General features: G+C 43.5%; 48 protein-coding genes (2 of these 48 running past the window's edge). 47 read left to right on the top strand and 1 reads right to left on the bottom strand.

The genetic code is table 11. From position 1 onward, the window contains the following. From GRF59_RS05600 to GRF59_RS05370, 47 genes are all read left to right on the top strand, one after another. Nucleotides 1–4132, top strand: the 3' portion of a protein-coding gene (locus tag GRF59_RS05600; RefSeq protein WP_160496641.1) for a hypothetical protein. It extends 356 nt beyond the left edge of the window; the window shows 4132 of its 4488 coding nt (coding positions 357–4488); its start codon lies beyond the left edge, outside the window; it ends in the stop codon at nt 4130–4132. A gap of 57 nt (nt 4133–4189) precedes the next feature. Beyond that, the gene (locus GRF59_RS05595; protein ID WP_160496640.1) at nt 4190–4810 is read left to right on the top strand and encodes an S-layer homology domain-containing protein; all 621 of its coding nucleotides are present in this window, start codon (nt 4190–4192) and stop codon (nt 4808–4810) included. A gap of 1 nt (nt 4811) precedes the next feature. Next, nucleotides 4812–5852: a hypothetical protein gene (locus GRF59_RS05590; protein WP_341480010.1), complete on the top strand. Its 1041-nt coding sequence runs from the start codon at nt 4812–4814 to the stop codon at nt 5850–5852. A 15-nt stretch (nt 5853–5867) separates the two neighbouring features. After that, nucleotides 5868–9323 carry a peptidoglycan DD-metalloendopeptidase family protein gene (locus GRF59_RS05585; protein WP_160496639.1) on the top strand — a complete coding sequence of 1152 codons (3456 nt, stop codon included), beginning with the start codon at nt 5868–5870 and terminating at the stop codon, nt 9321–9323. A 104-nt stretch (nt 9324–9427) separates the two neighbouring features. Then, a complete protein-coding gene (locus GRF59_RS05580) occupies nt 9428–9832 on the top strand; it encodes a hypothetical protein (protein WP_237391640.1) in 405 nt (134 codons plus the stop codon). A 1-nt stretch (nt 9833) separates the two neighbouring features. Beyond that, complete coding sequence (locus GRF59_RS05575; RefSeq protein WP_160496637.1) at nt 9834–10217, top strand: Low copy number virion structural protein; 384 nt, start codon at nt 9834–9836, stop codon at nt 10215–10217. Nucleotides 10218–10232: 15 nt separating this feature from the next. Beyond that, nucleotides 10233–12905 carry a PKD domain-containing protein gene (locus GRF59_RS05570; protein ID WP_160496636.1) on the top strand — a complete coding sequence of 891 codons (2673 nt, stop codon included), beginning with the start codon at nt 10233–10235 and terminating at the stop codon, nt 12903–12905. Nucleotides 12906–12962: 57 nt separating this feature from the next. Beyond that, complete coding sequence (locus GRF59_RS05565; protein ID WP_160496635.1) at nt 12963–14417, top strand: hypothetical protein; 1455 nt, start codon at nt 12963–12965, stop codon at nt 14415–14417. A 34-nt stretch (nt 14418–14451) separates the two neighbouring features. Then, nucleotides 14452–16287, top strand: coding sequence for a hypothetical protein (locus GRF59_RS05560; protein WP_160496634.1), 1836 nt, complete (start codon nt 14452–14454; stop codon nt 16285–16287). 29 nt (nt 16288–16316) lie between these two features. Continuing rightward, entirely contained in the window at nt 16317–19124 is a 2808-nt protein-coding gene (locus tag GRF59_RS05555) for a hypothetical protein (protein ID WP_160496633.1), read from the top strand. After that, nucleotides 19091–20218, top strand: a complete 1128-nt coding sequence (locus GRF59_RS05550) for a cell adhesion protein (protein ID WP_341480009.1) — start codon at nt 19091–19093, stop codon at nt 20216–20218. Before GRF59_RS05555 ends, GRF59_RS05550 begins: the two co-directional genes overlap by 34 nt. A gap of 14 nt (nt 20219–20232) precedes the next feature. Further along, nucleotides 20233–21063 (top strand): hypothetical protein, encoded by an 831-nt coding sequence (locus GRF59_RS05545; RefSeq protein WP_160496632.1) that lies wholly within the window; start codon nt 20233–20235, stop codon nt 21061–21063. 80 nt (nt 21064–21143) lie between these two features. Continuing rightward, a complete protein-coding gene (locus tag GRF59_RS05540) occupies nt 21144–22283 on the top strand; it encodes a hypothetical protein (RefSeq protein WP_160496631.1) in 1140 nt (379 codons plus the stop codon). 105 nt (nt 22284–22388) lie between these two features. After that, on the top strand, nt 22389–22850 hold the full coding sequence (locus GRF59_RS05535; RefSeq protein ID WP_160496630.1) for a hypothetical protein: 462 nt from the start codon (nt 22389–22391) through the stop codon (nt 22848–22850). Nucleotides 22851–22910: 60 nt separating this feature from the next. Next, nucleotides 22911–23510 (top strand): hypothetical protein, encoded by a 600-nt coding sequence (locus tag GRF59_RS05530; protein ID WP_237391639.1) that lies wholly within the window; start codon nt 22911–22913, stop codon nt 23508–23510. A gap of 12 nt (nt 23511–23522) precedes the next feature. Further along, nucleotides 23523–24317 carry a hypothetical protein gene (locus tag GRF59_RS05525; RefSeq protein ID WP_160496629.1) on the top strand — a complete coding sequence of 265 codons (795 nt, stop codon included), beginning with the start codon at nt 23523–23525 and terminating at the stop codon, nt 24315–24317. Between the two features lie 258 nt (nt 24318–24575). Continuing rightward, nucleotides 24576–26312 carry a discoidin domain-containing protein gene (locus GRF59_RS05520; protein ID WP_160496628.1) on the top strand — a complete coding sequence of 579 codons (1737 nt, stop codon included), beginning with the start codon at nt 24576–24578 and terminating at the stop codon, nt 26310–26312. Nucleotides 26313–26343: 31 nt separating this feature from the next. After that, nucleotides 26344–31827 (top strand): DNRLRE domain-containing protein, encoded by a 5484-nt coding sequence (locus GRF59_RS05515; protein ID WP_237391638.1) that lies wholly within the window; start codon nt 26344–26346, stop codon nt 31825–31827. Nucleotides 31828–32004: 177 nt separating this feature from the next. Then, complete coding sequence (locus GRF59_RS05510; RefSeq protein ID WP_160496626.1) at nt 32005–32337, top strand: hypothetical protein; 333 nt, start codon at nt 32005–32007, stop codon at nt 32335–32337. Nucleotides 32338–32403: 66 nt separating this feature from the next. After that, nucleotides 32404–33321: a peptidoglycan recognition protein family protein gene (locus GRF59_RS05505; protein WP_160496625.1), complete on the top strand. Its 918-nt coding sequence runs from the start codon at nt 32404–32406 to the stop codon at nt 33319–33321. 1 nt (nt 33322) lies between these two features. After that, on the top strand, nt 33323–33619 hold the full coding sequence (locus tag GRF59_RS05500) for a hypothetical protein (RefSeq protein WP_160496624.1): 297 nt from the start codon (nt 33323–33325) through the stop codon (nt 33617–33619). Nucleotides 33620–34088: 469 nt separating this feature from the next. Then, nucleotides 34089–34838 (top strand): helix-turn-helix domain-containing protein, encoded by a 750-nt coding sequence (locus tag GRF59_RS05495; RefSeq protein WP_160496623.1) that lies wholly within the window; start codon nt 34089–34091, stop codon nt 34836–34838. Further along, nucleotides 34835–35590: an ATP-binding protein gene (locus tag GRF59_RS05490; RefSeq protein ID WP_160496622.1), complete on the top strand. Its 756-nt coding sequence runs from the start codon at nt 34835–34837 to the stop codon at nt 35588–35590. The genes GRF59_RS05495 and GRF59_RS05490 overlap by 4 nt, the downstream gene beginning before the upstream one ends. Before the next feature lie 163 nt (nt 35591–35753). Next, nucleotides 35754–36242 carry a Na-translocating system protein MpsC family protein gene (locus tag GRF59_RS05485; RefSeq protein WP_160496621.1) on the top strand — a complete coding sequence of 163 codons (489 nt, stop codon included), beginning with the start codon at nt 35754–35756 and terminating at the stop codon, nt 36240–36242. A gap of 221 nt (nt 36243–36463) precedes the next feature. Beyond that, nucleotides 36464–37750 (top strand): DnaB-like helicase C-terminal domain-containing protein, encoded by a 1287-nt coding sequence (locus GRF59_RS05480; protein WP_160496620.1) that lies wholly within the window; start codon nt 36464–36466, stop codon nt 37748–37750. Nucleotides 37751–37777: 27 nt separating this feature from the next. After that, nucleotides 37778–38854, top strand: coding sequence for a toprim domain-containing protein (locus GRF59_RS05475; protein ID WP_237391637.1), 1077 nt, complete (start codon nt 37778–37780; stop codon nt 38852–38854). Nucleotides 38855–38945: 91 nt separating this feature from the next. After that, the gene (locus GRF59_RS05470) at nt 38946–39485 is read left to right on the top strand and encodes a sigma-70 family RNA polymerase sigma factor (protein WP_160496619.1); all 540 of its coding nucleotides are present in this window, start codon (nt 38946–38948) and stop codon (nt 39483–39485) included. Nucleotides 39486–39753: 268 nt separating this feature from the next. Further along, a complete protein-coding gene (locus GRF59_RS05465; RefSeq protein ID WP_160496618.1) occupies nt 39754–40398 on the top strand; it encodes a hypothetical protein in 645 nt (214 codons plus the stop codon). A 114-nt stretch (nt 40399–40512) separates the two neighbouring features. Then, complete coding sequence (locus tag GRF59_RS05460) at nt 40513–43062, top strand: DNA polymerase (protein WP_160496617.1); 2550 nt, start codon at nt 40513–40515, stop codon at nt 43060–43062. A gap of 157 nt (nt 43063–43219) precedes the next feature. After that, nucleotides 43220–43612, top strand: a complete 393-nt coding sequence (locus GRF59_RS05455) for a hypothetical protein (protein ID WP_160496616.1) — start codon at nt 43220–43222, stop codon at nt 43610–43612. A gap of 110 nt (nt 43613–43722) precedes the next feature. Next, nucleotides 43723–44841 carry a hypothetical protein gene (locus tag GRF59_RS05450; RefSeq protein ID WP_237391636.1) on the top strand — a complete coding sequence of 373 codons (1119 nt, stop codon included), beginning with the start codon at nt 43723–43725 and terminating at the stop codon, nt 44839–44841. 338 nt (nt 44842–45179) lie between these two features. After that, on the top strand, nt 45180–45470 hold the full coding sequence (locus tag GRF59_RS05445; protein ID WP_341480008.1) for a hypothetical protein: 291 nt from the start codon (nt 45180–45182) through the stop codon (nt 45468–45470). Further along, nucleotides 45448–45780 (top strand): hypothetical protein, encoded by a 333-nt coding sequence (locus GRF59_RS05440; protein ID WP_160496614.1) that lies wholly within the window; start codon nt 45448–45450, stop codon nt 45778–45780. Before GRF59_RS05445 ends, GRF59_RS05440 begins: the two co-directional genes overlap by 23 nt. 57 nt (nt 45781–45837) lie before the next feature. Then, a complete protein-coding gene (locus GRF59_RS05435; protein ID WP_160496613.1) occupies nt 45838–46392 on the top strand; it encodes a hypothetical protein in 555 nt (184 codons plus the stop codon). Then, the gene (locus tag GRF59_RS05430) at nt 46373–46651 is read left to right on the top strand and encodes a hypothetical protein (protein WP_237391635.1); all 279 of its coding nucleotides are present in this window, start codon (nt 46373–46375) and stop codon (nt 46649–46651) included. Before GRF59_RS05435 ends, GRF59_RS05430 begins: the two co-directional genes overlap by 20 nt. A gap of 157 nt (nt 46652–46808) precedes the next feature. Then, nucleotides 46809–47099, top strand: a complete 291-nt coding sequence (locus GRF59_RS05425; protein ID WP_160496611.1) for a hypothetical protein — start codon at nt 46809–46811, stop codon at nt 47097–47099. Next, a complete protein-coding gene (locus tag GRF59_RS05420) occupies nt 47096–47332 on the top strand; it encodes a hypothetical protein (RefSeq protein ID WP_160496610.1) in 237 nt (78 codons plus the stop codon). Before GRF59_RS05425 ends, GRF59_RS05420 begins: the two co-directional genes overlap by 4 nt. A gap of 78 nt (nt 47333–47410) precedes the next feature. Then, nucleotides 47411–47701 (top strand): hypothetical protein, encoded by a 291-nt coding sequence (locus tag GRF59_RS05415; RefSeq protein WP_160496609.1) that lies wholly within the window; start codon nt 47411–47413, stop codon nt 47699–47701. 194 nt (nt 47702–47895) lie between these two features. After that, complete coding sequence (locus GRF59_RS05410) at nt 47896–48579, top strand: transglycosylase SLT domain-containing protein (protein WP_160496608.1); 684 nt, start codon at nt 47896–47898, stop codon at nt 48577–48579. Between the two features lie 333 nt (nt 48580–48912). Continuing rightward, nucleotides 48913–49878: a sigma-70 family RNA polymerase sigma factor gene (locus GRF59_RS05405; RefSeq protein WP_237391634.1), complete on the top strand. Its 966-nt coding sequence runs from the start codon at nt 48913–48915 to the stop codon at nt 49876–49878. Nucleotides 49879–49943: 65 nt separating this feature from the next. Beyond that, nucleotides 49944–50246: a thioredoxin family protein gene (locus GRF59_RS05400; RefSeq protein ID WP_160496607.1), complete on the top strand. Its 303-nt coding sequence runs from the start codon at nt 49944–49946 to the stop codon at nt 50244–50246. A gap of 74 nt (nt 50247–50320) precedes the next feature. Then, the gene (locus tag GRF59_RS05395; RefSeq protein ID WP_160496606.1) at nt 50321–52072 is read left to right on the top strand and encodes an ABC transporter ATP-binding protein; all 1752 of its coding nucleotides are present in this window, start codon (nt 50321–50323) and stop codon (nt 52070–52072) included. Nucleotides 52073–52182: 110 nt separating this feature from the next. Further along, nucleotides 52183–52503 carry a thioredoxin gene (gene trxA / locus GRF59_RS05390; protein WP_160496605.1) on the top strand — a complete coding sequence of 107 codons (321 nt, stop codon included), beginning with the start codon at nt 52183–52185 and terminating at the stop codon, nt 52501–52503. 102 nt (nt 52504–52605) lie between these two features. Next, entirely contained in the window at nt 52606–52995 is a 390-nt protein-coding gene (locus GRF59_RS05385) for a rhodanese-like domain-containing protein (protein ID WP_160496604.1), read from the top strand. Nucleotides 52996–53064: 69 nt separating this feature from the next. Then, a complete protein-coding gene (locus tag GRF59_RS05380; RefSeq protein WP_160496603.1) occupies nt 53065–53325 on the top strand; it encodes a metal-sensitive transcriptional regulator in 261 nt (86 codons plus the stop codon). A gap of 166 nt (nt 53326–53491) precedes the next feature. Continuing rightward, complete coding sequence (locus GRF59_RS05375; protein ID WP_237391633.1) at nt 53492–54166, top strand: hypothetical protein; 675 nt, start codon at nt 53492–53494, stop codon at nt 54164–54166. Nucleotides 54167–54425: 259 nt separating this feature from the next. Next, the gene (locus GRF59_RS05370) at nt 54426–56660 is read left to right on the top strand and encodes a heavy metal translocating P-type ATPase (protein WP_160496601.1); all 2235 of its coding nucleotides are present in this window, start codon (nt 54426–54428) and stop codon (nt 56658–56660) included. 143 nt (nt 56661–56803) lie between these two features. On the opposite strand, the gene GRF59_RS05365 is transcribed toward GRF59_RS05370, so the two are convergent. Further along, nucleotides 56804–57671, bottom strand: the 3' portion of a protein-coding gene (locus tag GRF59_RS05365) for an esterase-like activity of phytase family protein (protein WP_160496600.1). 569 nt of this gene lie beyond the right edge of the window; the window shows 868 of its 1437 coding nt (coding positions 570–1437); its start codon lies off the right edge, out of view; it ends in the stop codon at nt 56804–56806.

Genomic DNA, 57671 nt, shown 5'->3' with positions numbered 1-57671 from the left:
CAGCCTTAACAAAATGATCGATGAGATCGAATTATCGCCGTCAGCTAAATTGAAGCGTTATCTGAATAGCCAAATGGATCTGTTTAATAGCAAGCTCATCCAAAAAATCCGCGAGCAAGCACATGTTCAAATGAATTCATTGTTGCAGGAAATATCGATGATTCAATCAATGGATAAATCTATGAATCTCAGTCCATCCGCGCTTAACGCAACCGGGGGTGGGGCAAGTACAGCCGGAAGTAAAACAATTACCGAAACGGATTCCAAACAGGGAAACACCGTAGAAACTACGGCAAAAAAGGAAAATCAGACGAATCCGCTTGGTCTCCATGTAGCAGCATTCAATTCGATACGCAATATGCTATCCGGAAAATATCCGGACGTTACGATGGCAGTCTTGAATAAGGCTGCGGAGACCTTCCAGAAAACACAGGCGGAGACAGCTAAGATGACCCAAAGCCTGATGTTCAAAAAAGATTATCAGACGAACCATACTGATGGAAGCAGCACCGTAGACATGTCCAAGATAAACGCGACAATATCGAATCTTCAATCATTTATGCGGCAGCAGTCTGCTTATTATGGAACAGATTATTACGAGCTTTTTCAAGTCGGAAACATGGGCGCTAATGCACTGCAAGATCCAGTCGAAATCAAAAAATTCATTCAGTTGACAGCCCAGTTGAAAACATTAAATCCTAGCAGCAGCAGTATCAACATCGCTAAGGGTCTGGAGTCTGTTAAGTCGCAGTTTGGCTTGGAAATGGCGGATATGCAAAAACAGGTCGCTGAGCCGCTGGCTGTGATATCCAATCTGACAAGCACCCCTGTTGAACAACTTCTGAATTCAGTTAAACGAGTTGGTTCCACCATGAGCAGCGCGGACAACAATCCCACAACCGCAGCTGTTTTGGCTGGAGCGTCCGTCCGCGCAACCTCTTTCAATGAGGGGAACGTCAGTAAAGTTTACAGTGATATGTTGAAGAAATTGGAGTCCGAAAAAGGCATGAACCTGCTAAACCAGCTGGGACTGAAGACTTCCAATATCGATGCTCAAACTGGAATCGAGTCGAATAAGTCGGGTGATGAAATCATCCAGGATTTATCCAAGACTTTAGCCACAAAAGACGAGAAAACCAGAAAAGATACTTACAATTCTCTGTTCGGATCATCCGGCTCTTCAAAAGATGCGGCTGCGATGAACGAGTTAATGAATAATTTTATCAAAATGAATGAAGCAGTGAAGGAAGTTACGAATGATGGACTAGGGACCAAGTACAAAGAGATGATCCAGAAATCGTTGTCTAATCCGATGGTAAACGCTAATCGGGCACAGCAAAAATTCACGATCGCTTTTGATGCCATTGTTCAAGAACTTACCCCATCCATTAATAAGGTATCTTATGCCTTTATGAACATGGCTAGCTTCGTTGAGCGCAATGCCCTGTTGTTTGCCAGATTAGGCGAAGTGATATCCAATGTGATGATCGGCATGCTGATGTTGAAAGGGATTAAGTGGGGCGCCGGTAAGATCGGTAAGGATGTCGGGGCTAATTTCGAGACTCAACGGATGCGCAGCGGATTTCTCGGAGGAATCTCCGCATTAGAGGGAACGGGGCTTATCGGGAACGATATTAAAGGGCTGAGCCGTAAATATGTTGGTCAGCTGCAGAAAAATCCGCTTCTGGACGGTTATATCAAAGAGATGAATTCGATGAATGAAGAGCAACAAAAACATTTAAAAAATTATATAACGACAAAAAATATGGATGTAAAAGATCTTCCTACGCTGTTTACAGCGATGAATGAAGCTAAAAACTGGTCGGCCCGTGAACCTCTTACCGAAAATGAGAAGTTTGACAGACAGAAGCAGTATAACAATCGTTTGGCCACTCGCCCAGACTCGGCTAGTTTCATTCATCCCGCTTTTATGTCATCGATGTTAGGGGGAACAACCGATAGCACTACCTACAGTAATTTCCGTAGACATACGCCAGGATATGCTGACTTATCTGATAAATTAACCAGTATGAACCAAAAAGAGTTTCGAGGCTTTGAAGACCATCTGGCAGATCGAAACCGAAACGGCCTTCCTCCGGTGAAAAACTATCAAGAATTATCCCAGGCACTCGTTGCATATGAAAAGACACAGAGACAAGCGGATGCGGCGGCGCGACAAGCGAGCCCTACATTTGGCACTTTATCGAATGCCATTAGAGGCGTAAACAGTGAAATTTCGCGTACGCAAGCGTTGCGAAATGGATTTAAGCAATTTCTAAAGGATATTCCCGATCTTGGTAAAGGGGCAGCGGTTTCTCTTAAAAATCTTGCCGGGGGAATAGCAAAGCTTGCGCTGGAGATTGCTTCTGCAATCGGGCTTGCCCAAGCTGGAAAATCAATGATGGAAAATTTCACATCGACGGATGACCAAAGGAAACTTAACCAAGCTGATGCACTTGATAGTAATGCAAAAGATTTTGCAAATACGCTCCGGATCGATGGTAAAGGGGATCAATGGAGCGGAGAAAGTATAGGTAATATGTTGTTTTCCATGTATGGATCAGCCATGAATGGAATCTCTAGATTCTTTGGAGCTACCGAAACTCACTATGGAGTTGGAAATCAGTTCGATCTTTACAACAAGATGATGAGTGACTACAACTTTAATGGGAGTATGTATGATTTTGCCGAATATCTTAAGCAAAAAGGAGAAGCTGAGGGTAAGACTTCAGAGGACTATGTTAGAGAGTGGTATGCCAAAAGTGAGGATGGAAAAAAATCTGCGAAACTCCGTGAAGAAGCTGCGTCCATGCAATACAAAGACGCTCAACTAAAAGCAACGGAAGAAGAAAAACTACAGAAAATTGCGAAGCAAAACTATGAGGAAAAATACAAAAGTGGCAATGATGCAAACTTGGTTAATGAAAGTAGCGTAAAGCAGCGCGTGAAGGATAAATTGTCGGATGTTAAAAATCGAAACAATCTTGAAAATCTTCGAGCGTTGATGAGCGGAATGAAGACGGATTCTGATGAGTACCTCTCCATGCGGAGGGGACAAATTACGAAGCTGCGTCAGGTTTTAGATGAAGAGTTAGCCACTATTGATAAATATATTTCTAACGCGAAAGCCATCATGGCGAATTCAGATCCCAGTTCCGAGCAGTATAAGAATGCTTCTGAATCATTGATCCGATTACAAGAAATAAAACAGAAAGTTCAGGACGATGGAGAAGCAGAGATTAATCAGGAAGAGTTTCAGCAACGACAGGATGAATTCCAAAAGAATACGAACAAAGTTTCCAGGGAGCTGCAGAAAATTGATCTGCTTTCACAAGCCAAGGAATTGGCCGCAGCTAACAATATGGACACGCAATCACAAGCCTATCTGGATGTGATGAAGAAAATTGCCTTAAACAAGTTAGCATCGATGAAATCAGAGCTGGAGAACCTTAAGGCTATTCAGGCTTCTGGTGACCAAACCAATGAAAAGGCGATGCAGATTTTACAACTTCAAAATAGCATTGCCGGCGAGCAATCCAAAATAAAAGATTATAATCTTGCATCGATTGGCATTGGTGCACAAAAACTGCAAGAACATAACTCTGAACGGGAGAATGCTCTTCTTCGACTGAAACTTATGGCTGGAAATCCTGACGATGATTCCCCGGTTCTGCGAAATAAACGGATCGCGAATGCCAAAGCGGAGATTTCGGAGATTCAATCCATTATTAGCAACTTGCAACAGAGATTGACGAAGAACATAGAAGCTGGAGAGGCAAGTACGATCCAGGCTCAAATTCGCGACTTGCAGAAACAGTCCCTTCAAGCTCAGTTAGGAATTTTGGATGAACTGAAGGGTTCGGCAGGGACATTCAATCTCCCTGATGGGGTAACGGCAATGACCCGCTACGAGTACCTTACTCGACAAGGAACTCATAATACAACAACTGTTGGCATGGGGGATGTTACCGTCAACATTACATTACCAAATGTAACAAACACGACAACCCCTCAACAGTTGCAGAGCATTGGTCAAGGGATAGGTCAAGGCTTCAGCCAAGGTCGAATTGGCGGCGTACGTACTCAACTTGGAGGTAACCCTACGATTAATTACCGCAGTCGTTACGCGTGATAAGAAACCATTGCCCCGCCTTATATTGAGGTGGGGTAACTTTTAGGAGGTTGTTGCATGACACAACAGAACACATTGCAATCCGAAGATGCCGTCTATAAGAAAAAGTTGTTCTACGATAACGGGATGAAGTTCACGGAGGTCAAAGCAAAGCTTATTACCGAATATAAGCCACCAACTCCATCCCTCAAGACTCATGTGAACCAAACGCTGGCCTCATCTGCGGGACTCGTTCAAAATGGAACTTCACATTATAACGCTACTCTTACGATGCTCTTCTATTCTAAGAAAGAATATGCAGACTGGCTGCAGTACATTGGTTCGCAGCATAAGTATTTCGATGAAAAAGGAACAGTGTATATCGGAATCATTACGGGAGAGCCCGATGTTAAAACTGCCGAAATGGAGACCAAGTACATTGTCACCATTGGACTCTCCCTCGTAAGAAAGCAGGAATTCGAGTACAGATACAAGACAAGGTTTATAGATATCGACGCTCATTGGGCAGAAGACTACATCATAGAAATGCAGCAATTGGGACTCATTGCAACAAATTGGACTGGCGACGGGGAAGAGGTAGATTACTTTAGGCCTGATGATCCAGTCACGCGGGCAGAGTCCGTGACCCTGCTTATGCGTACTTATCGCTACGTAGATAAGCTTCTGAGGGGGTATTGATGTGAAACGTTGGATTGATGTGGATGCACTTGACTGGTTCTATCGCGACACGTTAGACATGACAAGACTAAAAATAGATGCAGACGGCACGGATGTCCTACAGGGAATGACTTACAATGTGTTCGAAACGGGTCAGGGAAGAATCGTCAAAAGGTTCATCACCGTTGAAGGTCAGCAGGAATTTCTCATTCCCGAATACAATTACAGCGCCAAAAATCCCGTATACATTATCGTAAACGGAGTTGAGGTAGTTCCGGAGTCGATCGAAACCGGAAAAATAACGCTGACCAACCCTCTATCTTCAGGCATAGAGGTCGTTTGCATCGCTTATGGTAATCCTGCAATGAAGCGTGATGGATGTTTGGATACGCCTTATGAAGGCTGTTCGAACTACCATCACCCATACGCAGCATTAAAACATAAAGATACCTACTTCTTTAGCTTGAACCATGCGCCTGAGACGTGTACCGTACTTGGCGTAAAGCTTAAAAGGCTTATCGTTAACATCAAAGCAGGGGATGATGTTACAACGGAAATTAGAAATGCACTGGGATTTCAAAGAGATAAATTCGTCATACATGAAGGGATCGTATATCTTCCCTACCAATACAATGGGTTTCCAGCCGTTATTGGTTATAACGCCAATATCAATGGGGTTAATAAACGTACCGTTGAAACCGTCATTGTAGAGTCTACTTGCGTCCGATTGAACGATAGGCTATTCCCTAATGTGAATTTGCGCAGAGGAGAATTCTTTGGTTTGCTGTATAACCTGCTTTCCAATTTGCACAATCGCTATACAGATACCAAATTGGAACTGAATCCATCTCCGCAAAGAAATATAGCAGACGGGGCTTCTCTTGACTCTAAATGGTATGCGAAGCAAGTCAGAACTCTTTTCGATGAGAAGTTTATGGATGGATGCTATGTTTTTCCCCTCTATGCGGATGATAAGTTCGAGGGCCAGGAATGTATGACACGAGCTGAAGCAGTAACTTACTTGAACAGGTTTATTGAGTGGGTCACTGAGAAATATAGATAAGGTAGGTGATCATAAGTGGCATACGTATCGAATCTTAACTATCCCTCGGATCGGTTGATGCACGGGATCATGGAGCGTATCAACGCCTTGGGAAGCTCACCGAAGGTAATTATCGAATTGGACAAGTTGTCTTATGTTCCTGGAATCCGGAGAAAGTACGATGCTGCTCAATATGTTTACGATAGTGTAGTTCATGAGCAGCTATCAATTGATAAGGCGGAGAAACTCACCGATTACGTCGGTGGTGGTTTGGTGGACATACCCACGGAGCTGAGAAACTCAAGCATGTCCATGCCTATTCTATCGAGTAGCACGATGAGCGGACATAAGAATGATGATCTTCATATTAATGGCATGAGAATCACGGATTGGTTTGAGACAGATCCCAGGTGTTCGCGAAAGAAGCATAAGGGCATAGACCTTGACCTTGCGATTGGAGATCCCGTATATGCGGTTTGGGATGGTACAGTAACTTACGCGCAGAACAATGGCGGGTACGGTAAGGTGGTATATGTAAATCACGGTAACGGCTGGTCAACCCGTTACGCCCATTTAAGCAAAATCAGCGTAAACAAGGGAGAAAAGATATCTGCCGGGTCAGCATTGGGGCTAGGCGGGAATAGTGGTCACATCATTACTTCCGGTGGCGGGGATGGTTCTCATTTGCATTTCGAGGTGAGGAAGGATGACGTGCCGCAGAATCCGGAGCCTTTTCTCCGTGGAAAAAAGACGGTTCAAACGCCATCTAAGGGCAAGGTCACAACGGGTTCAGGTACGGCAGAGCATGTGCAATTTCACGTGGAGGCAACGGCATATATTGCGGCCTGTCCCGGATGCATAGGGATTACACGCGGCGGCACGGATGTTCGGGTATGGAAAAATTGGAAGATCATCGCCGTAGATCCCTCCGTCATTCCACTGAAGAGTACCGTTGAACTCATCGTAGACGGCGTAAGCTGGGGGGATTACTTAGCCGACGACACCGGTGGGGATATCAAGGGTGATCGTGTTGATATTCTTATGGAGACGAATGCGAAAGCCTTGAAATTCGGTCGTCGAGATATCGTTGTGCGAGTCAAGACATGGGGAGATGGTAAAGCTAGAGGATCCGGTGAAACCGGTACTCCCGTAAGCACTCAACCGATGCAGGAATTGGTCACCTACCAGGTCAATAAAACAACAACGCAGCAGACTTACTTCAAAGATTTTAATACGAAGCCAGTGCTAGACCCTAAGAAGTACACATCATTAAACGGCTCAACTCAGTTCTACGTCAAAGATGGCAGCAACCAAGTGAACGTACTGGGATTCAAGGGAACTGCAGGAGCAGGAGTCAAAAAAAACATAACATTTGAGCATGATTGGTTCAAGAACGGAAACCTTGGCTGGGCCTATTATACAGATCTTGATATGGACGATGTAATCACGGTAAAGGTAGATGATTACGTGCTCGCCACGATTAAAGGAGTATCCGCAAAAAACGGAATCGCCTACCCTCCGTCCATTCCAATTCCCAAAGGGCATCATAAAATCGAATTTTCGCTAGCGAACTCCTCCAAAGCCTCTACAGGTATATTTGGTATTCTGTATCTAAAAGCCAATGAATTTGACGTTGAGACTGTGGAACAGAAGCAGGTTTGGAGCTTTGAGGATGAAATGAATTCAGTTAACAACTGGACTCCATATGGCACGGTCATTCAAAAGGATAAAGGCGATGTTCAATTCATCTCTACCAACGGTGGTGAGGCAGGAATTGAACGTCTAGGCAAGATTAAAAAGTTCCCATTCACGATGTATTTTAAGATCAAAGTTGCTGCCAACACCAAGGCGAAAGTTGTTGTAGGTAATGGCAATAAAGCTTTTTTATTGCATATTACAGATGATGACGTATACTCGCAGGGCGGCGGTTCTTATCGTAATGATAACAAGTTGGACTTTGTCGAATACACTATGGTTTGTCATGATGATACGGACATGGATTTGTATATCAAGAAAAAAGATGTTTGGATGAACACAGGCATACGCGGTGTGGCTTTCGACTACACATACACAAGCAGGATTCTCTTTGCTGTTACAACAGGCTCCTTTGAACTGGATAGTGTAAAATACGCATTTAATGACTACGCCATTGAGCAATTTGCTACTCACATTGCGAATTCATATAAAGATAAGTGGTATGAAGTGGGTGATTTCGTATTCGAGGAAATGTTCACCCTGGATACCGATATTATGAGCTGGGAAATCAATACGCATCTTGATATGGCGTCTACGACGGCGAAAGTGACCCTAAACAATGCCAAAGGGATCTATTCTCCAACTTGGGAAAGAAAGCCTGAGTTCCCCGACTCGTACCAAGTGCTTGAATCTCCGCTAACGTATTATGAAGAAGGGGAACTTCGTCATGTCATCAGTGAAGGTACGCCTGTGAGGATCTATGCCGGGTACGGAGAAGAAGTCGTTAGGGTGTTTACGGGCTTGATCAAAGGAGAAATCGAAGAGGACTCGGAGAATCGAACGGTTTCTTTTAGTTGCGTTGACAGGTTCGACATGATTGAGGAGTTCGTATTTTACAAGCCTATGTCATATCCTCCTGAAGAGGCTTATGCAGGCGACAATGGTGCTTTTGCATGGATTAAGTCATCCGTCATCGAGGATATCGTCGTCGCGTCGGGGATGAGTGAGTGGAAAATTCATGCAGAGGACTTCATGAACCCGGACTATATTATTGAAGACACGGTATACATTGATGTGAATAAAGGTCAGAACACATTCATGAAGTTCAATAATGAAACGGGGGAGCTGGAAACGGTCAGCCAAGAGTCGATCATGACAGTAGGTGGTTGGCAAAATCCATTCGTAACGTCCGTCACATTTCCTGTAGGGACAAGGGCTTCGGACGCATTACAGTCATTAATGCAAGACATTCCATACCGTGCGTATTGCGATAGATACGGGACGTTCAGATTGATGAAGATGGATTTCTTGGACTACCCGGATTGGGCCGTGCAATCAGGCTCGAAGTGGGAATTCATGGACGGAGAAAACCTGCTATCCATGAGTTCCTCAACGGATTACTCAGGTGTAAGAAACCACTTAATGATTTCCGGGTCAACTGGAATGATCGAGCATTTTTTCGATAAAAGTCTCATTGTCGCAACGAAAGGGAACATCAGAACCGCAGGAGTGCAGCAGAATTGGTTGGACGAGAAGGATGAAGCTTCCATGCGCGGAGCCAAGGAGCTTGTAGCAAGTAAGATATTCTTCGATATCAAACGTCAAGCAAGAACCAAGAACGTAATTGTCAAAGGAAACCCGCTTATTGAAATTTTAGATGCGGTTTACGTATACGACAGTAAGACATACACCGCGAATTACTTCCTTGTGAAAGGTAACAGAATGGTTGGGAATGAACATGGCATTGTGAACTATCTGGAACTCACATGGGAAACTCTTACGAATCCCTCATCATGATTTTGAAGCAAGGAACAGTTACGTCTACGGCGATAATTGTTCCTTGCTTTTTCTTATAATGCAATGGAAGCGAGGTGGTTATGTTGGATAATCAGCAAAATTTCATGAACGCAAATGAGGTCTTTCCGATTATAGACCTCATTCGCAGGGAGTTAAATAAACAAGGTCTATATGCCGGCAGCGGTGATGATCTAAGCGTAATAGATAGAATTCTCCCGAATCCCGAAGTGTTAAATGTGGAGGCTTTCCGTGAAATGCAGGATTACCCTGCTCTTGTAACCAAGGTTGTGTATACCTATGACAACGGAACCATCGAGAAATTATCTATTCAAAGGGACGAGAGCCTGCTGATCTATGGATTCCTAATTGAAATCGAAGGACGCTCCCTTGTAAATGAAGAACTTGAGGCAGAGACAGACATCACTTCCTTCCGTACGATTCAGGGGACTTTGATCCGAGAAAACGGATTATTTAAGAATCTGAAATTAGAATATACGAGGGCGGTGTAACATGTCTAACGGAGCAAATTTTGCGAGTTATCTTGTTGGGGGGCGCCTGGATCCTCCTTTCATGCCTACGAAAACGGATCCTTATATAGAGGGAACGATCATTGAGTCGCAGGGAGGCAAGAATGACAGCAAACTTGTCGTTACCGAGGATTGCGAACTGCTGTCCATTGCTGTTGGAGTATCTGATTACGAACCGAAAGACTACTGGAATTTATATGTCGGTGATAAGCTAGTCTGCCGGAATATTTTCACCAAGGATGTTCCTGAAGGAATGTATTTGACAGCAGTTATTCCCTGCAAAGCAGGTACTCAATTCCATTTGGAATATTTTAATGTCGGAGGTAAGCCCAAGTTCGTGTGGGTCAATTATCAAATGCTGAAGTAGAAAGTAGGTGACAAAATGGCAGATTCTGCTTACCAGCCAACGCCCTGGGTCGACACGATGATTGAAGAGAGACACTTGTTAGATGGGCTTGTTGGCATTTGTCTGAATAACGGCTGGACGAAGGTAGCCGAATTTACGAAAGTGACATATCTCAATCGCCTTACAAAGCCAACGATTAAGAGGTTTTACCTGCCACTAGCGAATCCTGTGATTGAGATTCCGAAAACATTGCATGGTGATTACTATGTTTACCTTGATGGGGAGATTTGTCCAACATCTTATTATTCCGTTGTCAATAAGGATGAGAAGACGCTTCAATTAACGTTTCATGCCGGTGTGACGGGAATGGCGGCTATCTACTATAGTACCGTACAAGCTATGGATGATTTCGATTTTTACGTAGCCAAACATGTTGTGGTCAGGAATGCTTCCGGCAACCTGTTTGGATTTGCCCAGTTAGCTCATGTAAATACGTCGATCCTATACACAGGTTGTAAAGTTCCGTTTGTCATTTATGATCCTGATGCTGATTATGGGACTCAATTAAGACCACAGGACGAAGGCATATTTTCATGGGTTGTTCAAAAGGCTAATGAAGACGGCCTTTTCGAGAGATCTACCTTATATACCTATCAGCTGGAGAAGTGGATTGGTAACGGGAAGATGATGGCGGGGTGGGACAATGACGTTGATGGGGCGCTCAAGAGATTATCGCTTGATGTCGAGATTCAGACTTCGATGTGGGGGCTTGACGATGCGACGAATAATCTCCAGTTCAAAATCACGGATAAGTTTCCCCAGATGTATCAATCACCTATCGTTACCACGCACATGAGAGTTCCTCAGTTGGAGAACACGACTAAGATTGCCACGATCGATGTGAAGTATACCAATTGGTGGGAGGACAGTAAAGTCATCGTTAAAGGTTTCATTGATGGAAAATCCTTAATGTTGATTATTCTTGCAGACACCAGCCCTGTTTGGGACAGAAATGCGGTCCCTGCCGTCCCTATTTATATGGGGGATTTCGATACGGATGATACGAAGGAAGAGGTTGTGAATCGCGAGATCACATTTGATTTTTACAAATCAACGGTAAGATCCTCCACGATCATATCAAGTAGGCCCATGGTTAATCAAGGTTCTTATGTGAGGGTTTGGCTCATGGGGGATGTGAATGGAGATTTCCCGGAAGAATGGGTCAAACTCACGATTGCCGGCCAGGAGATTGGGAATTTCAATGTGACGGGTGATTATGTACCAACAGGGGATAAGAACGATGCACAGTTCATAGGTCAGTTTGATATCACGGAGATCGAAGGAAAGAACTCTGTGAGTATTGAAGCGGAAAGTGGGGATGGGGTTAGTGGTTTTAACCCGATCGGTGCAAGAATGTGGCTTGAGATTGTTATTCATACGGACAAAACAGCGGATGGAGTACCGTCTGCTTTATTCTCAGGGTCTGCATTAACCAAACCGAATGCAGACATTGAAGCGGCACTTAAGGCCACTGCAAAATTCGATTACGACGATGTTTCGCTTAAGCAAGAAGTCCTGCTTCCAAAGATGAAAGACTACCCTCATTACCCAAGTAACGGAATCGATTCTGTTATGGTCAAGAGGACCAAATTCGGCGCTAGATATCAGGCTCATTACATTTCATGGGGTGTCCCTGCCAATTCCATGCCGCCGTTACGTCAAGACGAAGACGGCCACAAATACCCCCGTGCTTGGAATAATTATATGAACGATCCGTACAAGTTTCAATTTAACCCTTCTCGGTATAGTGGCAAAGCGCATTCCTCACGGGCTACGCTGGTACATCCCGAAGACGGCAAGTTTGGAACGTTGCGAAATGTTATTTTGGTGTCCCCCCTAACTATAATGAATGGTGACGAATTGAAAGCTAATAAAGAGAGGTGTTCACCTAATGAAGAAGATAGATTTGAGATTTACTCATACTACCTTGTCGAAGGTGTATCTCCATTAACGAAAAGACCAGCGACACCATTCAGGCCGGCGGGATTAGGGATACTGAAATCCGGTTATGTGCTTCCTGAGATACCACCTCTCCCACCTGCGCCACCAGAGTTTCTAGTAACCATCGATCCCGTGTATTCCGTAATCGAAGAAGACAGCAGCATGAAGTTCGTTACAAATTACAGCAGACATTCACCGTTAACGAACTTTAAATGGGAAGTATCCAGTAATGTCAATAGAGGTACTTACTCAGCTGAAAGTGCTGTTTATACCTTTAACAGCCCAGGAACATATTCGGTGAAGTTTACTGTGTGGAACGAACTAGGACAGTCAGGCATTGCAACAGCAACCATTGTGGTCATTGCTAAACCGGTACCACCGCCACCGCCGCCACCGCCACCACCTCCGAATACTTTGCAGTGTGGACAGACAAACGATACCGGCGGAGGAGTATACACAGAGAAGTTCCATGAGATGGGAAATAAGGCTGGCAAGGTACAAATTGATTACGATATGTATTCGGCTCCAGATAAAATGGACGTTTACTATATGAATCAATTGCTCGCTACAACGAACGTAGAAGTAGCAGGAAAAGGATCGCTAGTGTTCTCTTATACTCCTGTTAATGGTGTAACTCAAATCAAGGTTATTGTAACGAACACCACGGGTAACTCCCAATGGGAATACTTGGTGAAATGCCCGATTTAAGCGGAGGGAGTTTCACCTAATTCACGAACGAAAATCATGTAAAGGGGTGCGATATACATGCCGTTTATTGATACGACTCCTGCTTCATTCACGCCTAAAGTGATTGAATCAGACTTGCAGCCGCGTCTGGGAGACCTTCTTGCATCACAAGGGTGGAAGGTCGCTGCAAACTTCAAGAAAGTAGTCTTTGACGCCAACACATTGAAATCCACATTCGTTGGTACTGCTCAGTCTCAATTTCCTATCTGTGTGGCGGAACATTTCATCTACGCGAATAAAGAAAACCACATGTTTGGACTTGCCCTTGTAGGATACTGGTCAATGACTCTTGGAGAAATTAGAGCACTAGGGAAATCACCTGACAAAGGATCTACTCCGCTTCCTGAATTTGCGGAATGGGCTACCAACGAATTTCGAAAATACCGCTCTCCTCAGACCATGTACTTCTATATCGTAGAGAATTTAGCGGGACTTAAGCCTAATCTTGATGATATTTGCCTTCCCTGGATTGATGCATCCGAGGACGGATTGATACGTGCATCCTTGGATATTGAAGTGGAGACTTCCGAATGGGTAACAGCGGGATCTACCGGAGGCGGCGGGGTCTTCACGATCACCAAAGTGGAAGGAACGAGAATGCAATCTCCGATTGTACCAGCAGGCATTCGGTCTAAATTGATTGAGTCTTATTACGATCCGGCCTATAACTCTGCCGTTCAGTATACCAACTGGTGGAATGACTCTGAAATTTCGATTAAAGGCACACTGACTGAAACCAATGCTTTCTTCATTCTCCAAAGCGATAATGTACCTGCACCTGAAGGGAATTTAGTCCCTATTATCCCATTTTATTTCGGTAAGCTGGATCCGATTGAGGAAGGCGACGAAGCCTATGCTTTGTTTGCAGGCTCCGTGCCGATTGCCAAAAACATTCAAGGCGTGGCGGAATACGACTTCGATAACGTGACCCTTAAGCAGGCGAATATTATGCCGCTAACGAAGAACTATCCCGTCAATCCGGCGAACGGATTGGACAATGTGATGATTCACCGAGCCAAATTGGGAGCTAGATATCAAGCCAGTTACTTGTCCTGGAACTCGCCGCCTAACTTAATGCCGCCAGCCCGTTCCTCGGCAGATGGCAAACGTGATTATCCAAGGGCTTGGAACAACGCAGAGAACCCGCTGTATAAATATAACTTCAACCCGTCTCGGTATAGCGGGAAAGTTCATACTTCAAAGATTTATGTGGTACATCCTGAAGAAGGCGTTCGCGGCACACTAAAAGACACGATTGCGTTGGCAGCTTTTTCGTTCAATGCGAACAAACTTCGCGTTAAGCGATCAAATTGCCCTGATGAGTTTGATGTATACCGTTATTTCTTGGTTGAAGGCGTCTCTCCTTTGACTAAAAAGCCCGGTACGCAGTTTAGGCCAGCTGGTATTGGTATTTATCTGAATACCGTTGATGACGAAGGAAATGAGATTACTCCTAGTCCTACTACTCCTTAGTAGTGGGGCAATATCAATGAAGAGGTGATGGATTATGGCATGGTTCGATGGGGATTCTACAATTCAGTTGTTTCCTGAAGAGTTGGAAAAGAAGTTCAATGCGAACGGTTGGGATACGTTCATTAAATACCGCGCCGTAACTGGCGACCCTAAGAATGTAAAAACTAAATTTGCAGATGTGAGATTGTTTCGCTCCTTAGGCAGTGACGGTCAAGTACGTAACTTTGGGATGGTATTTGGATACGGCGGGGTTCAGAAAAAAGCGGGAGAGCTAGATTTTATCTCTCAGAATTCCGTGCTTGGAGCTCTTAAGTTAGTTGATGGAGCGACGGATAAGTTTCAAATCATTGTTAGGCCGGTAGAGCCGGATTCCGAGATGGTTTACAAAAATGGCGTGCTTTTGCCAAAGACGGAGTACAGCGTAGACTATTACACGGGTGTCGTGAAGCCTAAGGATACTCCACAACCTACGGATAAGCTCACGGTATCTTACGCCCCTGCGGTTAATGCTCCAAGCATGCCAAAGAGACTCTACTTTTTTGCATTCGATGATGTTCGATCTGAAAAGATCGTCGAAGGAACAAGTGGTTCTGTCGGCGTTGGAGATCCTGAATCCATCCTTCCAGATGGCGATGGAACAAAACGCACTTTTCAAATCCCGACGCCTACGACAATTAAGACAGATTCTGTGAGATTGTACATTAATCAAGTTGAAATTCCTAGCACGGACTTTTCGGTTGACTATAGCGCAAACACAATCACCATTGCCAATACAAGACCAGCCCCAGACGCGGGTGCAGAGCTTCACGCATCGTATGTACGGGTTTTAGCAGGCACAGGGTCAGGCACAATTAACTACGGGGACATTAAATCACGTAACTTTGATCCTGATAATGCCAAACAGATGCTGGACGCGGTCTACTCCTGCATCTACTATATCTATCCATCTTTGCCGACAGCCTTATCTTTTACGCCGCTGGATAACTTCGATAGAGGGTGGCAGCGCGACTCGACGATGTATTTCTGGGGGAACTTTACCAAAGACCGTATTGTTATGTTCCTTCGTCCTGACCCGACTGCTGGCGCAGAGAATACTTATTATGCTCCGCTGTACATTGGCCGGATGACAACGATCGGGAAGTCGCCACGAAAGAACCACGTCATCCTTTCCGGTTGTAGAACCAAGGATGAGGTCGTGTGGGCGAAAGACTTGAAGCTGGGAGCTACTTACATAGATTACGGTAATAATACCTCCAATGGTAACAGCTCTGTTCAGCTTCAACAATCGATCGGCGGTACGTATTATCAAAAGCATTATCTTGCTTTTATTACGCATGACAAGCAAATTGATGCAGGTGAATCCCGATTTAATCCATCCGTCTACTCAGGTAAGTATCATATTTCTCCGATGTATGTTGTGCATCCGAACGACGGATTTGTCGGAAAGCTTGACGAGGTTTATGCCGTTCACCCGAAAAATATTTCGCAATTAGATGAACTGGAGGTCGTAGAGACTTCCAAAGATGAAGATTTGGGTAAAGGCAATGGCACAAATGCTACTTTCCACTTGTCTCATCAGCCATCCCTCAAGGACGATGGTACTCCGTTCAGTCTAGTCATTAAGGTCAACTGCGTCGAACAAACGCTGGGCGCGGATTATACAATTGACTACTCTACGAAGACGATCACGTTCATGACGGATAAGATTCCGGCAGATGACGCTGAGATCCTTGCAACATACGAGTACAAACAGATTTACCGTTATACTCTAGCGGATACGCCAGTCAGCCCTCTGACACTGGCTACCATTAGTCCGTTTGCTCCTATCGGTCTTGGCATTCTGAAGGAGACACTCATCAAAAACAAGTAATACCATAGACGAGGGAGGTAGGCGGTGACATGCTGAATGGTAATAAATCTTACCTTATCAGTTTCACCGCCCTTTTTTCTAAAAAGGGCTATGAACTGGCGTTTGGTGTAGACACGGTCATTGATGTTGAACGAGACACCCAATATCATCTCACTGCCCCTGCATATAGTACTTACAATACTTTAAAGTTGGATGTAATGAAAAATGCGACAAAACAGCCCTATACTGCCTCAAGCCTTCTCGGTAATGGTTTGAAAGAGTCCACCATTGTAACTGAAATTGAGGGAATAGAGATGGATTCTGTGTTCGCAAGGGTTGCGTCCTACCTTTCCGATATCCAAAGTTACTTGAGTGGGGAGAGCAGATTAGATGCAGATTTAAGGACCTCCGCTTCTAGCTTTGCGGAGAATGAGAACTCGGCAACGTCAGAAGTAAGCGATATTGCAAGCGAGCATCTTGGAGTTGAGGTTCGAGGATATGTGATTGAGGCTTCGAATGAGATGCTGACATCTGTTGAGAATATCTTGAATGGCATGATGGATGCTGGATTCTCATTAGGAAGCAGTGTGGTGTCCAGCGATTTGGACGGCACTGTCAGAAGTTTGAAACTACCGAATATGGAATACCTGGCTTACTCACCTACTGAACCTGTTATTGGGAAACATCACCTTCCCATTTATGATATGGAAGAAACGCAACGAGAGTTGGCTTATAGTACGTTCAACGTCTTTTATAATGAAATATTCTCAGACGCAGCTCTCATACAAGTCAGGAATGGCGCGGAGATTTCGGCTTTGATCCCTACCGTATGCGATCCCGTATTTGAAATATCCGTGGATGATTTTTCTGACACCGTAAACCTAAGCAAGCAAAAAGATAGCGAGATTCAGGAGTATATCTCCGCCGTTAAACAGGGGGACATCGGCGAATTAACACATCCGGAGTCATTCGTGTCAGGCTACCAGGAGTCTGGAAACTTTCTATATATTGAAACCGGTGCTGCAGCAATTTCAAATTCTGGGGATGAGCTATCCATTCATTTCCTTTCAACCGGCGAATCTTCTAATACAGATCATTCTGTTGTTTCTATAGATGCTCTATCTAATGTTTATTACGAGACAGATGCCTATGCACCCGGCGAACTCCGTGAAGGCGGGTATGAGATCAGACTGGATTCGGATAGCGAACAGTCACACCTGGCTGAGATCGTCAAAAATATCATTTCTGATACCCCCCAGATTTCTAGCATGGGGCGTTTACATAAAATTATGTATGGCCAAAAAACCGCAGAAGAAATACAGGCAGGCCTAGAGCGTCTTATTGATACTTACATGGATGAACCGGAAACCGCGAATTTGGGAGTCATCAGAGATCAAGTTATTACTCAATTGGAGCAGGGCCGTAGCCTTGATCATACGGAAGCAGAGACTCTTGAATCCAAGGTTGGTTTCGTCGAATATTTCGGTGAGGCTGGGAAGGAAATAGAGGAGCAGGGCCAAATTAAACATGATGGAGACGGAATAGAGTACCCTACCGAGTATGGGAAAGTAGAATCCTATGGAATTGGAGTAGAATCTTCGCAAGATTATGGGATATCCATTTCTTTTGGCGATGGAATATACGATTCGCATGAATATGCGAATAGAAACATCAGCAAGGATGCAATTTGGTCTAAAGAGGAAAAGGCGATCGCTGAAGTTAACATGCCACTCGAAATGCAAAACTTCGAAGAGGGCATTCGCGATTATGCAGGGTATGGGGATCTTGCCATACACACCGTCGGACAGTCAGACAATATGACGGATGTTAATCTTACGGAAATGACTGAAGTTGAACGGACGATCGTCCCTGAGTCAGGCGCACCTGAGATTGTAGAGCGTGCTGACTACATCCAGGATTACGATGCTTGGATAACACCAAGTGAAACGTCGATTCATATACGTGATTTTGATGCGAATGTTCATACAGATAGAAGATCCGAGATCATTCAGTCTTCTGAGGGTTCTTTGCAGAAGGATGAAAGAGCACGGGGTGGATTCCGTATATATGATGCCGTTCAGGACTCGGAAGCAACAGGAAGCAGCTCAGACATTTCATTGAATTCGGTCAATCATCAATTGACTTTAGCTGATGCAGGGAAGATAACGACCGATTCCATCATCAATGAGGACAACAAAGCAGAGAATCGTTTTGCGTCAAGTGATGTCTATGCACTGGATGAAACGCAGCGGGGGGACAATGTTACCATTGCCGATGGGATGCTTGATAAGGAAGTTGCGCAAGGAAGTGCTGACAACGTTCATGAGACAGTTATACAAGATCTTGATGGTATGTCAGGAGATAATATATATAATGCCGTTCATGAAGAAAGTCAACCTGCTTTCATCGGGGACATGAATTTAGTCGTGGATGACGAAAAGCAGATTTATGGTCAGCTTGGTGGCGGAGACATCGAAACAATGAATGAAATCGGTACAGAGTCTGAATCCGTACAGAGCACTGAGCAGGTAGGGGTTGAGAAAGTTACCCATGGGACGCGTAAGAAGAAAATCATTCCTACGGAAAACTTGTCTACTGCTGACGCTTCCAGAAAAAAACAAATCTATGAGATGAACATCAACCCGTCTGAAGCGGGCAAACGAATGAAAAAAGAAGTGAAAATGAGTGTCGAGAAAGATCAGGATGCCAATAGACCTGGCAAGGCCATTGAAACGGTCATCGAAAAACCGGACGGAGGAACGTTAATAACGCCATCGGCTAAGAAGAAACCACGCATTTGGCTGATTGCCGGTAAGATCGCTTCTTGGAGTATCTGGAACTGGAAGAAGACAAGGTAGGTGAGAGAATGGGTTTATACAAGAAAACAAGTGGTCTTATTTTCGATGATGGATTTCATAGCGGGAGTCTGAACTCCCGTTATAGTCTCTCTCCGGAAGATGCCCCAACACTGGATATTAGTCAAAACCAGCTGGTGATTCCTCATACGGATTCCGAAACCATGGTATTGTTTAGCGTTCCGGAAAACGAACAAACGCTAATCTTTGAAGTTACTGCGGACTACATTCCGCAAGAAGTCGGGGATGAAGGCGGTATCCTCATTTGGCATGATGGATACCATCGTCTGGAGTTCCTTGAAAGTAAAGATTCCACGACAAGAGAATACAGCAAATGGAGGGCGCAGAAAGAAGGAAACAGATGGACGTTTTATGCCAATAGAGGATCAGGTTGGGAATTATTCGACTCTGCAAACGTAGAAGCCCTTAAAATGGGTGTTGTTCTAAAAAATCCAGAGAAACTTAATTACGATGCCCTTAAGCTGGATCGGTGGATACTATGTCGCAGCAATAAGATTACAATAGGAAATTTACCACAAGGTTACACCATCTACTTGTGTGATTCCAGTGGATACATGATCCATTCAGCTACCGTAGAACCCCTATGGACAGGGGTGGAGTTAGATCTGCCCATATTGCCGTACCACGGCATCTTAAAAGTATTCGACGAAAATGGAGTGCAGCTGTCTAGTATTGGTCCGGTTGATCTATATGGCGGGGATATGTATTTGTACGGTACGGATCTTCGTGTTCTTTGGAAGGGCGAGGAACTGAATCTAACGAATGATACTTACTTAGGCACGATGTACGATCATGTGATTGAGGTTCAAATGGAATTGTATAATCCTTCCAACAACAAGGCCGCAACTGGCATTACGATGGGGATCCTTAAATATCTTGAAGAGTTTGGCTATGAGTGGGCAGATATTTGCCATGACGATGGCCAGGATAAACCAAGCGGCAACTATACTCAAAAACTGGATATGGGGACACTTGGGCCACTGGATAAGATGAAGTTTTGGATGAAAGTGGAGAGGAAATCAGAGCGTTTTGGGATAAAACCGATTCATTTTATCCTGGATATCACTCATTTGTAAGGGGCTGTAGATATATGCCGGGAACGAAAATGCGGTTGCAACGTTATGGAAATGAAGTGTCGTACAGACATGAGCAGGAGATTATCGTTGACCAAGCATTCTTGGATACGAATAACGGTTTGTACATCATCCTTTCGCATCCTTATGTCATGGGAGGGAATGCGCTGGATGTGTTCTTCAACGGTCAGCGCCTATCGGAAGGTGGAGGCTATGAGGAAATAGATTCGGCTACGCTTAAGTTAGATCTTGGCAGCTACCCGCCAGGACACGCTCTAGCCGGTCAGAAAGTTCCGTTAACCATTGGCGATGAAATTTATATTACTACATGGAAGGCCGAGTACCTTCAAACTGGAGGGAACATCGATACATACCGTTTTCTTTCCTTGGAAGAAGAAGTCATCCATGCAAGAAGGTATAAAGATACGGATGTGCCTTTTCATACACTTGACGACAGACTTGATTATATTCAGGATCGTATCGAAATGAAGACCATCGTGATGGTTTTGCCGAAGGTTATGGTTGGAGCGTCCAAGTTCGATATTCGCTTTCCGCACGAAGGGGTTATTACGGAAGTGTATGCTTCCTGTGCAGAACCCGGTACGACAAGGACCATCATTCAAATCGAAAAATGCACCCAGAACGATTACGACTCCATTCCGCTGTGGTCTGGTATTTTTGGTCAAAAAATGATTGTGGATGCGAATGAAAAGTCTTCGAATACAAGCAGTGCACCTTACTCACTTGCGTTGACACAAGTGGAAAAAAACGATCTGTTCAGGGTGAACATTATGGAAGCGGGCAATGGAGCTGCCGGTATTACAATAGAGGTCATGGTAAGGGTGTAAGACATTCCAACATTTTAAGTTAATAAATGGATTAATTAACTTATAATGGCTAGTGAAAATTCTAAGAGGGGTGATAGGATATGGCAGGAACAAGAGGGATTGCTAGATTCCGTGGTGAACAGTTTAACAATCGTATCATGCGTAATCATCATTTTGATGAAAATAACAAAATCAGTGAGACGTACCTTGATATTCATTACCAAAACCATCGCGAGATTCTAGAAGAAACGAAGATTGACGTATTCATCCAAGTCAATGATAAAGCGGTAGCCGGGTTGTCGCAGCTCGAGGTGTCTTCCGATGTCGGGAATAGACCTGTAGCTACTGGAAATTCAGTCGAAGGTGTTGTGCTCAGCGAAAAGATTCAACTTCGGGTAACAGGCACAGATCGTCCGATTGGTGATGCTGACGCTGATGTCGTTTACGGCCGTTTGGAAGAACAAGCAGGGAAGTATGTACTGAAGTTTTATAGCATTGAAGGCGGTAGCGAACAACCGTATGCTTTTGCAGTCGATGCAGAAAATATTGACTATCGATTTGTTGTTCGGACGAACCTGTCTGTTATTCCGGTAGACGCGATAGTAAAGGGCGGGGCTGGTTTCGTTGAAGGCGCGACGGATGCAAAAGCATATATGAACCTCATTCAGCTTATGAAAGACGTATACGGCGCATCAGGAACACTCGACAATGACGGTAATGCGAATCTTGCAACATCCATTCAAGAACAAATTGACAAAGAAATCCAAGAGAGAGCAGCTTCTGACCAAGGCATTCAAGACAATTTTGCCGCTCCTTCAGGGGCAGGTTTGGTAGGCGTAATCACGGATTCTAATTACGTGGGACTAACGGTACAGGCTGTGTTGTCAGATCTCGCTTCACGAATCAAATCCGCAAACGATTCGAGTGATTCTCGAATGGATATGATTGAACAGAAGAATACGGATCAGGATGACAGATTGTATAAGCTTGAGTCTGCTGACGAAGAGGAAGTGTTTGAAGCCGTGGGCGGTGAGACGGAGTATCTGTTAACCAAGGGATTGGCTAAGGATAAGACCGTACGTTTGGCGATCAACGGTCAGCTTCAGACTCCAGGCATTAACTTTGACTACTTGAAGAATGGTAAGGGTGAAATCACCGGCTTTAATTTTGCCCCGGAAACCCTAAAAGTGATCGACGGCGTACCCGATGTCGTGTTCGTTCAATACAAGAAAGTGATGTAAAAGAAAAAGACCCTAACAAGGGTCTTTTTCTTTTACTATCATTTTGTTAAGCAATCCACCGGATAACTTATATTGTCTATAGTAATAAACAAGGAGGGAAATACGATGGCAAGCCCTTTAGTACAGTGGTTCGACGTAACGAATACCGCGCAAAAAACGGAATGGCAAATCGGAGTCGTCGATGCAGGAAGTCCATCCCCTGCTTCAACTTTTCTTATCTGGAACAACAGGGGAGTAAATTCTGACGTATCTGATATGACGAACTGCACTATAACGACAAAGGATGTTCTTGGAAGTAATACGGGCGAAGTCGTTATAAATAAGTGGATTGAAGCCCGTGTAGATTCCATGAATGAAACGCAGTTTACTGCAATCGGAGGAACGACAACGAAAGTCGTTCAGGCAGGCGGGGCGGCGGGAGCAGGCAAAATCAAAGGAACTGCAAATGACGGCTCCCTTGGCGCAGTGGCAAACTACGCTAAGGTAACTCTTCAAGCTATGGTTCCAGCAACCGCCACCGCGGGTAGCTTCACTTTCCTGACCCGTATCGCATATCAATTTACGTAAATCATGTAGCCCTACTATTTTAGTAGGGTTTTTTCAACCAATACAATGGGGGGATTTTGGATGTTTGGAAACAGGGAAATGATGACATCGCCAGTACAGCAGCCATTCGTATGGGTGGCAGAATACCTCGATGGGTCTCATTTATCGGAATTTGATTATATTACGAAAAAAGAGAATAACTTCTGTTCGATTCATAGGGATAACTTGCTAAGGTTTGGTCTTCTCGGCAATGGAGCTTCAATGTACTTCGAGGTATACGGAGGAATCTTCAAGATTCTAGGCCAGATGATAGAAGTAGACTATGTGACGAATGAGAAGTCGTACCAATTAACAGGAAGAGCAATGAACTACAAGGACATTATCACATATAAAGATGCAGAATTTGTTTTTAATCCTAAAGTCGAGGGTTCAGGACAGACGATGATTACACAGTTTAACTTTGGCTATAAAACCAAGTTTACTATAGATGACACGGATTTTCATTTCCAGGCTATTTGCCAAATTCCTATGAATCAATTGGCGTCTTTAGAACTTAGGCTTGTGTCTAGCAAAGATCTGAATGGGAGGTTAGCCATTAAACGAAATGGTCGAACTGTGGATTTCATAGAAGCCCCACTTCAGAGTAACTTAGGCGGGAGCATTCATTGGGAACTAAGATAAGGAGGTTTTCGAGTGCCAAACTTTATATACGCCATCACCGACGACTTTGAGGAGGATAACAGGCCATACACCATAACCGGGAAATTTGAGTACACGACTGAAGCTAAACATTCTGGAACGCGTTCTCTTAGCAACGTCAAAATCGGCCATAGTCAATCAACAGACTTTTACATCGAACTAAATCTGCCCTACGCGAATGATATTTCTTTTTGGTATTTTTGCAGTTCAGAATCAAGCTATGACCGATTTAGATTCTATATCAATAATGTTGCAAGGATAGATACGGGAAACATGAGTGCTTGGACAAAGTTCAACTATAGGTTAGAGGCAGGGAAGAACACTTTAAGATTCAACTACTCCAAGGATGGCAGTCAGTCAGTGGGCTATGACAGGTTTTTTATTGACGAGCTTTATATTCCTTTTTTTCTAGTGGATAAGCCGTTCTTATTGTTCACGAATGAAAACGGTTTTCCCTTTAATAACCCGGAAGGAAACATGTTATATAACCTGGATTTTGGAACCATGACAGCTGGACAGGTAGCTACCCCAAGGAAGCTGAAACTCACCAATTTCTGCGGATTTGACATTTCTGACGTGCAGATTTTTATTAAACCCAGTGAGTTCCCTCCAAAGGTTGCAGTCGAAATCAGCAGGTTTAATACACCGTTTATTCCAGAAGAGAACAATACATTCGGTGGAGTGCTGAAGGACGGGGAGAGCGTAACTTTCTATGCGCGTATTGTCACACAGGAAGACACGATGGCAGGAGGAGACTTTTACATCTACGCTAAAGCGGATCTAGCATAAGAAAGAAGGTGTAACTTAATGGCGGTCATTGGGGAATCCATCTTACTGCCTGAAGATGGTTGGAAAAGGTACGACAGTACCCACGCGGCAGTCAGGTACAAGGGCAGTTGGAGTACATCGTCCAGTTCTGCAGATAAGTATGGAGGTACGTTTCAGTACAGTAAGAGCGCTAGCGCAACATGTGAATTTCTTTTCTATGGTACATCCTTGCGAATTATTTCGTACCGGGAGTCGGCATCTTCAACGGATGTTATTGTTATGGTCGATGGGGTGGAATATCACTTTAACAATGCGGGCACGACATTAAGTGCAGCCTTGCTGTTTGAACTGACCGGGCTCGAAGATAAACGGCACAACGTAACCATTCGGACAAATATAGAGGGGAAGCAAGTGAGCCTGGATGCTTTTGACGTTAATGAGGGTGGGCATATTTCCTATGCCGTTGGGTATGTCATTCCTGAGCAAGAAGAGAGTTGGAGGAGGTATGACGATACGCATCCTGGCTTTACCTACCAAGGTGTTTGGCAAACGGACTCAAATGCGGCTTATTACGGAGGAGCAAGAAAGTCACAACCTAACTCCGTCATTGGAAATAAGATTGACTTCTCTTTTGTAGGGACAAAGCTACGGGTTATTACGTCCATGTACTTTCAATACTCGGACAAAATAGCCATTACGATTGACGGCGTAACGGAGTACTATTCCCTTGTTGGAAATGGAACGAGTAATGGAAATAATCAATTTTTGGCATATGAAAAGACAGGCCTTCCGCATGGAACCCATACGGTTAGTGTAGAGAAAATAAACGCTGGGGCATACAGTGTAGACCACGTCTGGGATGCTGTCGATATTGATGTTAACGGATATCTCGTAACGCCTCAGAACAAACCCAAAACGGGAGGAAAGCTGAGAACAAGAGTGCAGGAGATGGAAATCGGCGATTATATTCGATGCGGGTACTCAGCTTCATCCGGAACGGCAGGAGTGTTTTATGGTCTCGGAACGGATACGGATGATGCAGAGATTTCTTTGGACGGACCGATCGCACCGAATGGATATTTCTATTTCATCAAGGTTAAGGAAGGTCTTCTCGTAGCAGATCGGGTCATACAAACCGGAATTTCGTGGTTAACCTTAAACATGACAAGCTATACCCATGGTGCCCAATTAAACGATAGCATGATTCCACTTATGGTAGCTGACACGATTCCAATGTTAAATGTGGCACCTAATGGGATCCCTTCTGCAAGTTCTGTTTACAGTACAACTTATAGCCCTTGGAAGGCTTTTGACGCCGTGGATGGATCTTATGGCTGGATCGGTGTTAACGGGCAGAAGCAAGTATGGTTAGAGTACGCATTTCAAACGCCTACAGTAGTGAAAAAATATTATCTAAAAGCACCCAATACATCGGCGACCATGCCAAGTAAATGGTCTTTTGAGGGATGGGACGGAAATCACTGGGTCAAATTGGATGAACAGGGACAAGGCGGCTGGCTTGCCTTAGAAGAGAGAAGTTACAACCTGGATAATATTAAAGCTCATTTACGATACAGAATTGTCATCGAGCAGAATGACGGCCATGCCAATTACTCAGGAATCGGCGAACTTCGAATGAGTTCAGAACGATTGGTGACAAAAGTCCGAATGCTTACAGGGGCAATCGCTTATTTGCGGTTCGACGGGCATCCAACAACAACAGATGAGGGATTAGGCTTGTTTCCTCCAGAAAACGAATGGGACACTTTCATTAAGAACGGCCAGTGGGGATTAAAGGTGTGGAATAATATCGATAATTCTACTTCAGCCGAGTGGACACAGGATACTGTGTTTTCTGGATTTACAAACCCTCCTGCAGGTTTTACGAATAACGGTACGGGCAGGACAGTGAGGGGGCGCAACGGCTCGGTGACAGAGTACTGGAGTGCGGTTGCCAACTATACCGGACCATCAAAGATTGGATTTAGACCAGCTTTGGAATATGTCATTGTTTAATGATCTCAATACAATGAGAGCGGGTGAATGAATGCTTTACGAGTTGAATTTAGCAGATGGTATTGGGGGTACAGCGAATCAGACGACATATACGACGAAAAATGGTGTTATTGTTAAAAGTAGCATGCCAGTGTACAGCGGTAATTATAATATGGGATTCTTATTCGACGGGAAGTACTCTAATGGAGATCTATTAAGCTATTGGCTGACAAACGGCGGAGATACGGTTACCTTGGATTTTGATTTTTCTGCGATAATAAATCAGATTAACAGGTTCAAGAAAATGACGATTTATCCTCGCACACGTGATGAATCTATTTCGAGTTATAGAATCCTTGCAGCCCATCAAAAAAATGATCCATGGACTGAAATTGTCCCGAGAGTGAACAATACCTATGCTAACTGTCCTTACGGCACAGCTAGGGAACATGTACTGGATGATAATTACTGCTATATACGCATTGAATTATATCGTTCGGGGAGTTGGGGAGTCACTTTAAATGAAGTCAAGTTTTTAGCCGATGTGACAGACTCATACAGGGACACAAACCTGGGTTCTCTGTATTCTGTACCCGATTATGGATGGAAAAGGTATGACGACACATTCTCCGGATTTAGTTACAAAGCCAATAGACCTTACGGCAGTATCCACTATAACGCTGAAGAGATTAAATTCAAGTTCTATGGAACAAAGGTCAGATTGATCTATAACTACAACCAAGGCAATAATGGTGATGTGGTTTATATTGATGGAATAGAGTATTCCACGACCAAGACCACCACCGGGAAGAGTACTCTCGTATTCGAAAAGGTGGGTCTTTCCTACGGTTTACATGAGGTTCTGATCAAAACTTACACTGGAAGCGACTGGTTCTCCCAATTCGATGCTGCTGAAGTAGGCGTTGATGAATATGTGATTTTTGGCATAGGAACACAGCTGCTCGTACCTGAAACAGGCTGGCAAAGGTGTGCAGATACCCAAGTCCTATATCCCCATGGATACAGCATTTACAATTCTAACGGCACATCTAATATGCATGGCGGAGCGTCAAGGGTATTGACTCGAAACGCATCCACTCTTGAAGGGAATCAAGATCACATCAAGTTTCGCTTTTTTGGTTCAAAACTGCGATTACTAGCTTGTACATATCCCGACAGACAAGAAACCATGAGAGTGTATATCGATAATGTTGATCAAGGGACCTTCACTTCACGATTCAACACCGCCAATATCGGGCAAGTCGTCGTGTTCGATAAACCTGTGATGGACAAAGGATTCCACGATGTTTTAATAGTGATAGATCCGAAAGCAAGTGATGGTTCGTTCTTCTTTGATGCTTTTGATATAGATGCCGATGGATATGTCGTGGGTGAAGAAGGAGCAGTCATTCCTGTTCCTGAGAGCGGATGGAAACGCTATGAGGATAACCATCCAGCCATTAGCTATTTCCCTAGTAACGGTTGGACGAACGCAAATCTTGCTGACCACTCTGGGGGCAGCGTAACGGGTTGCCTGACTAGCATCAATGATACGAAGTTATCGTTTGACTTCATAGGAACTAAATTTCGACTCATTATTTCCAAATCGAATACTTACGCAACAAACATCAAGGTTAAAGTAGATGGAGTCGACGCCGGTTATTTCAGTGCTTACGATTCTTATTATTATCATCGGGTAGCAGGTTTTCAAAAGACCAACCTTTCTTTCGGTCGGCACTCCGTGGAAGTATCTGTTGTAACCAAGCCAACAAACTCCTCAGGATATGATTACAGGTTCGATGCCATTGACATTGATGCCGATGGAAGGTTGCTTCATAACGATGAAGTACTTGAACAAAGTGATTTAAAAGTGGGAAAGAGGATTCGGGCTCACTATTCCTCACGTGCCAGCATGTTAGGCAACTTTAGTGGTTTAGGCGCTGAAACTGAGGAATTTCTGCCGACGATCCAAGCAGCTAACCCTTCTGGGGATTTCTACCTTATTGTTGTTGACGAGGACGTTCTAGGTAGGCTGGTTCTCCTGGCTGACAGGAACATTCAAGGCGGGACGTCTTGGATGAGCATGAATGATTATGGTTTATCAACAGGTATTGTGCTGGATAAACAGAAGGTCCCAACCGTTCCAATTCTCCGTAGCAATATATCGGATGATGGAACCATATCGATCGAGGTCACTTCTAAAGTAGGAGATGATTACGATGGATGGAAGGCATTCGAAGGTCTTTCTGGAAGCGACAAGTATAGATGGGTGGCTTCTAATCCAGGCCCTGCTTCATTGACTGTAAAGTATAGTTCAGCGAAAATAATCAAGCATTATTCCTTGTTATCTAATACATATAATGCCGCCGCACCTACCAAGTGGCAAATTATGGGCAGCAATGATGGTGCCAATTGGTACTTGTTGGACGAAAGAAGCGGACAACAGGGGCTTGTTACGGAGAAGTTTTTCTCATTTAATAACAATACCCCATATACGATGTATCGGTTGCACGTCCTTGCTACCAACGGATACACAGGTTATTTCTGCAGTATCGATACGTTTCAGTTGTATACGGAAGACTCTTCACTTGCGAATGCTCTTGTCCGGCTTCCTACCGGTGGTGTTATCAGTACTGCATATGATAATGAATGGGATAATTATATAACGCGTAACAGTTTTGGTGGTAGAATTGCTGCGGGAGATAACAGGGTGTGGAATTGGAGTGGGGCTTGGACCATGACGAGCAATACTCACTCCAATAACATGAATAATAGAACGGTCAGAGGGAACTCTCTAGGAGGATTCTCTTCCATAGCCACGACAGATGTTTCTGCAGTTAACACCGGCTTTAGACCGCTGTTTGTCATGTTCGTTGCGAATCATGGAGAAGATTCTTTATTCAGCAAAATCAACGTCAGCCATAGAAACGACCTCCAGTCCAGTATGGTCATCTATCAAGACCATATGGAATATCCGGAGTCTACGATGACTGACGTGACCCTTCCTGTTACATCGACGGACTGGAAAGGTTACTCGTTTGAATCCTCAGGCGTATATAATGCCACACATGCGGAATGGAATGCATTCGATAACTCGATGACTTCTACTTATCCTTGGGCAGCGCCTGCCGGGCAAAATTCAGGCTGGTTAACGATCGACTACGGAAGCCCATTGAACATCGCAGGTTATGGAATAGGTTCAAGGCCTAGTTATGCTGCACAAGCGCCGCGAAACTGGATATTTTATGGAAGTCTTGATAAGAGGAGCTGGGAACTTCTCGACATGAGGAGGTTCGTTCCGGATTGGGCTGGTGGTGAATTGCGTAAGTTTGCCGTTGATGCTGGCGGCCAATCTTACCGCTACTTCAAATGGGAAATAAGCAATCCGCTCTCCGGTAATCAGCTCGGTGTACAACAATTTGAACTGTATGCTTATGAATATATTACCGGTCTTGAACAGAGGAAAACGCATGTGGTCATCCCTTACAGAGAAGATTTAGTTTCCACCATCGGCGTATTTAACGAAAATGGCGGGGGGATATCTCCTCAATTGGGAGATCTGACGTTACCCATGACCTCCAATACTTCAAATGGGTACACTTTAAAGGCTTCTGCAAACTATACATCTACGGACTACAACATGTACCTTGCTTTTAATAACGTCATTGGTTCAGGAAAATGGTCCAATGGCTCTTCAAATGGTGGCAAGGGATGGCTGGCCATTGACATTGTTGACCCAGCGGTTTTGACTAGCTATTTGCTAGAGGCTCCAAACGTGAGTGTTGGGGATATGACGAAGACGTGGACGTTTGAGGGCAGTGAGGACGGCGATACCTGGGATGTTTTAGATTCTCGTGTTAACGAGCCGAGCTGGAAACTTAACGAGCGCAGAGAATACCAAATAACGAAGCAAATTCCGGCATATCGATGGTTCAGAATTAACTCAACCGCTAACGTAGGCGGGGGATGGCTGACTATCGGAGAAATCGAAATTTATGGTTTTCGTGGTTCTTTGTTCAATCAGAAGAAGGCGTTTTTCACTGTTCTCAACAGGAATGACTTCATCGGAACGATTAACGTGAAACCTCATGCAATTATGCGCGTTCATGCTGACGTGACACCTGTATATATTGACCAAATCACGTCCTCGATTGACGTTAAGCAAACAGGGAATGTTGTCAGTTATATCTCCGTTACCCCGCATGCTAAAATGCGCGTAACGACGGCTGTTACCCCGCCTCCTATGATTGAGGTCGGCCTGTCCCCCGTCCAAGATGCTTTTGTTCGCTCGAATGTACCTCGCCTGAATTATGGCGGGGAGCAAGAGATGCTCGTGGGTAGAGCTGCAGATGGCGAAGATTTTTATTCTTTAGTTCAATTCGATACCAAAGCCATTCCGGTAGGGATGAAGCTTAAACGAGCTTTTTTGAGGTTTTACGTTGAGCAGAGCTCCCTTGCCGGGGCTCCGGTAAGCTTATACGAGATCCTAGACGAATGGACTGAAGCAGGTGTTACTTTTGCCAGTACACCTCGCTACGGCAGAAAGTTGACAGCATTCGTTGCGGACGTTCCCAAGAGTTATGCTGAAGTCGATTTCTTGAGTACCGTCCAAGGTTGGTATGATGGGACACTGGACAACAAGGGCATGTTGTTGAAAGTTGAGAATTTGCAGAATAGTCCATTTGTTCGTTTGGGTACACGGGAGCGAGGCAGCGGATACTCGCCGTTACTTGTCGTTGAGTATTATGATCCAGCGGTAAAAAGTTCTGGTTATGCAGAAGTGATGGACAGTATCATCGTTCGGCAAAATAAAACCAAAGACCTTACGACGAAGATCTCGGTCAAAAGTTATTGGGATATCAATGAATTTTCTGGGCGTATCAAAGTCTTTAACCCTGATATGCTAGAAACGTTTCTGAAGGTAGTCAGGGGAGACATGCTATCCAAAATTACTGTCAATAGGTCTGATGGTAGCAACCTGCCATCTGCCATTATTGTCAGTAACAAACGGGATAGTGTTTTGGATACAAAAATTAAGGTTTCAAGGGATTTTCAGTCAGGAACGCTCATTGTCAGTAGAAATGAGTCGAATGACCAGCGTTCTGTAATCATTGTCATGCGGGACGAGAAATCATCGTTAACTTCTGCAATTGGCGTAAGTAGACCTTATATTGCCGGTAAGATCGATGTTACTTCGAGTTCCATGATTCCAACGACAATCACAGTCCTGGGTTTAGATGATAATAAGCTTGAATCCTATATCACCGTTCGAAGAAATGACTCTAATGATCTTGGGGCATTCGTTGATGTATGGACTAAATCCGAGCTCGATAGTATGCTTATCGTCAAATCGGGATACCTGGCTTCGAGTATCATTGTTCCGCATGAAGCATTTAAAGATATGACGAGCAAAATAAGAGTTGCAGAGAGATTCGCGAGCGATTTGTCTACGCATATTATCATTGGTCATGATTCGATCCTTTTTAGCCGTATTGTTGTTGAAATCGCAGACGGCGGTTATGCATTTATCATGTAATATGAAAAACCCTTGCCTACTTGGCAGGGTTATTTTTTTGGTCATTTTACTTATATTGCAATTATAAGAGCGTGAGATCATGAATCCTGAAACGAAAGAAAACCCTATGCAATGATCAGCGAATACAAATGACAGCGTTAGAAGGAGACTGCGCTATACGAAAGACGGGTGAATTGAATGGACGTAGGGGTAACAACTGCAATCGTCGGTGGAATTGTATCCTTAATGACGGGAGGGATCGGATACTTTAGCGGTCGCAGCAAAGACAGAATGTCTGAGCGCGAACTTCTCTCGAAGGACGAGCAAGCGTTTCGCACCGAACTCAAAGAGGAACTGAAGACCTACAAGGACGAAATCAAGAGACTGAGCGATGAGATTACGGTTCTCCGAAATGAGAATATGGAGTTGATTTCAGAGAATAGATTGTTAAATATCAAAGTCGAACAGCTGGTGGCTCAATTATCTACGAGGTCCGCAGATAGACGCTGGGATGATGAAGGATCTGCATAAATCTTTCTGAAAAATAAGACATAAGAAATTGGCGACTCAACTTTCGAAGGAAAGGATAAGAACAGCATGTTTAAAATGAAATATATTATCGAGCAGGAATTTCTTCCAGCTAAAACATTGAGACGGCCGGCCATCAAGAACCGCGGCATCGAATTTATTGTTGCTCACGACACTGGAAATGACGGGAGCACAGCGACAGGCAACGTTAATTACTTCCGAAATTCTGCAAATGAGATCGAAGCATCGGCCCATGTGTTTATTGATGATAAGAGAATTATTGAATGTATACCGCTTGATGAGAAGGCATGGCATGTCCGCTACAATGTTACGACAGATAACGAGCTTTACGGATGTGATGCGAATGATAAGGCCATTGGTGTTGAGCTTTGTTATTCATCCCGAAAAGGAAGCATTAACAACACCGAATCGTACAAACGTTATGTATGGTATATTGCCTATCTTTGCGATACATACAACCTCGACCCCATGAAAAAGATATCTGGCCACAATGAGCTTGACCCGTCCCGAAAATCGGATCCCTTTAAAAATGCCTTGAAAACGATGGGCATTAGCAAGCAGAAATTTCTTATTGATGTGGCTGAAGAGTTGAAGGAATGCCAAACAAACGATCCAAATTACTCCGTGTATCAGAATAATAATCACTTGAAGGATTTTTCGATATTGGATAACGCAATCAAGTATGCACAAAAATGGGCTAATGCAAGCGTTCGCCAAAAAAGTGATGGCAGCTTCGTATGGTCCAACATGACAAAGGTGGATGATGAAATCATGAAAATGGAAGCTTGGCAGAAAACTTTACTTGTTGAGGGACTTCATAAGCTGAGTCAAATCAATGGCAAAAATGGCTCACCCCTCATTGACAGCCCTCAAATGTGGATCAAAAAAGTGAATGAAGGAACGCTGACAACGGATGAGCTGGCCATAATCAATTTTGCGTTGATCACTCGTCAGGTGGTGAACTAGGATGTTGAATCCGATTCTGGCAGCAATCGTTACTACCGCAGGTCTATGGATACTGGTAGCGGGTTTAACGGAATCCATAACTGAGATTTTAAAAAATCTGTTTCCTGAAAAAATCAGGGACAAGGTTACATACACAGTTTCGATTGGAGTAGGAGTTGCGCTAGCATTTGCATTCCGATTGAATCCTTTTGGAATGACGGGAGCCACAATGTATGCTTCAATGGTTGCTGCCGGAATTCTAGCTTCCCGAGGAGCTAACTATCTGAACAGTCTGCTAAAAAAACTAGGGATACAGTAAAATCCTAATTATGACGGAAGCGGCGGATCATATCCGTCGCTTTTTTACGATTTCAATGAGGTGCCAAAGCTACTTCAAAATATGCTGCAACATTTAATACGCATGTTCCGACTACTCTTACTGTGGGAAATGAAGATTTAACAGAACCATTTTAAGCAGATCTGGAGGTTTATGCAATTATAGCCAACAAACAAAATTCAAATCACGTGCAATATGATTGTGAAAAATGTGGAAAGAAAATGAAGAACATACTCGAACAAGTCATTCATATTGTGTACGAATGTACCGAAGAGGATAAAGGCTTATCATAGAGGTTCGTATGTAAAAGAATAGCTAAAGAAGAGAATTATGACCTTGACCGAACATTTGTTCTCATGATATATTTACCAAACAGATGTTCCCATATTTCATTAATTGTAAAATTATTCTTGATTGCCTCGACGACATTATAAGAGAGTGATGGTATGCAATGGATGACTACAAAGGGCAGCTGATCATCAATAGTGAAAAGCGTTTCGTATATCACGAATCAGTTAACAGAGGACATGTCCAGCTACCAAGGATGGTCATCAATTGTTTAGGTCTATCGAGCGTTGCAAAAATTGTCTATGGAATTATCTCCGGTTATATTTTCGAGCATGGTAAAACGGCTTTTCCGTCCGTTGCTCGCATTGCAATGGGGTGTAACTGCACGAAGAAGACCACAATTAAATATATCGATGAATTGGTAGAAAAAGGATTCATCATCAAGGAACGGAACGGTAAACGGCGTACGAATAATTATTATTTAGTGGACGCCGATAAAGTTCAGCACCTGCAAGTTTCAGAAATGTTTTGGGGAATCATAACCGGAGTGTACAGAGACATCGAAACTTCCCTTTACGAGGATATTTACAATGGTGTGATAGATATTCTTGAGAATATTTCTGAATCTAACATTGATTTTAAGGATATTCCAGTGAATCCTACCACAAAAGCTCACGTCAGGAACATTCTGATTAATAACCTTGGAAAGGATGATGAGACCAGGCATAAACTACAAAACAGAGAAGAAGTAAAACCCGAGATCGACTCCTTTTTTCTGACAAGAAAAAAAACGAACGACGTTAACTCCCAAGATAATACAGGAAAAAAAGAAGGAGCAGAACAACTTGAACAAAGGGACCGAAGTGCTTCTGTCGACGAATTCTTGAAAAGGATAAAAGGAGTTAGCCCATGAGTGAACTGTTTAATACATGCGAAGAGTGCGTTGTAAAGCAATGGTGCAAACTCAGGCGTGGTGTCGTTAAGCTTCCTACCGACTCTTTGTTAACGTTCTGTGTGGGGAATGATAAGCTAACAAAGGCACTAGACTTAGCGAGAATCCCCAAGGAATACCTTAATGCGAATCTTTTCCACTATACGAAGGATTCCGATAACGCTGAGTATGCTGATATATTAATAGAACTTTTAACTAATCCTGTAGGTTTTGTCCGGTCTGGTCTGAATCTAGCACTGTTAAACAATCATAAAGGTACCGGAAAAACATGGACAGCCATTGCAGTTCTCAATGAGTTCATCTACAAGGTATGTCGTGACCCTGAGTGGTTTGACTATGAAAATCCTGTAGCTCTGTACGTTAAATTCGGAGCTTGGGCCAATAGGCAACGGGACATATACACCCGAAATGATGAGGAATTTACATTCCAAGCACATAAAGAACTGTCTCTAATGAAGGATGTGCCATTACTTGTCTTGGATGATATTGGTTCTGGAAGGATTACGCCCATTATCCGTGATCTTATCTACGATGTTATTGACCACCGAAAGGAACGGCAACATTCCATAGTGTTCACTTCAAACTATTGTGAGACACAATTACGGTCATCCGAAATGCTTGGTGAAATGGTAATTTCTCGTATGCTTTACAACACGATGATACTTCCTTTGGGGGGGCGAGATCGAAGGGTTTCTAAAATATACCACTATTGAGAATTTGTAATTACAGGAATTGAATAACATTTTTGTTCGCTTCTTCACAACTTATACTGCATTCTTAACACTTACTTACTATGAGGTAAAAGTACACTAATGCTCTGTATAGTGATTTCTATTAACTCAGGGATGAGCTTAGGCGAACGGAGGTCAAAAAAGTATGGCGAGATTAGAAATAGAACTTGGAAAACTATTTGCTAAACTCCGAAAAGAGTTTACGGGAACCGGGGCGATTGATACTCAGGTTAGAATATGTGCCGATTCTCTCTATGTCAGGTATAAGGTATCATATACTGCGTTAGAGAAGGCGCTGGTTAAATTTTTAAGAGACGATAGCGGTAGTATCACGATCCCTGACTATACAGAAACTGCCAAGCAAATGATCGACAATCTAATGCTACCGTTGTTTCCTATAGAAAAGGTCAAAGTGAAGGGCTTGTTCACACGAATTTTTATAGAAGAATGCAGCGAAGCGTCTTACTGGCTTGTCATATTCGACAAGAACATAGAGAAACTTGCGCGCGAATACGAGAGGAAAGACCACCCTGAAAGGCATATGAATAGAAAGCTATTAAGTATCGCCTTACCTGCTCTGATCATTCCTTTAGCCAAAGCGATTGGTATTTTTGAGATATCCCCTTATGTTTGAAATATACGGCAATTAGTTAGAACTCGCGGATATAGAGCGTTTAACTAAGGCTAGTCCAATTTACCCATTGGTCTGGCCATTTTTTTGTTCCAAAACATATGAATAATTCAAGAAAATGATATTATTGATACTATTTGTGTAGAAAACTTAAAAGTGTATTTCGCAACTAATATATGGGTCATATCGACTACTGATAGTACATGGCATAGGGGAGAGGACTTATGGCAGCTATTGAGGAATTGCAATTACTTAATCATGTACTTGTTACGAAAGAATGGGGAATCATAGGGGGCGCAGGGTTAGAAGAGGATTATTTTCAGGTATACAAGGATGTTTTCAACTACATTCAGTGCTTCGTCAATGAGAATGCGCATGTTCCAACCATTGAAACCGTAATGAACAAGTTTGACTCATTCGAATTAGTGGAATTGGAAAATATACAACATGTTGTAAGGTCATTGAAAGAGGACTTCCTGTACAGGCGATTTAAACCGGTTCTGATCTCTGTTGCGGAGACTTTTGCCCAAAAGGATACGTTGAATGCAATTCAACAACTTCAAGTCGAATCGGAGAAATTTCTAAAATCTTTTGGTTTGAGCTCTCAAGGTTATTCTTACATTAGAAACGCACAATCACGGCTTGATGCTTATAACAAGATACACGGAAGGTCAGATAACGAAATCATTGGATGGACTACAGGGTTCAAGCCGCTTGATTTGGCCACAAATGGTTTGGAGTTCCAGGAGGGAGCTGTCGATTACTTTCTGGTATTTGCTCCAACGAATATGGGTAAGACACTTATTTCTTCTTTCATGATGAGCGCAGCTTGGAACAGTTCATTAGAAGATGATTATCCAGCCTACTTTGCCCTTGAGCAAAGAGCGACTGAAATTGCGTTGAATTGGGATAATACGCTTGCTAGATTATCTCGACTTGCTCTTACCCGTGGTACTCTTTCAAACGAGAAAAGAGATGCTTACGCGGAGTATGTTGATAGACTTAAGCAAAGGCAAAAGGACATGGTGATTTATGACTTAAATAGTAATGGCGGTAGACCGTTCACTTTGGAAACCATTCACCGAATACTTGAACGCGAAGGTCATAATCGTTGGACATTAGATCAACTTTCAAAAGTTAGACGATCTAGCCGAGATAGTGGGGGAGACTTGAGACAGCGCCTTTTTGAAGTATCAGCAGGAATTCGTGAAATCATTTTGGATACGGGAAAGCCGGCTATGATCGTCGCTCAGGCGAACCGTGAGTCTCTTCGGAAAATCAAAAAGGACAATACCGAAAAAGTAGAAGAAACGGACATTGGAGAAGCATTTTCGATTGTTCAAGATGCTTCCAAAGGAATTTCCATCGTGAAAGTAAGCGATAATACCTTCCGAATTCAGGTCATAAAAAATCGAAACAACGCAAGTGGCCAATCGTTTCTTATTCGTTATGACTTTGATACAGGAACTGTCAACGTTTTAGATGATGCCATTCAAGAACAATACTTCTAAAATCTGCGAGGAGAGTGATCATGCAAGTTGATAAAACAAAAGGAAAAATTTAACGAGGGAATATTACACGCTCTGTACATAGACATCAACGAAATGATAGAAGAACTTCGTTTTTTGTATCAACATCAAACAAGATATGCGAATAATCCCAAAGCTTTAACCGGAATAAATTGTACTAATGATTGGATCATGTGTTGTTGTCCCATTCACACAGAGAGCCGTCCTTCTTTTGGTATATCGCGCATTCCTCCTTATCACTGCAACTGTTTTGTATGCGGCTACCTGGGGACGATCGATATCTTAATAGAAAATGTTCTGGGATTAGAGGCGGGAGAGGGTGTTAAAATTCTTCTGTCCTCAAATGTAATAGAAGAGAAATACAGCACATTTGATATCGTGGAATTTATTGAAAATCGAAGGAACAGCTACGAAATACCACATTTGGATGAAGGGGTACTTCAGAACATCAAGGATTCGCGGGAGAAGAACGAATCTATCTATCGGTCAGGGATAGAGTACATGAAACAACGAGGATTCGACGACCACACTCTATCAACCTATGAAATCTGTGTGGACACGATAACAAAAACAATTGTGTTTCCACAACGAACAAGAACAGGACATCTCCGGTTTATCCAAAAGCGCAAAATAGGTGGGAATGATCACGGAGCTAAGTTTATTAACGAAGGTATGGGAATAAAAAAAGACATTGTGTTCGGTCTTCACTTCTTTAACAAACTTAAAACTACAGCAAAACGAATTGCAAAAGTAAGATTGGTAGAGTCACCAACAGACTGTATGTCCAACTATCAAGTTGGAATTCCAGCAATATCCATAAACGGTAGAATCTTATTTAGGAATCAAGTCAGAGAAATTCAATTAGCAGGAATTACTGAAGTAGATCTCATGCTGGATAACGATATTGCAGGGGATAAGGGAATGGATCATGCTGCAGGATTACTGGATAGAGCCGGGTTGGTTGTGAACCGTGTGCGCTACCCTGATTTTCCTATGCTCAAAGACAGCAACGAGCTCTTCCAAGCGGGATATCTGGATAAGCTAGAAACCCATAATGTCAATCTCATAGGTTCATTATTCAAGTAACTCAGATTCAGTAAGCCAAAAAAAGTTCCAGTAACATCAAATCGTAAAGCTTCACATTAAACATTACACATGATATCGGAGGAAATTAACCATGAATATTTCAAGAAGTATCCCAACTGTACAGACTTTCGATCCAAATCGTTTAAATCCAATATTTGATTTCTTCCTTCCGAAAGTAAAAGAAGAAGACCGAGAAGACGTAAAAAGCGACTCTATTCTTCGGATCCTGACTGCAGTTGAAAAAAGAACAATAAAAAGTGACATTTTCACTTTCGCGCATACAATCGTACAACGCACTGTGTTTGATTACTATCGTCAGAAAAACCGCAAAATTACTAAAGCCTCAATATCCGTTAATTTTTGTGATGGTGCTGACGAGGAATCAGGTTCTACCATAGATTACTTTTCTTATGAAGTTGAAGAAGTTGGTTATCATCTGTCGGATGTTCGATACGACTATCTCATTCATATAACCGATTTTACTCCGCAAGAACGTAAAATTATTGATTATATGCTCTTTGTCGAAGAAGGTATGGACATGAAACCTACTGAAATTTCAAACCAATTAGGATTGAACAAATCTCATGCTTCACGAGCGATGAAAAAATTAAAAAAAGTATGTAGAGCATAAAGAACATAATGGTGTTAATAGACATTTATTCTCTAAGATTTATCTTGGTAATATACGTAATCCGTTCAGTTATGTGTACCTTAATGGTAGCACAATGGAAATATTCTTGCAACAATTACTCATCTTATTTATGAGATTTCTCGCAACGTTTAGCTGAATTGAAACGACTACTACATAATCATTACGAAGTATTACCCAATAGAGAAATATCTGAAACAGGTTATCAAAATAGCAGCCGAACATAATACAACATTAGGAGGAACACATGATGTCTAATACTGTAGTTCACGGTCTTAAAGCCATTCTTTCTGGGGGCGCCGATTTTATCACGTTTGAAGAAAATAAGCCAATGACCCTGCTTTTTATCGATTGGCATGACAATCTTGTCGGCGTACGAGAACATTATGAGAAGTCCTTGATTCCTAGTTATATTCGTTGTCCCGGTCATAAAATCTGTCCTTTATGTAAAAAAAATCCGGGGAAGTATCCTGCGATGCGAATTAAATTTCGTGTTTACGATCCCCTGGAAAACAAAATTAAGTTTATAAGCCTTGCTAAGACTCACATAAAGAAACTTAACGACGACTTTACTTTGCAGGGCGTGGACCCGACTAAGGTTCTCGTAACGATTTTTCGTAAGGGTAAAGGAATAGCTGAGACTTCCTATAAGGCATGTCGATATATAGTTGATCATACGGGAGCTGAACCGAAATTAGCTGTTCCATCGCGAGAACTTATGAAGAACTTACCTGATATTTTGCCACAAATCACACCTCATTCTCCTGACGAGATAGCTGGTTTTATGCAAGCAACCATCACCGGTAATGCAGGACTAGGGGATAAAGGCAATCAAAATCCGCAAAAACATGGCTTATTTCAAAAATTATATACTCCGAGAACATGCAACGGATAATCCATAAGCCGTTCATCAATCAACATTAATTCCTGAAACATCGTGGTAACGTAAACTTCCCATCTAAATAGATTCAATTAAAAGCCGAAGCTATAGCACCAGGAGGGAATGTTTATGTCTGATATGAATGAAATTTTGAACATCCTAAATTACGCGGAAAAGAAGCTAACCAAGACTCGAACTAAGAATAATGAAAAGATTAAAAAGATAGGAAAAATGAGTACTAAAAATCAGATGAGCCTTAATATTGAACAAATATGTTCAATCCCTGACAATTATATTCTCATTAACACACCTGAATTATTGGCCAGGTTAGTGAAGTATTACAGAGAATACAAAATGAGGTATGGAGCAAATGCATCCGTATTTCTTGATACAAAGACTTATGGATTAAACACCTGGAAGGATGAACTTGTCTCTATTTCTATCGGATTCATATCACATCAATATTTTTCCATACCCATGCGCCCGTTTCTGCATCCGTTGTCACGAGATATTCCTTCTCTTCCTTTTGATGTCGTAGCCGATACATTAAGACCATTGCTGGAATCAGAAAGCATGCTCGTCATGGCGAATGCAAAGTTTAATGTTCACGCATTAAAAAATTGGGCAAACATCGATATTACCTTCAACATCTATTGGGATACGATGATCGCGGCTGGTTTACTGAATGAGAATATGCCTAAAGGAATGAAAGAATGGTACAGAAACTATGTTCAACCTTGGCTAATTGAGCAAGGAAAACTAAGTTACGACGATCCTAATCGACCCATTGATGAGTATGGGATTATGTTCGATACCGTATCTTTCGATACCATCCCTCACCGATCTGCGAATTACTATGCTTGCCATGATGTATACATGACGCATCTGGTTTTCCTCTATCAGAAACAGGTATTCGAAAATCCTTCGTATAACCTTTCAAGGGTCTATAAACTTTTTAATGAAGTGGAGATGCCTCTGATTGCCGTATTCGCATCAGCTGAGCGGCGGGGCGTAGAGCTTGATTCCAAGTTTCTTAAAGATGTAATCGGCGGGATTCTCTCGGAAAAACTGAAAAATTTGAAGATGGATATCTATCAAATTCTTGGTGGCACAATATCAGTAACTCGAACAAGAACCCGAAGCCGGCATGGAATCAAATTCAAAGAGGAATATGTGGTTATGGAGGAACTGAATCTGAATTCTTCTATACAGCTTTCTCATAAACTCTATGATGAACATCAATTGCTTCAGCCGGAGATGATTTTTGATAACCAGCTTAGAAAGCCTAAAAAGTCTATTAGCAAAAAAGTGCTCATCAGAAACAAAAATAAACATAAAGTGTTTTCTCTTATTCTTGAATACCGTGGACTTTCGCAACTGATTCACTCCTTTTGTTATAAACTTCCCGAAGACATTGTAGACGGGCGCATACATTGCACCTATAACCAGTTAGTACGGACCGGACGAGTATCCTGTTCCAATCCGAACTTGCAGCAAATTCCGTCGAAATTTGATCTCATCCGCTATGCTTTTCGTGCTCCAGATGGCCGTTTATTGGTTTCGGCTGACTTTTCACAGCAGGAGCTTCGTTGGCTGGCTATCTTTACTCAAGAGGAAATACTCGTTGATATCTTCAAACAAGGTTTGGATATTCATAGTAGTGTAGCCTGCAAGATGCATGGACTTAACTATGAAATGTTTGAAATGATTCGTCTGTACAAGGAGGAATCCAAAGAAAAGACAAACCAGAACATAAGAAGAGTCCTGAGATATTGGAAGAACACCCAGGATCTCATTAACGCAATCACTTATCATAATGAAAAGGAAAAGACCTATATTGACAGTAATTTCATTAACGCAGACATGATAGTTGAATTAGCTGCATTCTTTGAGGCGTTACGTCAACAGAGCAAGTCAGTGGTATTTGGCGTGTTTTATGGTATTACGGAGAGGGGGTTGGCGGACCAAATTGAATCAAGCAAAGGTGAAGCTAAATCGCTTATCGATGAATTTAAGACAAAACTCACGAAATACCGCCAATGGGAAATTCAGACCCATCAAGAGGTTATGGAGAAAGGGTACATTGTAACAGTCCTTGGCAGAAAACGGAGGTTTGCAGAGGAAATCGCAAAAGTTGAGCAGAAGGATTCACGGGGCAACCCAGGATCTCATTGGAAAATCGATAAATGCAAACGCCAATCCTGTAATGCCATAATTCAAGGGTCGTCTGCCGATCAATCGAAGAAAGCGATGGTTGATTTGTTTTACCCAACACGGGCAGATGGATCCAAATGTTTCGATCGCGGCGAATGGTTGCGGGAAAATTATAAGTCACAACTCGAAAAAGATGATATACATATCGTTCTCCAGGTACATGATGAACTAATGTTTGATGTTCCTGCAAATGTCAGCCCTGCTGCATTGAAAGCAATTTCAAATACGATGGCAAACGCGATACCCAATGATGTGGGAGTAGCGTTCAAGACAGATATTGAAATCAGCCCGTATTGGGGCGGGAGCTTTTCTATAGAGCAAATTGACCTCATGAATAGAGGCATACTGGATTGGAAAAGGATTTTTGAAGAAGAGGTTAAAAGGAAGCTTGCTAAGTTCGGTATCGAATATAAAGTTGGCGTGTTTGCTGATGTAGAAGAAGCTGACGGGAATTCTGAAGGATAATTGGTGATTACCTTTTACTGCTTAGGTCATGTTTCGCTGTAATTCACGAAAAAAAGCCGCCTATAGCGGCTTTTTTTATATTCCGCAACTTTTGACCGGGATAAACTCACTACTGATATTGTAGGGATACTCTATTCATATCAAGGAGCATTGATCCATGGCGACAACGACTATAAAGGAAGCGACGAAAAGATCACCATCGCAGCGTATTCGTGTACTGACCGCGCTGCGGAACGCAGGTTCAAAGGGAATTACGAATGTTGAGCTGCAAGAGATTAGTCTTCGCTGGCAAGCTCGTCTCAGCGAGTTGTACAAACAAGGCTATCGATTAGCGTTGCAAAATTGGGGCGACGGAGTTTACAACTATACCCTCATCCATGAACCGGACACGATTCATCCGGAACCTAGGAGAGCGATTCAAGTCCTGATAAGCGAAATTGAAAATAAGTTCAGTGGCAACGTGACAACTTCTCAACTCATGGATCTTCTGAATTCAAATGGTTTGCAGGTTGGGAGAAAGCCTGGAAGCTTCACTGTGAAAGGCATTTAGTCGGTTACGGGAGAGGACATTGCCTTGAGAGGCGAACGAATTGGATATACGTTCAGGTTTTGCTCGTGCATCGTTCACCGTATACGAGAAAACCGCAAAGGAGGGCAAAAATGTTCGTGAAGTATGCCGTTGGAGGTCGGTTAGATCCTCCATATCATCCGACGAAGCTCTTCCCTCATTTTATAGGGCGGCAAGTAGCTATTCCACGCAAAGCAGATGTTGTTCGCGTGATTAAGGACACCTTTTTCATGTCACATGACCTTGAGTTCTACGCGATATCGGTCAGGATTGACAGTGAGAACTTCCGGGATTACTGGAACTTGAGCGTGGATGGGAAAGAAATCATGAAGAACATTCACTGCATGAAGTACGATGAAGGTCTTTACTTTCAGGTAGCCCATCCCATTCTAGCAGGAAAAGAAATAGTTTTCGAGTTCAACGCAGTTGATGGCAAAGCAAGGAATATAGAAGTGATGTTCCATTTCCTGACCGAACCTGATATCGATCTTCAATCATTCGGGACAACAGACTTGGGCAGCTATCCGGATCCGCTGCCTGAGATACCGGATGAGGAGGTCCCTCCCTCATCAGAAGGAGGAGGCGTCGTACTTCCTGTGCAATGGAATCTTTTTAAAGAGGTCAAGGATGCGGAGAAGTGGGCAGCAAACCTTGGCGTGAAGTGTGAATTTGGATCGAATATTGATGCAGCTAACTATGTAACCGAAGCAATCGCACTGCTGTTCAATACATGCGATGGTTTTGCAGGAATGGTGGCAAAGTATCAATTGAATATCAACATCAAGAATGGAAATGGAGCGAACGGATATTTCAACCCACCCGCTAATGAGGTCGTTGTAAGCAAAACATATGACTTTAAACATGCAACTGAAATTGCTCGAATGGAATATGATACCCATCAGAAGTCCTCACCGAACCGGTTAAGGACAGTCATTCATGAGATCGGGCATTGGCTTCACTATCACAATGTAGGAGCCTCTTTATTTTATCAGTACTCAGATCTTGACCCGGATGCATATGGCAATCAGACAATATTATCCAAGTCGGACGAGAACTACGTAGCCAACAACCTGTGTCAATATGCTACGAAATGGTTCCCTATTGAGTTAATGCCTGAAGTGTTTACAGCTAAAATAACCGGAGTCTCCGTTGACCCTAAAATATGGGAATGGTATGAGCAGTACGGCGGGTATCAGTGCTCCGGATGGTAGGAGGAAGATATGGATTTTACGATTCCGTGCGTTTTCTGTAAGCATTTTAATCGAGATGACAATGCTGGAGTGTCTTGTTTAGCTTTTCCAAACGGAATACCCAAAGAGATTCAGGAGCTGAAGGTGATTCATAACGTGCCGTATCCAGCTGACAATGGAATACAGTATGAACCATTAAGTGACTCGAATGACTATTTTAACTTTTTCGATGGGGAAACCAGAAAATGAAATAAGCCACTGGGTGCTTACGGCAACTGATTAAAGAGGTGATTATCTTGATTGGATTCATGAACTTATGCCCACATTGCGGGGCGGGATCTTCCTTTGTTCCAGAAGAAATGGAATGCGATAAGGCACTAGTTCTATGGTGTCAGCATTGCGGCAACTTTATCAATCAGACCCTGACGCTTGAAACCATACGGCGCTGGTGGCTCAGATTTGATGAAGGCGAGGAGTCTATTCGGCCGCCCATAAGTAAGGAAAGCTATGACGAGCTTCATAGAATCGAAGAACGGCTTAATGAAACGGATGGAAGTATTCTGGAGAGAATCGAACTTCATTTGAAAGATTTTACCGACTACCATTATACGGAAAGGATGAACGATGATGAAAGTCAGATTAAAGGCTAAGTTCTTTTTCGATAACGGAGAAGTAAAGAGGGTCGTTTGGACAATAAGTGATCCTACTGTCATTTATGGCAGCCCATCTAAGCCTGTCAAAACGGTGCTTACGACAGTCAAGGACGTTCAGGATGAATTTCAAAAGTCCTTCCGTAAGCTGCATAAAGAAGGTGAAGTTTTTACAGTTGCCGGTATCGGCGGTGATTTGTCCGGTGTCCATTTCAATAAGGTATCCTACTGGACGCTGAAGGTGGAAGAGATTGGTGAGGAAGAGGATAAAAGTAACCATGTACTGGCTCCAATGAAGGATGAAATTTAGCACGAGACCAACATGAAAATAGAGTGAAATATGGATATTAACATCGGAGGTAATAGAGTGAATTATAACCAACAATCTTTTCAAGATGGAGAACATCCTTTCTTGAAAATCAACGGTACAGTACGTAGCGTGAATATCCCCTCGGAATTGAGAGGAAACATTTCCATAGAGGAACTATTTCAAGTGCTCCAATCAGGCCAAAAATATCAGGATCTGCAAGGTAAGACAGATCATATGGATCTTCTCGGAGAAAAGGCGACTAAGATCGAGCAATTGGAAAAGAAACTTCTAGAAATGACTCAGCGCCTCGAACTACGGGATGTACTCATTGCTAAGCAGAGAACCCTCATAGATACCCTGCTGGGAGAAAACTTAGAAGGTTCATTCGATTCTCCATCCTTCCCAGATGATTTCAGATACTATGATGATACTGTTGGGGGTCTGGGCGGAAACCAGGTGCAAGAAATCGTTAATCAACTAGCTGCAAACGAAATAGGATTAGGAGAGTTTAGTTACGTATTTGCGGGTAACACGGCTGTTATACGTATGAATGATGGTGGAAGAATCGTCACGGTGGTTGCTCAAGATTTTTATGAAGCAGAAGAAAAGTAAACATTGCTTAACCTTTAAAATTCAACATCCTTTGAAGGCTAGGAAGGAACGAATGTCTAAGTACGCAATCGCATACATGAATTATTTGGACAATATACACTTGGTCAAGATTATAGAAGCCGATGGAGAACTCGAAGCATTACGAAATGTGCTTGATTTATCCTCTGACGAGTTCGATTTTAAAACTGTTGAAGAGGTGATGTGCTATTGTTTCAGCATAGATCTAAGTGTTTCTATCCCAGTTCTTTTAGTTGAGTAATCTTTCATGGGGAACTTCGATTAAATCTGTTTGATGAGCTGCAGAATAGATTGCTTTGGTGGATTTCAATGATCCGTTTGCCTGCAAATGCTCGAATACATAAATTAACTTATATGGTTTGGATACTCAAAACTCACTTCAGCAGGAGGTTCAAGATATGGCATTCGGATATAAATTGGGCGATGTCGTTAATAACGTTACACGAATCGTGGAGGCTATCCAACATATGGAACAGGGAATGCATCACGCTTCCTCGGGTTCGTTGGATGCATTACGAAGGAATAAAGCTCAGCTGGAAAACGTGCTCGAGTTCATTATGGAATTAGAGGTGGGATCTAGTGTCAGTCTCGAGGCTTATTTGGCAGGTCATAAGCAGTGCATTCAAGATTGCATCGGGATTTCTTACAACGCTAAGAAACCATATATAGGAAGGACGAGGGTCATATGAAATTTCGCCAAGTTTATACCGCACTACATGATATGAACCAGGCAGTTAAAGCCATGGGAGTGGATTTGGAAAACGCATCGAATAAAGAGTCCAAGGGTGTGATCTCCGATGAAATCCACGCCCTAACTCAAAGTTATAACAATCTCTATAATGCCGATCTTTTGCTGGATGTGGACCTGGATTTGGTACGGAAGCAAATAGATCATTGCATGAAGAATGTCGACGTATACTAGAATTGTTTCCATTGAGAGATGGACATTAACGGGGCGGGGGGCTTTCACATTTTACCCGAGTTAGGAGATTTCATTGAAGTGGATAGCGAAGGACACCCGCAAAACGGACTAATCGGTAAAGTGTTATCTGCGAGTGCCAATCATGTTGTTGTGGATTTATATGGAAGAGAGGTGTCTCTAAACAAACGAATGGTTCGAGTCAAGGCCAAGTTCGGCTCAAGAGCGCACTCTCTGATGAGTATGAAGGCTATGCATTGGGATTTGGATCATCTGGACGATGTAGGTTTATTCGTTCTTATGGATATCGCATTATGGATGCGGGACTATGATTGGTGTAAAGACATCCACATGCGAATGACACAAATGTAAGGTAGGCGGAGCCTGCCTTTTTTTGTTTTTTGCAACTCTTTCCCTTCATAACCCGACCACTATAGGGATAGGGCTAATGAAGTGAAGGGAGTGGTGATTTTGTAGATTTCTGGTACCCATATCAACATAAGCTGGCCCTAGCTCACACAACGAATGTCAATGATGATGTTCTAGCTGAAAGGATGGTATTTGTTTTGATAAAACATATCTTCATACTGGCTATTGCAGCTATGATGCTTGTTGCTTGCACTCCGCAAGAAAGGGTGTTGGTCAACAGGCAACCACAGTCAACAATCACTGAGAACGTGCTAGAGGAGCAAGGGCTGCAAGTACTTAAGAGAAAAGCGAATGATGAGGCAAATCGTATATTGATTGTGTCATTAGCAACCCATAAAAAACAACAGCATCCAGAGATAATCTCGAAACCAGCACAAGCTAAGAAGGATATTTCAGTAGAAAAAAAGTTGGTTCGCCATATGATAAGTAAACATGTGCCACAGAAAAATGCGGAACGGTTTGCTTCTGAAATCATGAAATATTGCAATATGTATAAGATTGATCCGTACACTATTCTGGCAATGATAGAGGTAGAAACAGGAGCTACATATAATCCTAATTTAGTCGGTAGGAATCATGAAGAAGGACTCCTTCAAATCCTCCCTTCTACACAAAAGTTCATGAATATGAAGGGCAATTTGTTCAATACTTCAGTAAACATAGAAATTGGAGTAAAGTACCTTGCATATTGCCAGAAAAAATTCGGAATAGAACTCGGAATCATCGCCTACAATCAGGGTGAAGGAAATGTAAAACGAGGGACGTACAATACAAATTATCTTGCTAAAGTGAACAAAGTTTTGTCTAAAATCAACCGTTAAACCGCTTTCGCTCGCTACTTCACATTGAAAATGACATCACATCAATAGCGCCCCGTGATTCTCAATCACATCAATGATGAAATCAGACCCTAGAAATAGGGTTTTTTCTTTTGAGCGCAACTCCCGTTTGACTCAGGACGACCACTAAGAGTAGGAAGTGAAATAATGAGTCCCAATCCAAAGGAGATAGGCTAAAATCGGCAGATTTCAAGAAGACTCTGAAACCTTACGTAAGGATTTATAGCCACCAATGGTGGGGAGTTAGTGGACTTCTGGTGGGGAGTTAGTGGATTTCCTTAGAGCGGTTCATAAAAAAGTTGGAGGTGAGGTAAATTGGCGCTAAGCCCTGAATATCGATTGTTGCGAAAAAAAGGAATGCAGGATCTACATAATACTGATTTGATTGAGGCATGCAAGTATAATAATGAACTTTTAGGTGAGTTCCTGACGGCAAATCGGCAATTTATCTTTTCTGTGCTTAAGCATTATAAAGGAAATATTGAAGAACTAAAGTTGAAGTTTAATATAAGTGACGAGGATCTTTACCAACATGCTTGCATTGGTATCATAACCGCCATCAAGGAGTTTGATGTTAATAGGGGGGTGAAATTCACTACCTTTGCCGTAAGGCCGATTTTATGGGAAGTGAATCAATTACTATATAGCGACTCTCAACATGTACGACTAAGCCGGAGCGCTGTAGACCTTATCAAAAAAATGGTAGAGATTGAGGAGACACTAGGTCACCGGCCCAATGAGGATGAAATGTCCAAATTGTTAAATGTTTCTGTGGATCGTTACAGAGAAATCGCCATGTTTAGTGATGAGATTAAACATTATGATGGCATCGAGAACTTCGATATTGCAGACAGCAATGGCGGAAACCTTGAAGAGAAAGTGACGAATCAAGTGTATGTAGATAGTCTTTTAAAAGATGAATTGTTCTCTGAATTTGAAAAACAAGTGATGAGTCTTATTTTGGAAGGTGCAGAGAACCACACGCAAATTGCTGCTAAATTAGGCGTTTACCCCATGACTATTAATCGTACTCTCGCCCGTATCCGCACCAAAATTATGAATAAAGAGGCGAATGTGAATCGGGAAGAAAAAGTAAGGTCTGAGTCTAAATATGATCGGGAAATTTCGATTATTTCTCAGGAGATAAAAGAACGGAAAATACCGCTATGCATTGAAGAAATTGCAGATCTCCTTGAAGTCTGTGGATTCGATACAACTAACTACACTACTAGAGTGTTTTATTATATGCGACAGAAAGCAAGTCAGAGTGCAATATGTTAAATAATACCATGAATCTCTTAGTTAATCAAATCATGGCGGGAACTTTAATTCTTGGGAGGTAGGATATGCACCTGACTTTTTATTATGATGAATCCTGCGGGTATTGCCGGAAATTTCAAAAGACAATCGACGGAATCGCACAGGAGAGACGACATCTTCGTATCAGTAAGGTTGAATATATACCTACCATTCACACGGATGTGAAGTTCATTCCTACTGTTATAGTGAATCATGGTGAGCGTGAATTAGGGCGTTTCAGCAGCGCTCTAGATAAGAAAATAATCGATGAATGGTTAGATCAGCTAGAAGAGTACACAAATACATATTTGGGAGAATCCATCAGCATCTTCCCTAATATGACTTCATGAAGCATTCTATGTATAATCGTTTATGAAAAGATGTCTAGATGAAATAAATATACACGGACAGGGGCTATATAGTAATGAAAGAAAGGTATCAAAAAGGAAACTGGAAAGCGTTCGTACATTTGGTCCGGCAGACCAAGCCTTCTGTCTGGATGCTATCCGCAGCTGTTACGCTAAGCATTATCTCGACACTGGTTAGCCTCGTGGTACCATTGTTTACGAAGGGGCTGGTAGATAGCTTCACCGTTGACAGCATCAAACCGGCACAGATCGTCATGCTTGTCGTGAGCTTCGTCGTTTCGGCCATCGCAGGCGGGATATCCATTTATTTGCTTAACCGGCTTGGACAAGAAGTTGTGGCCAAGCTGCGCGACCGGCTTTGGAAGAAGCTGCTGAAGCTGACGATTCCCTATTATGATAATCACCGAACAGGGGATACGATCAGCCGCATGACCAATGACACGGCAGTCCTTAAGGGGCTTGTATCCGAGCACGTGACGGGTTTCTTCAATGGCGTTATTTCGATGGTCGGAGCCATTGTTATTCTGCTTCTGCTGGATTGGAAAATGACGCTGATCATCCTGGCGGCGATTCCGGTTACGGCGGCGGTACTCGTTCCCCTGGGGCGTATCATGCTTCAGATATCTCGGAAGCTTCAGGATGAAACCGCAGATTTCACGACTATTCTCAATCAGGTTCTTTCTGAGATCAGGCTGGTGAAAGCCTCGAACGCGGAAGAACGAGAGACTGGCGTCGGCCAGAAGGCCATCGAAGGATTGCTTAAGCTTGGGATTCGTGAAGGGAAGATTCAGGCTTTTATCGGTCCTATTATATCGTTTGTGATGATGGGACTCATGGTTCTCATTATCGGTTACGGCGGTATGAGGGTCTCCAGTGGCGCCCTTTCAGCCGGAGATCTGGTGGCATTTATTCTCTACTTGGTGCAGATTATTATGCCGATGAACCAAATCACCATGTTCTTTACCCAGTTGCAAAAATCGGTCGGTGCAACAGAAAGAATCGTAAATATCCTTGAAGACCGTCAAGAAAATGTCTCGGACGGCAAAACGTTGACCGGACCGGTCCAGACCATTCAGGTTGAGCATGTTCATTTCTCTTACGAAAAGGGTGATGCGGTTCTCCATGATATCAGCTTTACGCTGGAACCAGGGAAGGTAACGGCTGTGGTTGGCCCAAGCGGAGGCGGCAAAACCACCTTGTTTTCCATTATCGAACGATTTTATCTGCCCGATAGCGGTATGATCCGGGTTGGAGGTCAGGATGTGAGCGGTTATTCCCTCGAATCCTGGCGCCGGCAGATCGGTTACGTTCCACAAGAAAGCCCGATTATTGCAGGGACAATCCGTGATAACATATGCTATGGCATGGACCGTGATGTTGCCGACGAAGAGGTTGAACGTGCGGCGCACATGGCATATGCCGATATTTTTATCAACGAGCTGCCGGAAGGCTACAGGACGGAGGTAGGCGAACGCGGGATTAAACTCTCCGGAGGTCAGCGCCAGCGGATCTCTATTGCCAGAGCGCTTCTGCGCAATCCGCAAATTTTGATGCTGGATGAAGCTACCTCGAGCCTGGACAGCCAATCCGAAGTGTTTGTGCAAAAAGCGCTTCAGAATCTCATGAAGGGCCGCACGACGATGGTTATTGCCCACCGTTTGTCAACGGTAGTAGACGCAGATCAGATCCTTTTCATTGAAAAGGGACGTATCACTGGCGTCGGGACTCACCAGGAACTGATTGAGAGTCATTCAATGTATCGGGAGTTTGCCCATCAGCAGCTGCGTATCGCTGATTCCATATCCTAGGCGAGTGTCTGATCATTATTGACTTTTATCGGAATGAAACCTATAATGACGTTATACCCCTGAGGGTATGTTTATTCGTTAGAATGATCATTCTCGTGGAGGTGGAATAGATGGCAGTAACAAGTGTCTCCGAGAGTAACTTCTCCTCATCGGTCATGAAATCCGGCAAACCGGTCATGGTTGACTTCTGGGCCCCATGGTGTGGACCATGCCGCATGGTTGCTCCCGTTCTGGAGGAGCTGGAGAAGGAAATGGGCGAGCGAATCAAGTTTGTGAAGGTCAATATCGATGAGAACCCAAGACTGGCTTCGTTGTTCCAGGTTCAAAGCATTCCGACCTTGAAGCTGTTTAAAGATGGACGCGCAGTTGCAACATTTGTCGGTTTCCAGCCGAAGCAGCAGTTGAAAAGACAAATTGAACGTGTCATTTAAGTATTTCATTTGTACTAGGCAGATGCTATCAAATCTTGCTTTCATGTCTGCATATATAAACATAGTTGATCATGACAAACGATCAGGGAGGAACCTACACGAATGTGGTGGATATTGATAGCTGTCCTTGCAGCAGGTGGGGCGGCTTGGTGGTTTGTGCGCGAATTCTCGCCTGTCAACGGGCTAACTTTCGTGAATCCTGAAGAACTGCGCGGACCCGAAAGAAAAGGTTATGAGCTGCAAATGCTTGATGTAAGGGATTCGGTGGATTACATGAAATATCATGTTCCCGGTTCCATTAATATATCCATGGGGCGACTGCCCTTTGTTCATCAAACGCAGCTTGCTTCGGAAGAGCCCGTGCTTATTCTGGCGGAGAATTACCGACAGACGAAAAGGGCGGCAAGGATGTTAAAGCGTTATGGCTTCATGCGGATATATGCACCTCAAAATGGAAAAGAAGCACTTGGCTGCGGCATTTGTTGTCAATAACAGATGCGTCGTCTGCTGCTATGAAACAATGTGGTTTCACAACCGTCTTACCTGAAAGGAGGATAAGTCATGGAGTACGATGGCAGTGTTACCCGGCGCGTAAAACGCTTGGAAGGCCAGACGCGCGGCATATTGAAAATGATGGAGGATGGGAAGGACTGCAAGGAGGTCATTTCCCAGCTTTCTGCTGTACGCAGTGCAGCGGATAAAGCGATAGCCTATATTGTAGCAGTGAATCTGGAGCAATGTATTAGACAGGCCACAGCAGAACATGGCGATCCTAGCCCGCAGGTCAGAGAGGCTGTGAAGCTGCTGATTAAAAGCCGGTGATGTTACATCAGGATCGTGCTTGTATCCTAAATCGGCCCCAAATGACAAAAGCTGAAGCGGTAAGCTTACGAAAAGCAGTCCAAAGGAACTTGGCTCTTGTAGCCAGGTTCTTTTTTAAAGAAGATGACACATTTACATACATAGAACGGAAGGAGCGACGTGAAAAATGCAAGTGATTATGATTGGACCGTTCATGCTGAGGTATTCGCTTATCGTGATGATTATTGGAGTGGCAGCGGGCTATCTGGTCACGCTCATTCGTACGAGATATTTGGCTTCGGATATACGTAAGCCCGTTCTGGACGAGCTGATGACCACACTTTTGATCGGCATCCTTGTTTGGAAATTCAGTACACTTGTATTCGACTTCAAGACCGTTATCCGGTCGCCGCTTACATTGCTGTATTATTCAGGAGGAACGGGGGGGATGATCCTTGCTATTGTGATTGGCATCCTTATCCTGGCTTATAAATGTATCAGGTATCACAAGTCTTGGATACTTTATGCCAATGCGGCACTGACGTGGCTGATTTCCGGCTACGGCGTCATAAGCTTGCTGCAAGTGTTCTTGGAGTCCGGGGGAGTCCTTTCAGGCGGGCGCGTGATCGTCGCTGCTGCTATGGTCCTGTACCTATTCCGTCATAAGAATCATATGGAAAGTGCTTACCACCTGAATGTCTCGTTGATGTGGTCTGCCATCGGATTATTCGCTGCCTCGCTGCTTGGCGAAAGGGATGACTCATACTGGTTCGGATTCAGCGGCATGCAAATTTTTTTGCTCTCTCTTTCTCTTGTGACTCTCATCATTAAGGTTTTTATGGAGAAAAGAAACATGGTTTAAGAATAAGAGGTGGAATGGTTTGGATCGCATCCATGTCTTTGTCGCTGTAGCAGCCGGACTTGGATTAGGAGCTTCTATACAATAAATTGAAATTATTCTGCACGAACCGCGTATAAGCGCGGTTTTTTTGGTCTATGATACTAAATTTAGGTGAGATTACATTGACATCTCTCCGGTAGAGTGAATATAATGTGCTTAATAAGTTTATATATGAATATATGCTCATATTATATTTACAGATGGGATCGGAGGCAATACGATGGCTGAAGCAACCGGCAAAATAAAACGGGAGCTTGTCCTGGACGGTTTGGATTGCGCAAGCTGTGCCATGAAAATCGAAGACGGAGTCAAGAAGATGGAAGGTATCACTTCATGTTCCGTCAATTTCGTCAAGCAAACGTTAACCTATGAAACCGATGACGAAAATGAACAACTTCTGACGAATGTAAAGAGTAAAATCACGAAGTTGGAACCTCATGTGAAGGTTCTCGATAAACGATTGGATACGCGTAAAAAGGGGGGCCATCCTCAACAAGGACATGAACATGAAGATGGACATGATCATGATCATGTTCATGGGCATAGCCATTCCCATGAGCACGAAGCACATGGCGAAGAAGGACACGGTCATTCTCATGACCACGGAAGCGGCGCGACCAAGATCATGGCTGTACGCTTGGCGATCGGGGCTGTGTTAACTGCGGCAGGTATGCTGATTCATGCGAACCCGTATGTAGAGCTTGCTATATTTCTTGTAGCCTATTTGGTTGTCGGCGGAGATATCGTGCTGCAAGCAGTTAAGAATATAATCCGGGGGCAGGTCTTCGATGAATATTTCCTGATGTCAGTAGCTACCATAGGTGCCTTTGGCGTGGGCCAGTATCCGGAAGGCGTTGCCGTGATGCTGTTCTATCAGGTAGGTGAAATGTTCCAGGGAATCGCGGTGAACCGCTCCCGTAAATCAATCAGTGCGATGATGGATTTGCGGCCGGAGTATGCGAATCTTAAGGTAGGAAGTGATACCAAACGTGTAGCTCCGGAGGAAGTGCAAGTTGGCGATGTAATTGTCGTGAAGCCTGGTGAAAAGGTTCCGCTCGATGGCGTGGTTTCGGAGGGGAGCTCGATGGTGGATACTTCGGCTTTGACCGGTGAATCGGTTCCGCGCGAGATTGAAGCAGGCAACGAGGTACTGAGCGGCTTCATCAACAAAAATGGCGTGCTTACCATAAAGGTTACCAAAACTTTTGGCGAATCGACCGTATCCAAGATCCTGGATCTGGTACAAAACGCAAGCAGCAAGAAGGCGCCAACCGAGAATTTTATTACAAAGTTCGCCAGATATTACACGCCGGTGGTGGTCATCGTTGCCCTGTTGCTGGCCATTGTGCCTCCACTGATCATTAGCGGCGCCGCTTTCTCGGATTGGATATACAGAGCACTTATTTTTCTTGTTATCTCTTGTCCATGCGCGCTTGTGGTGTCAATCCCGCTCGGTTTCTTCGGGGGCATCGGAGCCGCTTCGAAATCGGGCATTCTGATCAAAGGCAGCAACTATCTCGAAGCGCTGAATGACGTTAAATATGTCGTATTTGATAAAACCGGCACGCTGACCAAAGGCGCCTTTACAGTGACGGATATTCATCCTTCTGGAGGATGGCTAGGAAAAGAACAGTTGCTGGAGCTTGCGGCATACGCTGAATATCATTCGACCCATCCGATTGCTGAATCGATCCGGACCGCTTTTGGCAAAGAGATAGATGAGGAACGAATTGAACGATATAACGAAATATCCGGCTATGGCATCCAGGTAAACGTGGATGGTAAAGAAGTGTTAGCCGGAAACACGAAACTGATGGATAAGAAATCAATTACTTTCGAACAGCCTGCGCAGCCAGGAACAACGGTTCACCTCAGCGTGGACGGCCAATATGCCGGATATATCACCATTGCGGATGAAGTCAAAGAGGATGCTAAGGAAGCCATACAGAGCTTGAAGCAGATGGGCAAAAAGACCATTATGCTGACTGGGGATTCCAAGGCGGTGGGTGAAGCAGTCGGGAGATCGCTGGGAATCGACGAGATCCATGCCGAGCTGTTGCCTCAGAACAAGGTGGAAGAGATCGAGAAGTTGGACGGCATAAAATCCCCCAAAGAGAAAATTGTATTCGTGGGTGACGGGATCAACGATACGCCGGTGCTGGCCAGAGCGGACGTCGGGGTAGCGATGGGCGGACTTGGATCTGATGCGGCCATCGAGGCGGCGGATGTGGTCATTATGACCGATGAGCCGTCGAAGGTTGCTGCGGCTATTCACATCGCGAAGCGCACGCGAGGCATTGTTTGGCAAAACATTATTTTCGCTCTGGGCGTGAAAGCTGTATTCCTGATTCTCGGCGCTTTCGGAATTGCTACGATGTGGGAAGCCGTATTCTCGGATGTTGGCGTAACGCTGCTCGCGGTTCTGAATGCGATGAGAGTGCTAAAGGTGAAATAAGGGGCATTTACGTCCGTTTCATTACCGACACACCTGCCAGTAGTAAACCATCCTGGTCTATCAGTTCCCATTTGCGAATCAGTAACCAACATAAAAAGTTTAAAGCCCACTGTCTAGGACAGTGGGCTTTATCAGTATAGAGCTTATTTGATGTCATAAGGCAATTCAAAGGTCCACAAATCCGTACCGTTTTCCTTGGAATCCGGATCAGTCACGCCAAAGTCATTGTCGTTAACGATTACAAGCGTATGTCCGTTTACGAGGGAAATGCCTTCGATTTTTTCATTCGGATATTTGAATTCGACGGCATCCAGCACCGTCCGTTTGACGGGGGATTGAATCCCGGCTTGACGAAGCTCGGTTAGGCTGAGCTGTTCGAGCGTTTTGCCTGCTTTGGAAGTGTCGTCATATTGTCCTAGAATATTCGTTGCATTCTTGAGATCAATAGAGAATATTTTCTTAAGCTGGGCAGCCTCTCCGGCATTTTTGTCACGTTCATCGATAAGCAGCGTATTTTCGTTGACCACGTACATATCCGAGATCACGATGTCGGATTGCTTCAAGTCTTGGTACTGCTTGGCGTCTTCCGAAATATACGCATACTCCGCAACCGGCTTTAGCGTCGAAAGATCGATTTTCAGAATGCGAAGCGTACGGGAATTATCCACGTTCTTATCCGGATTGCGCAATGGACTTTGCATCGCCATAAACATCCATTTACCGTCAGGCGTTATTCCTACCGCTTCCGCACCACGGTTTTGGCGGCGAGTCAAATATACGGCAGGCAGGTTATCCTTCAGAGGCAGGGCAGCTGTGTTTAGCTCCGAACTGATGCCTTTTGGAGCCAATCGTTGAAGCAGCGTGCCGTCACGTTTGACCTGAACCAGATATGGACCATATTCATCTGAAATCCAGAATGTGTCATCTGTTGGGTTATACGTCAAACCTTCGACATCGAGTCCGTATGGATCATAGGAAATGACTTTTTGAGCAGCTTTGTCATAGGGCACT

The organism is Paenibacillus dendrobii (assembly GCF_009807035.1).
In the GTDB taxonomy this organism is placed as follows: Bacteria; Bacillota; Bacilli; order Paenibacillales; family Paenibacillaceae; genus Paenibacillus_AQ; species Paenibacillus_AQ dendrobii.
The sequence above is the reverse complement of the archived record's forward strand: the minus strand, read 5'-3'. Positions and strand labels throughout refer to the sequence as shown.

Coding starts and splice junctions, on each gene's coding strand:
- GRF59_RS05595 (WP_160496640.1), top strand. CDS start 4,190: ATGACACAACAGAACACATTGCAATCCGAAGATGCCGTCTATAAGAAA.
- GRF59_RS05580 (WP_237391640.1), top strand. CDS start 9,428: ATGAACGCAAATGAGGTCTTTCCGATTATAGACCTCATTCGCAGGGAG.
- GRF59_RS05575 (WP_160496637.1), top strand. CDS start 9,834: ATGTCTAACGGAGCAAATTTTGCGAGTTATCTTGTTGGGGGGCGCCTG.
- GRF59_RS05570 (WP_160496636.1), top strand. CDS start 10,233: ATGGCAGATTCTGCTTACCAGCCAACGCCCTGGGTCGACACGATGATT.
- GRF59_RS05565 (WP_160496635.1), top strand. CDS start 12,963: ATGCCGTTTATTGATACGACTCCTGCTTCATTCACGCCTAAAGTGATT.
- GRF59_RS05560 (WP_160496634.1), top strand. CDS start 14,452: ATGGCATGGTTCGATGGGGATTCTACAATTCAGTTGTTTCCTGAAGAG.
- GRF59_RS05555 (WP_160496633.1), top strand. CDS start 16,317: ATGCTGAATGGTAATAAATCTTACCTTATCAGTTTCACCGCCCTTTTT.
- GRF59_RS05545 (WP_160496632.1), top strand. CDS start 20,233: ATGCCGGGAACGAAAATGCGGTTGCAACGTTATGGAAATGAAGTGTCG.
- GRF59_RS05540 (WP_160496631.1), top strand. CDS start 21,144: ATGGCAGGAACAAGAGGGATTGCTAGATTCCGTGGTGAACAGTTTAAC.
- GRF59_RS05535 (WP_160496630.1), top strand. CDS start 22,389: ATGGCAAGCCCTTTAGTACAGTGGTTCGACGTAACGAATACCGCGCAA.
- GRF59_RS05530 (WP_237391639.1), top strand. CDS start 22,911: ATGTTTGGAAACAGGGAAATGATGACATCGCCAGTACAGCAGCCATTC.
- GRF59_RS05520 (WP_160496628.1), top strand. CDS start 24,576: ATGGTCGATGGGGTGGAATATCACTTTAACAATGCGGGCACGACATTA.
- GRF59_RS05515 (WP_237391638.1), top strand. CDS start 26,344: ATGCTTTACGAGTTGAATTTAGCAGATGGTATTGGGGGTACAGCGAAT.
- GRF59_RS05510 (WP_160496626.1), top strand. CDS start 32,005: ATGGACGTAGGGGTAACAACTGCAATCGTCGGTGGAATTGTATCCTTA.
- GRF59_RS05505 (WP_160496625.1), top strand. CDS start 32,404: ATGTTTAAAATGAAATATATTATCGAGCAGGAATTTCTTCCAGCTAAA.
- GRF59_RS05500 (WP_160496624.1), top strand. CDS start 33,323: ATGTTGAATCCGATTCTGGCAGCAATCGTTACTACCGCAGGTCTATGG.
- GRF59_RS05495 (WP_160496623.1), top strand. CDS start 34,089: ATGGATGACTACAAAGGGCAGCTGATCATCAATAGTGAAAAGCGTTTC.
- GRF59_RS05490 (WP_160496622.1), top strand. CDS start 34,835: ATGAGTGAACTGTTTAATACATGCGAAGAGTGCGTTGTAAAGCAATGG.
- GRF59_RS05485 (WP_160496621.1), top strand. CDS start 35,754: ATGGCGAGATTAGAAATAGAACTTGGAAAACTATTTGCTAAACTCCGA.
- GRF59_RS05480 (WP_160496620.1), top strand. CDS start 36,464: ATGGCAGCTATTGAGGAATTGCAATTACTTAATCATGTACTTGTTACG.
- GRF59_RS05470 (WP_160496619.1), top strand. CDS start 38,946: ATGAATATTTCAAGAAGTATCCCAACTGTACAGACTTTCGATCCAAAT.
- GRF59_RS05465 (WP_160496618.1), top strand. CDS start 39,754: ATGTCTAATACTGTAGTTCACGGTCTTAAAGCCATTCTTTCTGGGGGC.
- GRF59_RS05460 (WP_160496617.1), top strand. CDS start 40,513: ATGTCTGATATGAATGAAATTTTGAACATCCTAAATTACGCGGAAAAG.
- GRF59_RS05455 (WP_160496616.1), top strand. CDS start 43,220: ATGGCGACAACGACTATAAAGGAAGCGACGAAAAGATCACCATCGCAG.
- GRF59_RS05450 (WP_237391636.1), top strand. CDS start 43,723: ATGTTCGTGAAGTATGCCGTTGGAGGTCGGTTAGATCCTCCATATCAT.
- GRF59_RS05445 (WP_341480008.1), top strand. CDS start 45,180: ATGGAATGCGATAAGGCACTAGTTCTATGGTGTCAGCATTGCGGCAAC.
- GRF59_RS05440 (WP_160496614.1), top strand. CDS start 45,448: ATGAAAGTCAGATTAAAGGCTAAGTTCTTTTTCGATAACGGAGAAGTA.
- GRF59_RS05430 (WP_237391635.1), top strand. CDS start 46,373: ATGAAGCAGAAGAAAAGTAAACATTGCTTAACCTTTAAAATTCAACAT.
- GRF59_RS05425 (WP_160496611.1), top strand. CDS start 46,809: ATGGCATTCGGATATAAATTGGGCGATGTCGTTAATAACGTTACACGA.
- GRF59_RS05420 (WP_160496610.1), top strand. CDS start 47,096: ATGAAATTTCGCCAAGTTTATACCGCACTACATGATATGAACCAGGCA.
- GRF59_RS05400 (WP_160496607.1), top strand. CDS start 49,944: ATGCACCTGACTTTTTATTATGATGAATCCTGCGGGTATTGCCGGAAA.
- GRF59_RS05395 (WP_160496606.1), top strand. CDS start 50,321: ATGAAAGAAAGGTATCAAAAAGGAAACTGGAAAGCGTTCGTACATTTG.
- trxA (WP_160496605.1), top strand. CDS start 52,183: ATGGCAGTAACAAGTGTCTCCGAGAGTAACTTCTCCTCATCGGTCATG.
- GRF59_RS05385 (WP_160496604.1), top strand. CDS start 52,606: ATGTGGTGGATATTGATAGCTGTCCTTGCAGCAGGTGGGGCGGCTTGG.
- GRF59_RS05380 (WP_160496603.1), top strand. CDS start 53,065: ATGGAGTACGATGGCAGTGTTACCCGGCGCGTAAAACGCTTGGAAGGC.
- GRF59_RS05375 (WP_237391633.1), top strand. CDS start 53,492: ATGCAAGTGATTATGATTGGACCGTTCATGCTGAGGTATTCGCTTATC.
- GRF59_RS05370 (WP_160496601.1), top strand. CDS start 54,426: ATGGCTGAAGCAACCGGCAAAATAAAACGGGAGCTTGTCCTGGACGGT.